General features: G+C 38.4%; 44 protein-coding genes and 1 tRNA gene (1 of these 45 running past the window's edge). 30 read left to right on the top strand and 15 right to left on the bottom strand.

Going from position 1 to position 57,671, the window contains the following annotated elements:
• The 9 genes from ZA05_RS01660 to ZA05_RS01620 all read left to right on the top strand — a co-directional run.
• Positions 1-1,753 carry the 3' portion of a TIM-barrel domain-containing protein gene (locus ZA05_RS01660; RefSeq protein WP_157514488.1) on the top strand. 1,121 nt of this gene lie to the left of the window's left edge, so the window shows 1,753 of its 2,874 coding nt (coding positions 1,122-2,874); the start codon falls outside the window, past its left edge; it ends in the stop codon at positions 1,751-1,753.
• A 54-nt stretch (positions 1,754-1,807) separates the two neighbouring features.
• Entirely contained in the window at positions 1,808-4,054 is a 2,247-nt protein-coding gene (locus ZA05_RS01655; RefSeq protein WP_053990122.1) for a glycoside hydrolase family 3 C-terminal domain-containing protein, read from the top strand.
• Between the two features lie 17 nt (positions 4,055-4,071).
• Positions 4,072-5,508: a cellulase family glycosylhydrolase gene (locus ZA05_RS01650; protein WP_053990121.1), complete on the top strand. Its 1,437-nt coding sequence runs from the start codon at positions 4,072-4,074 to the stop codon at positions 5,506-5,508.
• Positions 5,509-5,517: 9 nt separating this feature from the next.
• Positions 5,518-7,047 carry an alpha-L-fucosidase gene (locus ZA05_RS01645; protein WP_053990120.1) on the top strand — a complete coding sequence of 510 codons (1,530 nt, stop codon included), beginning with the start codon at positions 5,518-5,520 and terminating at the stop codon, positions 7,045-7,047.
• Between the two features lie 9 nt (positions 7,048-7,056).
• Positions 7,057-9,009, top strand: a complete 1,953-nt coding sequence (locus tag ZA05_RS01640) for a sialate O-acetylesterase (RefSeq protein WP_053990119.1) — start codon at positions 7,057-7,059, stop codon at positions 9,007-9,009.
• Positions 9,010-9,432: 423 nt separating this feature from the next.
• Complete coding sequence (locus ZA05_RS01635) at positions 9,433-12,876, top strand: fibronectin type III domain-containing protein (protein WP_053990118.1); 3,444 nt, start codon at positions 9,433-9,435, stop codon at positions 12,874-12,876.
• On the top strand, positions 12,876-14,285 hold the full coding sequence (locus tag ZA05_RS01630) for a tyrosinase family protein (RefSeq protein WP_053990117.1): 1,410 nt from the start codon (positions 12,876-12,878) through the stop codon (positions 14,283-14,285). Before ZA05_RS01635 ends, ZA05_RS01630 begins: the two co-directional genes overlap by 1 nt.
• Before the next feature lie 54 nt (positions 14,286-14,339).
• The gene (locus tag ZA05_RS01625) at positions 14,340-15,677 is read left to right on the top strand and encodes a phenylacetate--CoA ligase family protein (RefSeq protein WP_053990116.1); all 1,338 of its coding nucleotides are present in this window, start codon (positions 14,340-14,342) and stop codon (positions 15,675-15,677) included.
• Positions 15,678-15,698: 21 nt separating this feature from the next.
• Positions 15,699-16,730 carry a sugar-transfer associated ATP-grasp domain-containing protein gene (locus tag ZA05_RS01620; RefSeq protein ID WP_053990115.1) on the top strand — a complete coding sequence of 344 codons (1,032 nt, stop codon included), beginning with the start codon at positions 15,699-15,701 and terminating at the stop codon, positions 16,728-16,730.
• 62 nt (positions 16,731-16,792) lie between these two features.
• On the opposite strand, the gene groL is transcribed toward ZA05_RS01620, so the two are convergent.
• The 7 genes from groL to miaB all read right to left on the bottom strand — a co-directional run bounded on the left by groL (position 16,793) and on the right by miaB (position 23,600).
• Positions 16,793-18,424 (bottom strand): chaperonin GroEL, encoded by a 1,632-nt coding sequence (gene groL / locus ZA05_RS01615; RefSeq protein ID WP_053990114.1) that lies wholly within the window; start codon positions 18,422-18,424, stop codon positions 16,793-16,795.
• 83 nt (positions 18,425-18,507) lie between these two features.
• A complete protein-coding gene (groES, locus tag ZA05_RS01610; RefSeq protein ID WP_053977040.1) occupies positions 18,508-18,783 on the bottom strand; it encodes a co-chaperone GroES in 276 nt (91 codons plus the stop codon).
• Between the two features lie 149 nt (positions 18,784-18,932).
• Positions 18,933-19,295: a preprotein translocase subunit SecG gene (secG, locus tag ZA05_RS01605; RefSeq protein WP_053990113.1), complete on the bottom strand. Its 363-nt coding sequence runs from the start codon at positions 19,293-19,295 to the stop codon at positions 18,933-18,935.
• Between the two features lie 5 nt (positions 19,296-19,300).
• Positions 19,301-20,284, bottom strand: coding sequence for a hypothetical protein (locus ZA05_RS01600; RefSeq protein ID WP_053990112.1), 984 nt, complete (start codon positions 20,282-20,284; stop codon positions 19,301-19,303).
• A gap of 13 nt (positions 20,285-20,297) precedes the next feature.
• Positions 20,298-20,807 carry an LptE family protein gene (locus tag ZA05_RS01595; protein WP_053990111.1) on the bottom strand — a complete coding sequence of 170 codons (510 nt, stop codon included), beginning with the start codon at positions 20,805-20,807 and terminating at the stop codon, positions 20,298-20,300.
• A complete protein-coding gene (locus tag ZA05_RS01590; protein WP_053990110.1) occupies positions 20,807-22,066 on the bottom strand; it encodes a sigma-54-dependent Fis family transcriptional regulator in 1,260 nt (419 codons plus the stop codon). The genes ZA05_RS01595 and ZA05_RS01590 overlap by 1 nt, the downstream gene beginning before the upstream one ends.
• Positions 22,067-22,154: 88 nt before the next feature.
• On the bottom strand, positions 22,155-23,600 hold the full coding sequence (miaB, locus tag ZA05_RS01585; RefSeq protein WP_053990109.1) for a tRNA (N6-isopentenyl adenosine(37)-C2)-methylthiotransferase MiaB: 1,446 nt from the start codon (positions 23,598-23,600) through the stop codon (positions 22,155-22,157).
• A gap of 142 nt (positions 23,601-23,742) precedes the next feature.
• On the opposite strand from miaB, the gene ZA05_RS01580 reads away from it, so the two are divergent.
• The 8 genes from ZA05_RS01580 (at position 23,743) to ZA05_RS01545 (ending at position 34,310) form a co-directional block, all read left to right on the top strand.
• A complete protein-coding gene (locus tag ZA05_RS01580; protein ID WP_053990108.1) occupies positions 23,743-24,486 on the top strand; it encodes a hypothetical protein in 744 nt (247 codons plus the stop codon).
• A gap of 160 nt (positions 24,487-24,646) precedes the next feature.
• Positions 24,647-27,136, top strand: coding sequence for a type I DNA topoisomerase (gene topA, locus ZA05_RS01575; RefSeq protein WP_053990107.1), 2,490 nt, complete (start codon positions 24,647-24,649; stop codon positions 27,134-27,136).
• Between the two features lie 14 nt (positions 27,137-27,150).
• On the top strand, positions 27,151-28,317 hold the full coding sequence (locus ZA05_RS01570) for a formimidoylglutamase (protein WP_053990106.1): 1,167 nt from the start codon (positions 27,151-27,153) through the stop codon (positions 28,315-28,317).
• 196 nt (positions 28,318-28,513) lie between these two features.
• Entirely contained in the window at positions 28,514-29,878 is a 1,365-nt protein-coding gene (gldK, locus tag ZA05_RS01565; RefSeq protein WP_082333638.1) for a gliding motility lipoprotein GldK, read from the top strand.
• 78 nt (positions 29,879-29,956) lie between these two features.
• A complete protein-coding gene (gldL, locus tag ZA05_RS01560) occupies positions 29,957-30,604 on the top strand; it encodes a gliding motility protein GldL (protein ID WP_053990104.1) in 648 nt (215 codons plus the stop codon).
• Positions 30,605-30,659: 55 nt separating this feature from the next.
• Entirely contained in the window at positions 30,660-32,207 is a 1,548-nt protein-coding gene (gene gldM / locus ZA05_RS01555) for a gliding motility protein GldM (RefSeq protein WP_053990103.1), read from the top strand.
• A 70-nt stretch (positions 32,208-32,277) separates the two neighbouring features.
• A complete protein-coding gene (gene gldN, locus ZA05_RS01550) occupies positions 32,278-33,168 on the top strand; it encodes a gliding motility protein GldN (RefSeq protein WP_053990102.1) in 891 nt (296 codons plus the stop codon).
• A 98-nt stretch (positions 33,169-33,266) separates the two neighbouring features.
• Complete coding sequence (locus ZA05_RS01545; protein WP_053990101.1) at positions 33,267-34,310, top strand: FAD-binding oxidoreductase; 1,044 nt, start codon at positions 33,267-33,269, stop codon at positions 34,308-34,310.
• Here ZA05_RS01545 and ZA05_RS01540 read toward each other — a convergent pair.
• The gene (locus ZA05_RS01540) at positions 34,291-34,683 is read right to left on the bottom strand and encodes a DUF983 domain-containing protein (RefSeq protein ID WP_053990100.1); all 393 of its coding nucleotides are present in this window, start codon (positions 34,681-34,683) and stop codon (positions 34,291-34,293) included. The genes ZA05_RS01545 and ZA05_RS01540 overlap by 20 nt on opposite strands.
• 83 nt (positions 34,684-34,766) lie before the next feature.
• Between ZA05_RS01540 and ZA05_RS01535 the strand changes: the two genes are divergently transcribed.
• The 10 genes from ZA05_RS01535 to ZA05_RS01500 all read left to right on the top strand — a co-directional run bounded on the left by ZA05_RS01535 (position 34,767) and on the right by ZA05_RS01500 (position 44,374).
• Complete coding sequence (locus ZA05_RS01535; protein WP_053990099.1) at positions 34,767-36,674, top strand: ABC-F family ATP-binding cassette domain-containing protein; 1,908 nt, start codon at positions 34,767-34,769, stop codon at positions 36,672-36,674.
• Positions 36,675-36,732: 58 nt separating this feature from the next.
• Positions 36,733-36,909, top strand: a complete 177-nt coding sequence (locus ZA05_RS17970; RefSeq protein ID WP_082333637.1) for a CPXCG motif-containing cysteine-rich protein — start codon at positions 36,733-36,735, stop codon at positions 36,907-36,909.
• Between the two features lie 152 nt (positions 36,910-37,061).
• Entirely contained in the window at positions 37,062-37,967 is a 906-nt protein-coding gene (locus ZA05_RS01530; protein ID WP_053990098.1) for a hypothetical protein, read from the top strand.
• A 106-nt stretch (positions 37,968-38,073) separates the two neighbouring features.
• Positions 38,074-38,146, top strand: a tRNA-Met gene (locus tag ZA05_RS01525).
• 55 nt (positions 38,147-38,201) lie between these two features.
• A complete protein-coding gene (locus ZA05_RS01520; protein ID WP_053990097.1) occupies positions 38,202-39,632 on the top strand; it encodes a site-specific integrase in 1,431 nt (476 codons plus the stop codon).
• A 133-nt stretch (positions 39,633-39,765) separates the two neighbouring features.
• Entirely contained in the window at positions 39,766-40,767 is a 1,002-nt protein-coding gene (locus ZA05_RS01515; RefSeq protein WP_053990096.1) for a hypothetical protein, read from the top strand.
• A gap of 484 nt (positions 40,768-41,251) precedes the next feature.
• A complete protein-coding gene (locus ZA05_RS01510) occupies positions 41,252-42,301 on the top strand; it encodes an AAA family ATPase (protein WP_053990095.1) in 1,050 nt (349 codons plus the stop codon).
• Positions 42,302-42,305: 4 nt separating this feature from the next.
• A complete protein-coding gene (locus ZA05_RS18130) occupies positions 42,306-42,503 on the top strand; it encodes a hypothetical protein (protein ID WP_157514487.1) in 198 nt (65 codons plus the stop codon).
• 90 nt (positions 42,504-42,593) lie between these two features.
• Complete coding sequence (locus ZA05_RS01505) at positions 42,594-43,463, top strand: DUF6371 domain-containing protein (RefSeq protein ID WP_053990094.1); 870 nt, start codon at positions 42,594-42,596, stop codon at positions 43,461-43,463.
• Positions 43,464-43,645: 182 nt separating this feature from the next.
• Positions 43,646-44,374, top strand: coding sequence for an SOS response-associated peptidase (locus ZA05_RS01500; protein ID WP_053990093.1), 729 nt, complete (start codon positions 43,646-43,648; stop codon positions 44,372-44,374).
• 103 nt (positions 44,375-44,477) lie between these two features.
• Here the strand turns inward: ZA05_RS01500 and ZA05_RS01495 are convergent, their stop codons facing one another.
• The 5 genes from ZA05_RS01495 to ZA05_RS01475 all read right to left on the bottom strand — a co-directional run bounded on the left by ZA05_RS01495 (position 44,478) and on the right by ZA05_RS01475 (position 52,194).
• Positions 44,478-47,582 (bottom strand): DEAD/DEAH box helicase family protein, encoded by a 3,105-nt coding sequence (locus tag ZA05_RS01495; RefSeq protein WP_053990092.1) that lies wholly within the window; start codon positions 47,580-47,582, stop codon positions 44,478-44,480.
• A gap of 2 nt (positions 47,583-47,584) precedes the next feature.
• Positions 47,585-50,779, bottom strand: coding sequence for a DNA methyltransferase (locus ZA05_RS01490; RefSeq protein ID WP_053990091.1), 3,195 nt, complete (start codon positions 50,777-50,779; stop codon positions 47,585-47,587).
• Entirely contained in the window at positions 50,772-50,981 is a 210-nt protein-coding gene (locus ZA05_RS01485) for a helix-turn-helix transcriptional regulator (protein ID WP_053990090.1), read from the bottom strand. Before ZA05_RS01485 ends, ZA05_RS01490 begins: the two co-directional genes overlap by 8 nt.
• A gap of 239 nt (positions 50,982-51,220) precedes the next feature.
• Positions 51,221-51,784, bottom strand: coding sequence for a hypothetical protein (locus tag ZA05_RS01480; RefSeq protein ID WP_053990089.1), 564 nt, complete (start codon positions 51,782-51,784; stop codon positions 51,221-51,223).
• The gene (locus ZA05_RS01475; RefSeq protein WP_053990088.1) at positions 51,781-52,194 is read right to left on the bottom strand and encodes a hypothetical protein; all 414 of its coding nucleotides are present in this window, start codon (positions 52,192-52,194) and stop codon (positions 51,781-51,783) included. The genes ZA05_RS01480 and ZA05_RS01475 overlap by 4 nt, the downstream gene beginning before the upstream one ends.
• A gap of 523 nt (positions 52,195-52,717) precedes the next feature.
• On the opposite strand from ZA05_RS01475, the gene ZA05_RS01470 reads away from it, so the two are divergent.
• From ZA05_RS01470 to ZA05_RS01460, 3 genes are read left to right on the top strand one after another with little or no spacing between them, the layout of a single operon-like run.
• Positions 52,718-54,067, top strand: coding sequence for a site-specific integrase (locus ZA05_RS01470; RefSeq protein ID WP_053990087.1), 1,350 nt, complete (start codon positions 52,718-52,720; stop codon positions 54,065-54,067).
• Positions 54,068-54,085: 18 nt separating this feature from the next.
• A complete protein-coding gene (locus ZA05_RS01465) occupies positions 54,086-54,805 on the top strand; it encodes a hypothetical protein (protein WP_157514486.1) in 720 nt (239 codons plus the stop codon).
• A 31-nt stretch (positions 54,806-54,836) separates the two neighbouring features.
• Positions 54,837-55,364, top strand: a complete 528-nt coding sequence (locus ZA05_RS01460) for a hypothetical protein (RefSeq protein ID WP_053990085.1) — start codon at positions 54,837-54,839, stop codon at positions 55,362-55,364.
• Positions 55,365-56,122: 758 nt separating this feature from the next.
• On the opposite strand, the gene ZA05_RS01455 is transcribed toward ZA05_RS01460, so the two are convergent.
• Together ZA05_RS01455 and ZA05_RS01450 are read right to left on the bottom strand one after the other, a co-directional pair.
• Positions 56,123-56,920, bottom strand: a complete 798-nt coding sequence (locus ZA05_RS01455; protein WP_053990084.1) for a hypothetical protein — start codon at positions 56,918-56,920, stop codon at positions 56,123-56,125.
• Positions 56,921-57,066: 146 nt separating this feature from the next.
• Complete coding sequence (locus ZA05_RS01450) at positions 57,067-57,510, bottom strand: hypothetical protein (RefSeq protein ID WP_157514485.1); 444 nt, start codon at positions 57,508-57,510, stop codon at positions 57,067-57,069.
• Between the last annotated feature and the right edge of the window lie 161 nt (positions 57,511-57,671).

Genomic DNA, 57,671 nt, shown 5'->3' with positions numbered 1-57,671 from the left:
AAAAATGGATTATTACTTTGTTCACGGAAACTCAATGGACGAGATTATTAAAGGTTACCGTACCCTTACAGGAAAATCCCAGGTGATGCCAAAATGGGCTATGGGGTACTGGCAAAGCCGTGAGCGCTACAAAACCCAGGATGAGATTTTGGGAGCCTTGAGAGAGTTTAGAGCTCGCAAAATTCCTATCGATAATATTGTATTGGACTGGAACCACTGGGAAGAAGACCAATGGGGAAGCCATGAATTTGACAAAGCCCGTTTCCCAGATCCAAAAGGCATGTTGGATTCTATCCATGCCATGAACGGAAAAATGATGATTTCTGTTTGGCCTAAGTTCTATCAAAATACAGAACACTTTAAGGAATTTGATCAAAAAGGATGGATGTACAGACAAGCTATCAAGGATAGCATTCGCGATTGGGTAGGTCCTGGATATATTGGATCCTTCTACGATGCCTATTCTGCAGACGCAAGAAAACTGTTCTGGAACCAAATTTATGAACATTACTATCCATTGAACATCGACGCTTGGTGGATGGATGCCAGTGAGCCAAACGTTTTGGATTGTACAGATATGGAATACCGTAAGGCGTTGCAAGGGCCAACTGCTTTGGGACCTTCAACAGAATACTTCAATACTTATGCCTTGATGAATGCCGAAGCTATTTATAATGGACAACGAGATGTTGAACCGAATAAGCGTGTGTTCTTGTTGACAAGATCTGGTTTTGCGGGCTTACAACGTTATTCAACTGCTACTTGGAGTGGGGATATCGCTACCCGTTGGGAAGATATGAAGGCACAGATTTCTGCGGGACTTAACTTCGCGGTAAGCGGAATTCCTTACTGGACGATGGATATTGGTGGGTTCTGTGTTGAGGATCGTTATGTAGCGGCTCAACTGGATTATAACAAATCTGGACAAGAGACTGAAGATTATAAAGAATGGAGAGAGTTGAATGCGCGTTGGTACCAATTTGGTGCATTTGCACCATTGTACAGAGCACATGGTCAGTATCCATTCCGTGAAGCTTGGCATATTGCTCCGGAAGGGCACCCAGCTTACGAGTCAATTTTGTACTACACCAATTTGCGTTACCGCTTGATGCCTTACATCTACACTTTGGCGGGGAAAACCTATTTCGATGATTATACCATCATGCGTCCATTGGTAATGGATTTTGCTGATGATAAGAAGGTTGAAAATATCAGCGATCAGTTCATGTTTGGACCATCTTTAATGGTAAACCCTGTTTACGAATATGGTGCACGCAGTCGTGAGGTGTATTTCCCAAGTACTTCTGGTTGGTATGATTTCTACACAGGAGCATTCATCAATGGAGGACAATCGAAAACAGTAGACGCACCTTATGGTCGTATTCCGTTGTTCATTCCTGAAGGTTCTATCATTCCTGTAGGTCCGGAAATTCAGTATACAGATCAAAAACCAGCCGAAACAATCGTGTTGTATGTATACCAGGGAAAAGACGGAAGCTTCTATTTATATGAAGATGAAGGTGTAAACTACAATTACGAAAAAGGAAAGTATGCACACATTCCATTCCAATACAACGAGGCCGAAGGGACTTTGACCATTGGTGAACGTCAAGGAGCGTTTGATGGGATGCTTAAAAGCAGAACATTCGTGATTGTACCTGTTAACAAAGACAATCCAAAGGCATTTACTTATGATGCCGAAGGACAAACTGTCGAGTACAACGGACAAGCACAGACTATCAACTTGAAATAAGTTGCAGATAATTTAGAGACACCGTCAGTTCAAATAGAATAATAGATATTACACATGAAACACAAATTAATATATACCTCTGTAGTTGCAGCGTCTTTGCTGGCAATGTCATGTAAGGAAGAAAAGACATCCGAGCCAGTAGTGGCCGAGAGTGCCAAAGTGGAGACCACCTATAAAGGGAAACCGGTAACCCACGAATTCGATGCTAAAATCGATTCGTTGATGGCACAAATGACTTTGGAAGAAAAAGTAGGCATGTTGCACGGAAGCACCATGTTTGCAACCGCTGCTGTGGAGCGTTTGGGAGTTCCAGAATTGACCATGGCCGATGGACCGTTGGGGGTTCGAGAAGAAATCTCAAAAGACAACTGGTCAGCTGCAGGATGGGACAATGACTTCGCGACGTACTACCCAGCGGGTGGTGGAGTAGCAGCAACCTGGAATCCTGAGTTGAGTTATGTTTTTGGAAACAGCGTAGGGGAAGAGGCCATCGCAAGAGATAAGGATGTGTTGTTGTCGCCAGCCATTAACATTATCCGTACACCGCTTGGAGGAAGAACCTACGAATACTTTACCGAGGATCCGTTTTTGAACAAAAAAATGACGGTTCCTTTTATCGTTGGGCTTCAGGAAAATGATGTAGCAGCTTGTGTAAAACACTATGCAGCTAATAACCAAGAAACCAATCGTGATTTTGTAGACGTTCAAATTGATGAGCGTACGCTTCGCGAAATTTACTTGCCAGCTTTTAAAGCGGCGGTAGAAGAGGCACATGCTTATAGTTTTATGGGAGCCTACAATAAATTTAGAGGCGATTACCTATGTGAAAATGACTATATGTTGAACAAAGTCCTTCGTGATGAATGGGGCTTTGAAGGAATTGTAATTTCCGATTGGGCTGCGGTTCACGATACCAAAAAGGCTTTGGAAAATGGAACCGATATTGAAATGGGAACACCAAAACCATTCAATGAGTTTTACTTTGCAGATGCCTTGATTGAAGCAGTAAAATCAGGAAAAGTTGCCGAAGCTCAGGTGGACAAATCCGTACGTAGAATCATGCAGGTGATGTACACACTTAAGAGTATTGACGATAAGGGACGTGCTACCGGAAGTATCAACACCGAAGCACATTTTGAAGATGCTTACAAGATTGCGTCGGAGTCTGTAGTACTTCTAAAGAACGAGGCCAAAATGTTGCCAATTAAAACCGAAGGTTTGAAAAGCATTGCGGTTATTGGAAACAACGCTACCAAGAAAAATGCCTTGGGTGGATTTGGAGCCGGTGTAAAAACCAAGCGTGAGGTAACACCTTTGGAAGGTTTGAAAAACAGATTGCCAGAAGGCATCGAAATCAATTATGCCGAAGGCTATTTGGAGCGTTACTCAAAAAATGAAAACGATCAAAAACAGGAAGTAACCTTAAAAGGCCCAATCACGGTGGATGAATTGGATCCGGCCAAGTTGGAAGAAGCTTTAACAGCTGCTAAAAACTCTGATATGGCCATCATTTTTGCTGGGTCTAACAGAGATTACGAAACTGAGGCTTCAGATCGTAGAAACTTGAACTTACCGTTTGGTCAGGAAGAATTGATCAAAAAAGTTATGGAAGTAAATCCTAACACCATTGTGGTGATGATTGCCGGAGCGCCTTTCGATATTAAAAATGTGAGCGAAAGTACCAAAGCTTTGGTATGGAGTTGGTTCAACGGTTCAGAAGGTGGGAATGCTTTGGCAGATGTGTTATTGGGGAATATCAACCCCTCAGGTAAATTACCTTGGACCATGCCAGTAGCTTTAAAGGATTCTCCTGCGCATGCCACTAACAGCTTCCCTGGTGATGATGTTGTAAAATATGAGGAAGGCATTTTGGTTGGATACCGTTGGTTCGATACTAAAAATGTAGCACCTCTATATCCGTTTGGATATGGATTGTCTTATACAGATTTTTCAATTTCAGGAGTTAAAACTAATGCAGAGGCTTATACGGAAAATGAAACTATTTCAGTAGAAGTAGCTGTAAATAATACTGGTGTAATTGATGGTAAGGAAGTCGTACAGGTATATGTGTCTAAGCCAGAATCTAAAGTAGTGCGTGCAGCCCAAGAATTGAAAGGTTTTGCCAAAGTAGATGTTAAGGCAGGCGCTTCGCAAACTGTAACCGTTCAAATTCCTGTAAAAGAATTGGCTTTTTACAATGTAGAAACCAAATCATGGGAAGTTGAAAAAGGTACTTACCAAATTCGAGTGGGGAACTCCTCAAGAAATATAGTTGCAGAACAAACAATAACAGTTAACTAATATTCAAGATTCTAACTATGAAAACAATTAATAGCATTTTTAAGGCTATGGCATTAATTATAATGCTGGTAGGCTTTACTTCCTGCAATAGTGATAGCGATGAAGATAGTGGAGGAAGTGTTAATTTTACTTTGAGCACTGATGAGCTGAGTTTTCCTTCAAGTGGAGGAGAAGCAACTTTTAATGTGTCAACTTCTCCAAACATTACTTGGGGAGTAAATACTGAGGCAGATTGGTTGACTCTTTCCAATTCTTCTAGTTTGGGTAATGGAAGTGTTACAGTTCAAGCAGCAGTAAGCGATGTGGAAACAGATCGTACAGCTGTTATCAAGGTGTATACTTCGGAGTCTAGTCAAGAAATTCAGGTTGTTCAGGCAGGTTCAATTTTATCAATTGCTCCAGATTCAAGTCAGATGAGTGAGTATACTTCTGTTCAGTTAACTGATGTTATGGGCTTGGGATGGAATGTTGGTAATTCTTTGGAAGCTGTAGGCGGTGAAACCGCTTGGGGAAATCCATTGATCAATCAAGATTTAATAAATGGAGTTAAGGCTGCAGGATTCAATACTATTAGAATTCCGGTGGCTTGGAGTAATTATATCCAAGAGGGAGATGATAATTACACCATCAGTAATGAAGGCTTAACTCGTGTAGAGGAAGTGATTAACTATGTGTTGGATAATGATATGTTCGCCATCGTGAATCTTCACTGGGACGGAGGTTGGATGCAACCTACCTATGAGGATCAAGATTATGTAAATGACAGATTGGCTAAAATGTGGCAGCAAATTGCCATTTATTTTAGAGACTACGATTATCACCTGGTATTTGCTGGCTCTAATGAAGTAATGGTAGATGGCGACTATGGAACGCCAACGGAAGAATATTATACGGTTCAAAACAGTTTCAATCAAACTTTCATTTCTACAGTTCGTGCCACAGGAGGAAGAAATGCTTACCGTTATTTAACGGTTCAAGGCTTCAATACAAACATTGATCACACCGTTAATTTTGCGGTACTTCCAGAAGATACAGTTGCAAATAGAATGTTGATGGAAGTACACTATTATGACCCTTATCAATTTACCTTGGATGTCAGCACAGACGAAGTTTGTCAATGGGGAGCCATTGCTACAGATCCTTCGGCAACTGCTGGTTGGGGTGATGAAGATTGGTTGGAAACCCAATTCACTAAAATGCAGACGAATTTTGTAGACCAAGGTATAGGTGTCATTTTAGGTGAATATGGTGCTAGTTTTAGAGGTGAAGTGGAAGGTGCAGAAGTTTACAGAGCCTACTATTACAAGAAAACAACGGAAGCTGCCTTGAGCCATGGTTTGGTGCCAGTGGTTTGGGATAATGGATATCCTGATAACCACCAAATGGGATTGTTCAACAGAACTACTGGAGAAGAATACTTTCCAGATATCATTGATGCCGTTACGAATAATTAAAAGATAACAATGAATAGGATTAGATTAACAAAGATAAGCATCAGCCTTTTGGTGCTTATCTTTGTGTTTACAGCATGTAACAACAGTAAAAAAGAGCTGCAAAAAGGAGAGGTGAAACCCCCTCATTATGCCGCTAATTGGGATTCCTTGGCAGCCTACCAAGAAGCTCCGGAATGGTTCCGTGAGGCGAAGTTTGGAATCTATGCCCATTGGGGAGTGTTGTCGGTACCCGCATTTGCCAACGACTGGTATCCTAGGTTGATGCATGTAGAAGGTAGTGTTGAAAACAAACATCACGTGGAAACCTATGGGGAACCATCAGAATTTGGTTACCATGATTTCGTACCCATGTTCAAGGCTGAAGAGTTTGATGCCGAAGCTTGGGCTGACTTGTTCCAAAAGTCGGGGGCAAAATTCGCAGGAATCGTAGCTGAGCACCATGATGGTTGGTCTAATTGGGATAGTGAAACCAATCCGTGGAATTCCATGGATAAAGGTCCACATCGTGATATTGTTGGTGAATTGGGTAAAGCTATTCATGGGAAGGGGATGAAGTTTGTTACCTCATTCCACAAGGCTAGAAACCTTCAGATTTTTCAGCAGGATTCTACAAAATGGTTGGATGACACTTCGTACTTTCCATACAATCCAAACATGCCAACATCCTCTAATGATCCTGAATTGAGCATTCTATATGGAAACATTGAAAAAGAGGTGTTTTACAGCAATTGGTTGGCAGAATTAAAAGAAGTGATTGATAATTACCACCCGGATTTAATTTATTTTGACGGAAAGCTTGATAAAATCCCTGACTCCTATAAAGAAGAATTTGCCGCCTATTATATCAATCAATCGTTAGTCCGTAACCAAGAAGTGGTCATTACCCATAAGGAAGGCGAGTTGCCAAAATCGGTGAGTGTAGAAGACTTTGAAAAAGGGCGTATGAACAAGATTACTGAAGATTATTGGTTAACCGATGAAACGGTGTCTGTAGGAAGTTGGAGTTATACCCATGATTTGGGATTGAAAACTGCCGATGAAATCATTGATTTGTTAGCGGATATAGTGAGTAAAAATGGAGCGATGATGTTGAACGTTTCTCCTATGGAAAACGGAATCATTCCTGAAAACCAACGGGAGATTTTGCTGACTATTGGGAATTGGCTAAACACCAACGGAGAAGCTATTTATGGGTCTTCAACTTGGAAAGTATTTGGAGAAGGGCCAACTAAGCAGGAGAAATCAGGAATGTTTTTGGATAAATTAACCTATACAGCTCAGGATGTGAGGTACACCAAAAAAGGAAATACTATCTATGCCATTGTACTGGGCTGGCCCGGTAATGATAGGTCAATTACCTTATCGTCTGTAACTTCAAACGTGTTAGGTGAGGATGGACTTTCCATTGAAAAAGTGAGCATTTTAGGATCGGACCAAGATCTTTCTTTTTCACTTGAAGAAGAAGGACTGAAGTTGACCACACCAAGTGAAACGATCGATGACAAAGCATTTGTAATTAAAATTGAAACTAAAAAATAACGAAGGAACATGAAAAAGTTTGTATTGCCTTTTATTTTATTGTTGAGCATTTTTGGCTATGCCAAGGTTGAAATGCCTTTACTGTTTGCAGATGATATGGTCTTGCAGCGCAACAAGCCTATTCCAGTTTGGGGATGGGCTGATGCCAATGAAAAAATAGAAGTATCCTTTAACGGACAAAAGGTTAAAACCAAGGCGAACAAAGATGGAAAATGGTCTTTGGAATTGAAAGCGGAAAAAGCTGGAGGGCCATTCACCATGACCATTAAGGGTAAGAATACCATTCAAATCAAAAACATTTTGGTTGGAGAAGTATGGATTTGCAGTGGGCAATCCAATATGGAGTTTGCTGTGAGTGGTGTTACCAATGCCGAACAGGAAATGAATGACGCGGATTATCCTCAAATCAGACAGTTTTTGGTGGCACAGGATATGAGTGCCCAACCAAAGTCACATTTAAAACAAGGAAATTGGACGGTTTCCAATCGTGATAATGTTGGGGATTTTACGGCCGTGGGCTTCTTCTTTGCTAAAAAGCTGTATAAGGAATTGAATGTTCCAATAGGATTGATTAATACTACTTGGGGAGGAACCTGTGTGGAAACATGGACTAGTAAGGAAGGCTTGTCAAAGAGTGATGAATTTGGTAAATATATCTCCAATCTACCAGATCTAGATTTGGAAGGTGTCATTAAAGAGCAAAAGGCAGTTATAGCCAAGAAAATTGAAAACATCCAAGGCAAAATATTAAGTGAAGAAGAGTTGGGTAAGGTGACTACTCTAGAGTTTAGCGACAGTACTTGGCCAACAATGATGCTTCCTGATGCATGGGAAAACCAACAATTGCCTAATATGGATGGGATTGTTTGGTTTAGAAAAACCTTTGAAGTACCAGCTCATTTGGCGGGTAAACCTTTTATTTTGAATTTGGCAAAAGTTGATGATGTTGATGTTACGTATGTAAATGGCGTAGAAGTGGGGAGCAACAGTCAATATGACGTAAGTAGAAAGTACAGCGTTGACAAAGGTGTGCTAAAGGAAGGAACCAATGTGGTGGCTGTAAAAGTTACCGATTATGTTGGTGGTGGTGGAATTTATGGAGACCCTGTAGATTTGAAAGTTACGGTTGGTGATATCGATATTTCTTTGGCAGGGGCATGGAAGTTCAACGTAATTGATGTACGTTATGAATTTTCACCTAATAATTATCCTTCATTATTGTACAACGCGATGTTGAATCCGTTGATGCCTTATAGTTTCCAAGGTGTTATTTGGTATCAAGGGGAGGCAAATGTCCATAGAGCTGAGCAGTACAAAACCAGTTTTCCTTTAATGATCAACGATTGGAGACAACAATGGGGGCAAGGTGAGTTTCCTTTTTATTTTGTGCAATTATCGAGCTTTAACGAGTTTAATGGAAACAGCAATAGCGGAAGTCGTTGGGCCGAGTTAAGGGAAGCTCAGTCTTACACGGCTCAAACCGTTTCAAATACAGCGATGTGTGTGACAACAGATATTGGTAACGCCAAGGATATTCACCCAACAAATAAACAGGATGTTGGTAAACGATTATCGGCGATAGCTTTACGTAATGTATATGGCAAGAATATCGTTTGTGAAAGTCCTATTTATAAATCAATGCAAGTGGAGGGTAATCAGGTTACCGTAACTTTTGAGCATACAGGCAGTGGTTTGATGACTCCAGACCGATATGGCTATGTGAAAGGTTTTGAGCTTGCGGGGCAAGATCAAAAGTATTATTATGCCAAAGCCTATATCAAGGATAATAAGGTGATTGTTTACTGTGATAATGTTACAAGTCCTGTTGCCGTTAGGTTTGGTTGGGCAGATGATGCTGGCGATTGCAATTTGTATAATGAAGAAGGATTTCCAGCATCCCCTTTTAGATCCGATACTTGGAAAACCATTACGACAGATATATCTTATAAGGTGATGAGGTGAAGGTTCATTAATTCATAGCAAAAAGAAGTATTTAAAACTCGCTTTAACCCAAGTTAAAGCGAGTTTTTTATTGAACAGAATTGATGTCAGCAGGATTAAATGAGAGTTTTTTGAGCATTCTGACCCAAATCCTAAATCATTTTGTGAAGGGTTTTTATCTATTAGTTAAGGGGTTTTCTTAACGGGATGTAAGTATTTAACTTATTGAAAATCAGTTATATGTAGTATAAGTATGGTTAATTTGCACTTAGTCGGTTTTTTATGGAATAGAAAGTATTATTTTTTATTAAACCTTATATATGAGTAACTTTAGAAGTATCTCCTTTAGATATAATGCAGACTTCTTAAGCACAGATTAATAGCTCCGAAGATTAATAGTTTTTTCTTCAAAGAATTATGGTTTCTTTTTAATTCCTCAGGGTTATGAAAAATTTTTGCTTTTTGTTATTGTTGTTGTCTGTATGGTCTGTTTCTAGCCAAAATTTACATGATGATGCCAATGCTGCTTCGATATTGAATGAAGCTGATGCGACAACGGGGTGGAACGGGAATGGAAATATTACTTCTATTACAGATGATCCCTTTTCTGGAAATTTTGCTATAAATATTGCAGCAGCAGTATCGGATGGTACGGGAAAGGAAGGTAATTATAGCTTCAATGCTATAGTGGGAGAAACCTATCAAATTAGTATATGGGCACGTTTAGGAACAACTAATTTTCAACCTGCTTTCGCCAATTGGTTTGGTTTCAATGGGTTTACAACAACCTTAATTAATACTACTGGATGGACTGAATATACTTGGACTCTTGTTGCCACTAACACAAACCCTATAATTAGGGTGTATGCCGCTCCATGGTCTGGTGCTCAAATTGGAAATTCTGTGGTGATTGATAATGTTAGTATTTTATTGGTGGATAATGAGGACCCTACGACTCCTACCAATCTTAATGCTACGAATGTTACGGAAACGGGGGCGACCATTAATTGGACGGCCGCAACAGATAATATTGGTGTTGTGGACTATGAAATATTTCAAGATGGGGCGAGCGTTGGGTTAAGTGGAGGTGGACTTGCTTTTAATGTTACAGGTTTAACAGAAAATACCTCTTATGATTTTACAGTTGTAGCTATTGATGGTTTTGGAAATTCTTCATTAGAAAGTGCGGTACTGGAGGTAACTACCTTGACGCCTGCAGATAACCAAGCGCCGACCTCTCCCGCAGGCCTTAATGCGACCAATGTTACTGAAACAGGGGCGACCATTAATTGGGAGGCTTCCACGGACAATGTTGGTGTGGTGGACTATGAGGTATTTCAGGATGATGTCAGTATCGGTTTTAGTGGAGGAGCGCTGACTTTTGATGTTACAGGATTGGAGGCCTCTACAAGTTATGATTTCACATTGACCGCTATAGATGCTGCCACCAATGCCTCGGTACCAAGTGCAGTACTGGAGGTAACAACCTTGACGCCTGCGGATAACCAAGCACCGAGCATACCCGCAGGCCTCAATGCGACCAATGTTACTGAAACAGGGGCGACCATTAATTGGGAGGCTTCCACGGACAATGTTGGTGTGGTGGACTATGAGGTATTCCAAGATGGTGTCAGCATCGGTTTTAGTGGAGGAGCGCTGACTTTTGATGTTACAGGATTGGAGGCCTCTACAAGTTATGATTTCACGGTGACCGCGATAGATGCTGCAACCAATACTTCGGCACCAAGTGCGGTGCTGGAGGTAACAACTTTGACGCCTGCGGATAACGAAGCGCCGAGCATTCCCGAAGGTCTCAATGCGACCAATGTTACAGAAATTGGTGCGACCATTAATTGGGAGGCTTCCACGGATAATGTTGGTGTGGTGGACTATGAGGTATTCCAAGATGATGTCAGCATCGGTTTTAGTGGTGGAGCGCTGACTTTTGATGTTACGGGACTGGATGCCTCTACAAGTTATGATTTCACGGTGACAGCTATAGATGCTGCCACCAATGCCTCGGCACCCAGTGCCGTGCTGGAGGTAATAACTTTGACGCCTGTGGATAACGAAGCGCCGAGCATTCCCACAGGTCTCAATGCGACCAATGTTACAGAAACAGGTGCGACCATTAATTGGGAGGCTTCCACGGATAATGTTGGTGTTGTGAATTATGAAGTATTTCAAGACGGACAAAGTATTGGTTTAAGTACTGGCGCTCTATTTTTTAACGTTACAGGCTTAATAGGGGACACGACCTATGACTTTACGGTAAGTGCCATTGATGCCTCCGATAATGCATCCGACCAGAGTGCCATCTTGCAGGTGACTACCGCAAATTCTCCCGACATTGAAGCCCCGAGCGTTCCCACAGGTCTCAGTGCCACCAATGTCACCGACACAGGTTTGACATTGAATTGGGAGACTTCCACGGACAATGTTGGTGTTGTGAATTATGAAGTATTCCAAAATGGACAAAGTATTGGTTTAAGTACTGGCGCTCTATTTTTTAACGTTACAGGATTAACAGGGGACACAACCTATGATTTCACAGTAAGTGCCATTGATGCCTCTGATAATGCTTCTGACCAGAGTGCCATCTTCCAGGTAACCACGGCAAGTCCACCGGACATTGAAGCCCCGAGCATTCCCACAGGACTTAATGCCACCAATGTCACTGACACGGGCTTGACATTGAATTGGGAGACTTCCACGGACAATGTGGGTGTAGTGGATTATGAAGTATTTCAAAACGGACAAAGTATTGGCTTTAGTGGGGGAGCTCTATTTTTTAACGTTACAGGATTAACAGGGGACACGGCCTATGATTTCACGGTGAGTGCCATTGATGCCTCTAATAATGCTTCCGACCAGAGTGCTATCTTGGAGGTAACCACGGCAAGTCCACCGGACATTGAAGCCCCGAGCATTCCCACAGGACTTAATGCCACCAATGTCACTGACACGGGCTTGACATTGAATTGGGCGGCTTCGACGGACAATGTTGAAGTGGTAGATTATGAAGTGTTCCAAAACGGTCAGAGTATTGGCTTTAGTGGGGGAGCTCTAACTTTTAATGTTACGGGACTTATCGGAGACACGACCTATAATTTTAACCTTACTGCTATAGATGCTTCTGATAATGCGTCAAATCAAAGCGCTGTATTGCAGGTGACCACCTTGACTCCTCCAGATACCGAGGCGCCAAGTATACCAACTGGACTTCTTGCTACGAATGTTACGGATACAGGATTGATATTGAATTGGGGCGCATCAACCGACAATGTTGGAGTGGTAGATTATGAAATTTTTCAGAACGGTCAGAGTATTGGGTTTAGTGCTGGAGCTGTAATTTTTGTGGTAACAGGACTTACTGCAGAAACCTCTTACGGTTTTTCCGTGTCGGCTCTGGATGCTGCAGATAATAGTTCCAATCAAAGTGCGGTATTGGATGTTACTACTACTTCCGGGATTATCGATTATACTTCGTTAAATTCTAATCTAGACACGGTAGATTGGACTGGTAGAGATTTGTTCGCTGCAAGAAATATAGGAATTGGGACCACCAATACGCAAGGTTATAGGTTAGCGGTAGCGGGTAATATGATAGCAGAGGAGGTTAGGGTTGCATTACAGGCTTCTTGGCCTGATTATGTTTTTGATAGTAACTATAAGCTACCAACTTTGTTGGAAGTTAAAAAACATATAGAAGAAAAAGGACATCTGCTTAATGTACCGAGTGAAAGTGAGGTGAAACAACAAGGTATAGGATTGGGGGAAATGAATGCCATTCTATTGGAGAAAATAGAGGAATTAACACTTTACATACTTCAACAGGATAAGAGAATTCAACAATTAGAAGAAAAAGTGGAAGCACTTAAAAATTAATGAGTCAAATGAAAAGGGCATTGAAAATATATGTAATTTTAATGTGTGTGTTGGTTCAAACGGTTTGGGCTCAGAGCATTCGTAAAAATTATCAGGAAATGACCGAGTACGAAAGAGAGGAGTTGGTCAATGCGTTTTACGAACTTCGTAATGGTCCTGATTTGGTAGCAGATTTGGCCCAGTTTCACTCAGATTTTTTCAATTTTGATGATGATGATGACCCCACACAGCTAGATATCCATTTTAATCTCCCTGATGAACCTGAACGTCAAATTTTCTTTGCATGGCATCGGTATCAAATGTTTGAAATGGAACAGGCCATGCAGGAGCTAAACCCTGATATAAGCCTTCCTTGGTGGGATTCTTCTGTAGATCAATCTATATTTTCTCCTGTATGGGCCGATGATTTCATGGGATCCTTCGATCAAGCATGGGACCTGCAAAGGAATTATGCAACGGTAAACGATGTCGATTTATTACCTACCCCTCAAGATGTGATTGATGTACAGTCTATACCTTTACAAGAGTTTTTGGAGTATGCCAATACTATGGAAAGAGGGCGTGTTCATACAGGAGCCCATAGGTGGGTTGGAGGGGCCATGCCTTCTCCTATGTCTCCTAGGGATCCAATATTTTATTTGCACCATACCTTTGTGGACAAATTGTGGGATGACTGGGAAACAGCCAATCCAGGAGGTTCATCTCACATTATAACCTCAATGCTACGTTATGATGGTACCTATGTGTTTGATGGAGAAACATTGCCTTTAGTAGATCCAGATGATATTGTTGACAGCAAAGTGCTTGGCGTGTTTTACGCTGAAAATCAATTGGCTGATCTGTCAGACTATACCGTATCCAATACCCATCATGATTTAGAGAATTTTTATTATCAATTTGTGATAGATGTTGGAGATAACTTTTTAGTACCCTCGGCCTCAAACTGTCAGGTTACCTCCGTAAATCAAATAAATTTATTGCCAGGATTTACGGCGCAATCGGGAAGTTCTTTTGTTGCTACGATTGATACAGAAAATCAAGCTTCAAGGTTGGATAATACAAGTTTATTGGCTTCCAGAATTAATAATCCAAATCCGTTTGATTATGATCCAGCAATCCTCAACAAAGAGGCGTATAATCCAATTGACCCTAGTTTCGAATCGATTATTTCAGTTTCTCCCAATCCCTTCGATACATATTTAGACCTGAAAATTGAAGACACAAACAAGCTAGGGATGGATGAGGTTGTGATTTATGATATTTCCGGCCGTGTAGTATTAGATAGAGTTTTTGAGAATACTGAGGCTTATCATTTGGATTATCTGAATTATTTGGAGAGTGGCGTCTATATTGTGGAGATTTTGAATAATAGAAAATTGGTATTGAGGAAGAAAATAATAAAAGAATAATAGGCAGGGTGCTTGCTTAGGATTTTAGGGAATTAATTAATAGTAGATATTGGGATGTTAGAGTTGTTTAGGCAAAAGGTGTTTTGGTGTGTTGACTTCATCAAAGGCAATCATATTAAAAATCAGTATACGGAGGTGAAAGGGATTCTGAAAAACCTTAATTCGATTACCTCTAAGGAAAAACAAAAAGTTAATTTAAACGCAATTTTACAGCATGCGGTTGCTACTACACCATTTTATAAAGACTATAAAGGGTATAAAACGCTCTCCGATTTCCCGGTTATAGACAAAAATATAATAGTAAATTATTACAATGATTTTAAATCATCTAATTACTTAGATAAAGAAAATTTTTCTGCATACACAAGTGGTTCAACTGGGACTCCTTTCAAAGTATATCAAAATCTTCATAAAAAGTTTAGGAACACTGCCGATGTGATTTATTTCGCCGAATTAACAGGGTTTAATGTTGGAGATAAACTATTCTATATTCGGCATTGGGATCAATACAATAGTAAAACGCCCTTAGAAGCATGGAAACGACATATTTATATGCACCCTGTTTCAAAATTGACGAATAGGGATATTGAAGGTCTGTTGGGTGAAATCGAGAAAAATAACTCTAGCAAAGGTATTGTATCCTATGCCTCGGCATTGGATGAAATAAGGGATTATATTTTGAAATCAGGAAGAAAAGCTCCCAGTGATTGTGGGCTTAAATCCATAATTGCTGTTGGAGAAAAATTGAACCAAGAAACCAAAGAGGTTATAGAAAGCTATTATAATGTAGAGGTTGTCTCCAGATATTCCAATGTGGAAAACGGTATAATTGCTCAGCAATTATTGGGTCATAAAAATGGCTTTTATATTAATTGGGCTAGTTACTACGTGGAAATTTTAAAACTTAATAGTCCTGAACCAGTTGAAAAGGGTGAGTTGGGAAGAATAGTGGTAACAGATTTGTTTAATAAGTGTATGCCGATGATACGGTATGACACGGGCGATATTGGTATGATGGATTATGAAAAGGGACATGTTGACGAGTATCCGGTTTTGATGAACATTGAAGGTAGAAAGATGGATATGATTTTCGATTCCAAGGGTAATTTCATTTCATCATATGCTGTATACAATATTTTAAAGTATCCTCATATAAAACAATATCAATTCATTCAAGAAAGTGACAAACGATACTTGTTTAAATTAAATGTGGACAAGTCTTTTAACTCAGAAGGTGAGATTAGAAAAGAATTCATAAATTTATTAGGTGTCGATGCAGAAATTGAATTTGAATATGTAAATGAAATTCCTTTGCTTTCTTCTGGAAAAAGAAAATTTGTGGTTAACAAAAGTCAGAAGGCATCCAAAGATAGAGGCATGGCAGCTATATAAAGGACCTAAAATAGCAATAGTATGAAGCAGAATAGATTAGCTGTATTCTTAAAAGATAAAAATAAGAAGCCCCCATTAAAAATAATAAAGGAATGTACGGTGCTTTTGTTTCAGAAAAAGGAAATCCCTTTTTATTACTTCAAATATCTATATCGAAAAAATGTGGACAATTATCAAGATTACATTGGTACTAAAGAAGCTAATAGAATAAAATACAAAGACACATTTCATAAAGAGGAATACCTGACAATTATTTCAAATAAACTTAATTTTTCACTGTTTTGTAAACAAAATGATTTGCCAGTCCCCGCTTTGATTAGCTATAATTTTGAGTCACATTTTTTTTATAAAAAGCAATTGTATGTTGTTGAAAAGGGAAAGGAGTTACTGGATTTTTTTAAAATGGTTTTTGAGGATTCTGGGCATTCTGTGATTTTCCTTAAGCCCATTTCTCTTTATGGAGGGACAGGTTGCTATAGATTATCCAAAGACAATTTAGAGAAGGATTTAGAACTACATAGAGATTTTATTTTGCAGAATTGTTGCATTCATGAGGAGGTGGTTATTCAACATGAGAATGTCAATAAAATTCATCCCAACTGTGTAAATACCATTAGGGTAGAAACATTTATTGACAAGCAAAACGAAATCCATATTTTATCTGCTTTTATGCGATTTGGTGTGGGGAGTGGTTTTGTGGACAATGCTCATGCTGGAGGTTTTTATGTAGGGATAGATCTTGAAAGTGGAACGTTAAGGGAAGTTGGCCATCAATATATGGAGTATGGAGGGGCGGAGTACACAGAGCATCCAGATTCTGGATTTGTGTTTAAAGGATATAAAATCCCTTTTTTTAAAGAAGTTAAAGAATTGGTGTTTCAGGCTGTGAATTGTCTCCCAGATCGTTATATTGGCTGGGATATTGCAGTTTCCAAGGATGGGCCTGTAATAATTGAAGCTAATGAATATCCTTCTATTTTCATGGCGGATATCGCATTTGGAGGATATTTAAAACACCCTTTGTATCGGGGTATTTTGGAGGAAGTTAGTTGAAAAATAACATAAAAAAACCGAAGCTATTGAGCTTCGGTTTTTTTATGTTTATAGTTTTGACATTACATCATACCTGGCATTCCGCCACCTCCCATTGGAGGCATTGCAGGTGCATCTTCTTTAATGTCGATTAAAGCACACTCGGTAGTCAAGATCATTCCAGAAACAGAGGCTGCATTTTCAAGAGCAATACGTGTTACTTTCTTAGGATCGATAATACCAGCTTTAAGCATATCTACATAAGTTTCAGATTTGGCATCGTAACCAAAGTCTTTTTTACCTTCTTTTACTTTAGCAACTACTACGCTTCCTTCTCCACCGGCGTTTTCAACGATAGTACGTAGAGGAGCTTCGATAGCGCGTGCTACAATTTGGATACCTGTAACTTCATCTAAGTTTTCAGTAGTAATGCTCTCCAGTACAGCTTTGGCTCTTACCAAGGCCACACCACCACCTGCTACGATACCTTCTTCAACTGCGGCTCTTGTAGCATGCAATGCATCGTCCACACGGTCTTTTTTCTCCTTCATTTCAACTTCACTTGCAGCACCAACGTAAAGTACAGCTACACCTCCAGCTAATTTAGCCAAACGCTCTTGCAGTTTTTCTTTGTCGTAGTCTGAAGTAGTAGTCTCAATTTGAGCTTTGATTTGGTTTACTCTAGCTTTAATGTCTTCAGCATTTCCAGAACCATTAACAATTGTTGTATTGTCTTTGTCGATGGTAACTGTTTCAGCAGTTCCTAACATGCTCAAATCGGCATTTTCAAGAGAGAATCCTCTTTCTTCTGAGATTACCACACCACCGGTAAGGATGGCGATGTCTTCAAGCATTGCTTTACGACGATCTCCAAATCCAGGAGCCTTAACAGCAGCAATCTTTAAACCTCCACGAAGTTTGTTTACTACCAAAGTAGCCAAGGCTTGACCTTCAACATCTTCAGCAATGATTAACAATGGCCGACCAGATTGTGCCACTGGTTCCAAAATTGGAAGGATTTCCTGTAAGTTAGAAATCTTTTTATCGAACAATAAAATGTATGGATTTTCTAAATCGGCAATCATTTTATCGGCATCGGTTACAAAGTAAGGAGAAAGGTAACCTCTGTCAAATTGCATACCTTCCACAACGTCTACATAAGTATCGGTACCTTTAGCTTCCTCAACAGTAATCACACCTTCTTTTCCAACTTTAGAAAAAGCTTGGGCGATTAAATCACCAATAGTGTCATCGTTGTTGGCAGGAATGGCAGCAACTTGCTTGATTTTTTCAGAAGAGTTTCCCACCTCTTCAGATTGTTTTTCCAAGTCGGCAGTAATAGCTTCTACAGCCTTATCGATACCGCGCTTTAAATCCATTGGATTGGCACCTGCAGCAACGTTTTTCAAGCCTTCTTTAACAATAGCTTGTGCTAAAACTGTAGCCGTAGTGGTACCGTCACCAGCCAAATCGTTGGTTTTGGAAGCAACTTCCTTAACCATTTGAGCTCCCATGTTTTCAAGCTCATCTTCAAGCTCAACTTCTTTGGCTACACTTACACCATCCTTGGTTACCTGTGGAGCTCCAAAAGAACGGCTAATGATTACGTTACGACCTTTTGGTCCTAAAGTTACTTTTACTGCATTTGCCAATGCATCCACACCGCGTTTTAAACCGTCACGTGCTTCTATGTCGAATTTTATATCTTTTGCCATAATAAATTCTTTTAAAATTTAATTTGAAATATTTTTAAACGTTAAACTCATTGAGAGCATTAATGGAATATATCGAAAAGAAATTAGACAATTGCAAGAATGTCACTTTCTCTCATGATCAAATAATCTTTACCTTCCAATTTAAGCTCAGTACCGGCATATTTTCCGTATAATACCATTTCACCAACTTGTACAGTCATAGGTTCGTCTTTGGTTCCGTTACCTACAGCAATAACTTTTCCTTTTTGGGGTTTTTCCTTGGCAGTATCAGGGATAATGATTCCTGAAGCTGTTTTAGTTTCTGCTTCTACAGGCTCAATAAGAACTCTGTCTGCTAATGGTTTAATGTTTAATCCCATTGGTAATATATTTTTATGATTAATTAAACTTGTTTTTCGAAATTGGAAGAAGCCAAAAATGTGCCAATTAAAAGTGACTGACAAACTTTCAGTAACAAAAAAATGCCAACCTTAAAGGTTGGCATTTTTTACGAATATATCTTCAGATATTATTGAGCTGAATCGTTGCTTACAGCGTTAGTTTCCTGAGTGTCTGCTGGCGTTGTAGTGGCAGGCGTGTCTTGAATTGGTTGTTCTACGGAAGTATCACTGTCAAGAGCTTTGGATTCCGTAACTCCGTTTCCACCACCAATGGCTACATTTGATAATAAAATAAGTGCCAATAGTACGGTTGCCAATCCCCAAGTACTTTTGTCCAAGAAATCGGTGGTTTTTTTAACACCTCCCAATTGTTGGGTACCTCCACCGCCAAAAGAAGAAGATAATCCGCCTCCTTTAGGATTTTGAACCATAATCACTACTACCAACAAAAATGCGATAAGCACTATAAGGACTAAAAATATTGTAAACATGCTTCTTATTCTTTAGTATTATTTTCTTGTAATTTTTTAACTGCTTTAATTTGGTCTGCAAAGAAACCACTTTTTTCTGGATATTTCAAACTTAAAATTTTATAAGATTGAATTGCCTTGTCATAATTTTTCTGTTCCAGATAAATTCGGGCCAAAGTTTCAGTCATTAGACCGTCATTTTGGTTGTCATCCTTTTTATGGTTAAGCTTAGGACTTGGACTGGCCTCTTTAGAGGGGACAATTTTAGGATTGCTGTTCAGGAATTTATCAATTAAATCCAATTTGCTGTCCATGGGCCTCGGTTTGGTTGCGGGCTCAGAGGGTTCAGAAACAGGAGGAGTTATTGATGCTTCTTCTTCTTCTTCAATAGTATCTTTTCTTTCAATAGGTTTAAAACTGGTTATCTTAAGCCATTCAGAAAAGGAGTGGGTTTCATTTTTTTCGAAATCCAAAGGTTTACCAATTTGAAGCTGTTCTTCTGGCGTTTGTTCTATATTCGCTGTGTCTACAGCTATAATTGGTGATGCTTGGTTTTCAGGAACGCTATTTTGGTAATTTGCGGTGTCGTCTTCATTAGTTTTTTCTTCAAATAGAAAAGGATCAAGGACACCTTCGGTATCTTTAATGTGCTGCTTTAGGGCATCGTCAATTAGGACACTTTTATTTACCGAAATATCACTTTCTTCATTAACATCCAATTGCTTGATATGTTCTGAATTCTGTTTGATTTGAAATGAAATCTCATTTTGGTTAAAAGCTTCGGAAGTAATGTAATCAAATAGAATACTGCGGTCCGTCGTATAGGCTGCGGTAATTTTCAATTCTTGGTTATACTTAAAACTTTCGGTATGTTTCAAGCCTTTTAAATGCAATGCACGTGCCGCCTGAAAATAAGGGTATTCCTTAATCACAGCAGTGATGTCACTCAATTGCTCGGAAGTAAATTCCTGAGGGTGTTGAAGTAGATATGTAATATCCTGCAATTGCATAGGTTGAATTAAATTACCATTTAGCTAATGTAGCATTAAAAATGTCTTGTGTCAACCTTTCAAAAATTTCAGCAAAGGCAGTATCTCTAGTTCCTCCAATAAGTTGCGCTGTTGCTGGGTAATCATAGAAAAAGGAAAAACGCTGTTCAAGGTCACCTTCGGGGTTGTTTCTGTCATAAAAGCGCACATTCACTCCTATTGTCAGCCTGTTTTGGGCCGCTTTATTTTCGGCTGTGGCCGTTGTGGGAGAAATACGGTATTCGGTAATTTCACCTTCGTACACTAAATCACCTCCCGAGTTTACCAAGTCTAAACTGGTTTGGTTTAAAATTAAATCTTGAAGGGCAAGGGTAAAGTCCCTATCCAGGCCAGGTTCTACCAAAGCGGCATTATTTTGGAAATAATTTACCTGAAAAGTTTGTGTTCCCGCCGGAATGGAAGCTCCTGTAAATCCGTAGGATACTTTACAAGATATCATCACCAATGACAGGGCGCATAAGATGAAGTAGGTCAAAAATCTCATTATAGGTCGTATTGTTTTATTTTGCGGTACAAGGTGCGTTCGCTTATACCTAGTTCGGCAGCAGCCAATTTACGTTTTCCTTGGTGACGTTCAAGGGATTTTTTAATTAATTCCAATTCCTTGTCCTGTAATGACAACGTTTCTTCTTCATCAATTTCTTCCGCAAAATGGTATTTGTCCATTGGAGTTTCAGGAACATCGATAGGTTCGTGGGTTTTCTCTGGAATGGATAACACTTCCAAGTCTTCTATATTGCTTTCGTCGTCATCAGTATTACCGTAAATTTTGGAAATCAAGCCTTCATGATCCTTCTGAATATCTTGGACATTGCCATTTTTCATGAGCTCCATGGTCAATTTCTTCAAATCGTTCAAGTCACTTTTCATGTCAAAAAGTACCTTGTAAAGAATTTCCCTTTCGCTGCTAAAATCACTTTCGGATTTAGAAGTACTAATCACCGCAGGAAGATTGCTTCCACCACTTGGTAAATAATGTTGTAAAGCTTGAGCATTTAAGGTCCTGTTGTGTTCCAAAACCGAAGCTTGCTCAGCAACATTTCGCAATTGACGAATGTTACCGTTCCATCTGTATTTCTGCAACAAATTAATAGCATCGTCCGTAAGTTTTACGGTAGGCATTTTGTATTTCAGTGCAAAATCACTGGCAAATTTTCTGAACAATAAATGGATATCTTCTTTTCGCTCGCGAAGGGGTGGAATGTTGATTTCAACCGTACTTAAACGGTAATAAAGATCCTCACGGAATTTCTCCTTTTTGATGGCCTCGAACATATTCACGTTGGTAGCGGCCACAATACGGACGTTGGTTTTTTGGACTTTACTGGAACCCACTTTAATAAACTCGCCATTTTCTAAGACACGTAATAAACGCACTTGAGTGGTCAAAGGTAATTCTCCAACTTCATCAAGAAATATGGTTCCGCCATCGGCGACTTCAAAATAACCGCTACGGGTTTGGGTGGCTCCGGTGAAGGCGCCTTTTTCGTGCCCAAATAATTCACTGTCAATAGTCCCTTCTGGAATGGCACCACAGTTAACAGCAATATATTTTCCATGCTTTCTGTGGGAAAGCTGATGGATAATTTTCGGAATACTCTCTTTACCAACACCACTCTCTCCCGTAACCAATACCGAAATGTCCGTAGGGGCAACCTGTATGGCTTTTTCAATGGCACGATTAAGTTTAGGGTCGTTACCAATGATTCCGAATCGTTGTTTAATGGCTTGTACTGATTCCATTTATCTGTTAGATTTTAGAGTTAAGAGAAACGAATCAAAATATTTAAAGTGATATTGATTCCTTTCGCTTTGTTCTACTGTCTTTTATCTAATTATTTTCTGAATATCCTACAGCTTCTCCAATTAAGGTGGCGGAGGTACATTCAGTAATCTTTACATTTACAAAATCTCCTACTTGGTAGTTTTCTTTAGGGAATACCACCACGGTGTTTTGGCTGTTTCTTCCAGACCAGTGAGCGTCAGATCTTTTGGATTCTTTCTCAATCAACACTTCCTCAACTTTACCAAGATGTTGTTCGGTGCGGTACAAGGCGTGTTTTTGTTGCAATACTATGATTTCCTCCAAACGACGTTTTTTGGTCTCTGCAGGAACATCATCTTCCATTTTGCGCTCCGCCAAAGTTCCAGGTCTTTCGGAATACGCAAACATAAACCCGAAGTCGTATTTTACATATTCCATCAGGCTCAAGGTATCTTTGTGGTCTTCTTCAGTTTCGGTTGGGAACCCAGAAATCATATCTTGAGAAATGGCACAGTCTGGAATGAGTCTTTTGATGTTGTCAATCAATTCAAAATACTCTTCACGCGTATGCTGACGGTTCATTTCCTTTAAAATACGGTTACTTCCGCTCTGTACCGGCAAATGGATGTAATTACAGATGTTATTGTGTTTAGCCATGGCTTCAATCACATCCAAAGTCATGTCCTGAGGGTTGGATGTTGAAAAGCGGAAACGCATTTTTGGTTGTGCCGTGGCGCACATTTCCAAAAGGTTTGCAAAGTTAACGGCCGTGGCTTTTTGCATGTCTGAGGCCTTTTCGAAATCTTTCTTAAGTCCTCCACCATACCAAAGGTAACTGTCTACGTTTTGTCCCAAAAGCGTCACTTCTTTATAGCCTTTGCTCCATAGATCGTTGATTTCTTCCATAATACTCTGTGGGTCACGACTGCGCTCACGACCACGTGTAAAAGGAACGACACAGAAGGTACACATATTGTCACAACCTCTTGTGATAGATACAAAAGCAGTAACACCGTTGGAGTTTAAACGCACAGGAGAAATATCACCATAGGTTTCTTCTTTGGAAAGAATCACGTTAACGGCATTTCTTCCTTCATCCACTTCGGCAACAAGGTTAGGCAAGTCTTTGTAGGCGTCTGGCCCAACAACAAGGTCTACAATTTTTTCTTCCTCAAGGAATTTACTTTTCAAGCGTTCTGCCATACAGCCCAAAACACCAACTTTCATGTTTGGGTTGATTTTTTTTACGGCATTGTATTTTTCCAAACGTTTACGAACCGTTTGTTCTGCTTTGTCTCGAATGGAGCATGTATTTACCAAAACCAAATCGGCATCTTCAAGGTTTTGGGTCGTGTTAAATCCGTTTTTAGAAAGAATCGAGGCTACAATTTCACTGTCGCTAAAATTCATTTGGCAACCATAACTTTCAATAAACAGTTTTCGCTGGTTACCTTCCTTTTGTTCTAAAACAAGGCTTTGGCCCTGCTTGTTCTCATCTATAATCTTTTCCATATATAATACTGAAGCGTTCCGTGTTCATTAAGTGTGCAAAGATACGATTTATTTGTAATCTATGACAAGTTGACAGTGTTATTGTTAATTTTAATATGTTAATAATAAGCGCTATTTTTAACAGGTAACCAATTAATTAAATATGACTTTTTCAGAACTTCAATCTAGAATTAATGCTTCCAAACCATTGGATTTTGGCACTATCTTCAGTAATTGTATCGAGCTATTTAAAAAAGTATGGGTTCAAGGTCTCATCATGATTTTGATAACCATTGCTATGTTGGCACCCTTCTATATAATAATGTATCTGCCAATGGTGGCAATGGGTATTTGGAATCCGGAAGCTTTTCAGGATAATCAAGTAAATCCATTATTGATGGTTCCTTTTGTGGTGTTTATGTTGCTATTTGCTTTTTTTGCTATGGTCATTGCTTTTGGGCTTAAGGCATCCTTTTATCGTATTTGCAAGGCGAAAGATCTTGACTTGGTAGAAAAGGATGATTACTTCTATTATTTAAAGAAACCTTATTTGGTGAAAGTGGTAAAGTTGGCATTGATCAGTTATGGGATTTCCCTATTGGCTGCATTGTTATGTTTTTTGCCTATAATATATGTCATGGTGCCTATAACCCTAATGAATGTGATTTTTGCATTTAACCCAGAAATGGACGTTAGGGATATTGTGAAGTCCAGTTTTGATTTGGGAAATAAAAAGTGGCTCATCACTTTTGGATTAATTGTTATTTCAGGATTGTTTGCCGAAGTAATAGGGCTTGTGCTTTGTGGAGTTGGACTTTTGATAACGGCATCCTTTGCCTACTTGCCGGCATACTATATATATAAGGACAGTGTTGGTTTTGAGCCTCACGAATTACCTTTTGAATAGGCTATTTTCATTTGTTTTAGTTATAGTTGTAAAAGTCTGAATTTTTTCAGGCTTTTTTTTGTGATTCCAGAAAAATTGCGCAATATCTGGGGGTTAAAAAATGTTAAATTAGGATGATATATTTTTTTTGATATACATTTGTAGCCTTAAAATAAGAAAAATGGCAAAGAATTTAGTGATAGTTGAGTCCCCTGCAAAGGCCAAAACCATAGAGAAATTCCTAGGAAAAGACTTTAAGGTTGAGTCTAGTTTTGGACATATTGCAGATTTGCCTTCAAAGGAATTGGGGGTAGATGTTGATGGAGATTTTAAGCCAAAATATCTAGTGTCCAAGGATAAGAAAGATGTTGTTAAAAAACTGAAGACCTTAGCTGGGAAAGCAGAAACGATATGGTTGGCGAGTGATGAGGACCGTGAAGGGGAGGCCATTGCATGGCACCTTGCTGAGACTTTAAAATTGGATAAGGCCAAGACCAAGCGTATCGTATTTCACGAGATTACCAAGACGGCCATTCAAAAGGCGATTGAAAATCCAAGGGGTATTGATTACGATTTAGTAGATGCACAACAAGCGCGTCGTGTGTTGGATAGAATTGTGGGTTATGAGTTGTCTCCTGTTTTATGGAGAAAGGTAAAAGGAGGTCTTTCGGCGGGAAGAGTGCAATCAGTGTCTGTAAGATTGATTGTAGAACGCGAACGCGACATCCAAAACTTTACTGCGGAAGCGTCTTTTAGAATAGATGCTGAGTTTTCAAATGAAGATGGGCAAGTTTTCAAGGCAAAACTTCCGAAGAACTTCAGTACAAAAGAAGAGGCTTATGCCTTTTTGGAAGCCAATGTCAAAGCAGAGTTTAAAGTAGCTGATCTAGAGAAAAAGCCAGCCAAGAAATCACCGGCGGCACCATTTACTACGTCTACTTTGCAACAGGAAGCGGCTCGTAAATTATATTTTTCGGTAAGTAAAACGATGACCTTGGCACAGCGCCTTTATGAATCTGGGTTGATTACTTATATGAGAACGGATAGTGTGAACTTATCCGATGAGGCAAGAGCAGGAGCCCAAGCAGAAATTAATTCAGCTTACGGATCAGACTATAGTCAGCCAAGAAACTATAAAGGAAAGGCTAAAGGGGCGCAGGAAGCTCACGAGGCCATTCGTCCTACCGATTTTTCACGCCATTCCATTAGTGTAGATAGAGATCAAGATCGTTTATACGACTTGATTTGGAAACGTGCCATTGCTTCCCAAATGAGTGAAGCCAAGTTGGAGCGTACCAATGTAAAGATTAGTTCTTCTACTGATAGTCATGTGTTCACGGCTAATGGAGAGGTGATTACTTTTGACGGATTCCTGAAGGTATATTTGGAAGGAACCGATGATGAAGATATTGAACAAGAAGGAATGTTGCCAGCACTTAAGGTGAATGAAACACTCCTTAATAATTATATAACCGCCACCGAACGCTATACAAGACCACCAGCCCGTTATACCGAAGCTTCATTGGTGAAGCAATTGGAGGAATTGGGTATTGGAAGACCGTCTACCTATGCGCCAACCATTTCTACCATTCAAAATAGAAATTATGTTGAAAAAGGAAATATTGATGGAGTAGAAAGAGCTTATAGTCAGTTGAAGCTTCAAAACGGTTCGGTAAAGGAAAAAGCGCTTACTGAAAAAGTAGGTTCTGATAAAGGAAAATTGGTTCCCACTGATATCGGGATGATTGTAACTGATTTCTTGGTGAATCATTTCGAGACCATTTTGGATTACAACTTTACGGCAAAAGTTGAGGAAGACTTTGATGAGATTGCCGAAGGTAAAGTAGATTGGTCCAAAATGATGAAGGACTTCTACAAAGACTTTCATCCACAGGTGAAGGATGTCGAGGAAAACGCTGAGAGGGAATCTGGAGAACGTATTTTAGGTGTTGACCCTGCTACCGGGAAACAAGTGAGTGTACGTTTGGGGAAATTTGGCCCAATGGTGCAGATAGGAACTGTTGATGATGAAGAAAAACCACAGTTTGCTAGTTTGGCGCCAGACCAACAATTGAGTTCTATTACTTTTGAGGAGGCTATGGACTTGTTCCAATTGCCAAAAACTTTAGGTGAATTTGAGGGAGAAAGCATAGAAGTTAACAACGGACGTTTTGGACCCTATGTGAAATTTGGAAAATCTTTCGTATCCTTGCCGAAAGGAATGGATCCCTTGAGTGTGGAATTTGATGATGCGGTTGAGCTAATAAAGGAAAAGCAAAAGGCAGACGCTCCTATATATATGTATCAAGATTTACCGGTACAAAAAGGTAAGGGGAGATTTGGACCATATATTAAATGGAACAATATGTTTATCAATGTTAATAAAAAGTATGACTGGGATAACCTTTCAGATACTGACATTGTTGAACTAATTGAAGATAAAATTCAAAAGGAAAAAGATAAGCTTATCCACGATTGGAAAGAGGAAGGCATTAGAGTAGAGAAGGCACGATGGGGTAGGCATAATGTTATTAAGGGGAAGGTAAAGGTAGAATTGCCTAAAACCGTGGATGTTTCAAAAATGACTTTGGAAGAAGCCCAAGGCATTATAGAAAAGAATACGCCAAAGAAAAAAACTACTAGAAAAAAAACAGTAACCAAAAAGAAGTAATAGGAGTACCATAAATGAACTTTGATTTTCTAACCCCAATATCCGATGCTGTGCTAGCCCATGGCGAATTATTATCACAACAAGCACTAGGAAGAAAATTAAGGGTTCACTCCAAACAGAATGGCTTTCCAGATTTGGAAGGCGTAAAAATTGCCATTATTGGTGTTTTGGAAAACAGAAATGATGTCAATTTTATGGGGGAGATTGTTTCTTTTGATGCTGTTAGAACTTCGTTGTATAGTCTGTTTCCTGGAAATTGGTACACTACTATGGCCGATTTAGGAGATATTCTTCCTGGGGAAAAGGTTGAGGATACCTATTTTGCTTTACGAACCACCGTAGGTATGTTGTTAGAAAAGCAAATCATACCTATTATATTGGGAGGTAGTCAGGATTTAACCTATGCCAACTATAGGGCCTATGATAATTATGCGCCTATGGTCAATATTGTAAATGTGGATAGCAATTTTGATTTGGGAGATGCCTCGCTTCCTATTAAGAACAACAGCTTTTTGGGTAAGATAATATTGGAAGAACCTTTTAATTTGTTCAATTATTCTGCTGTAGGTTATCAAACCTATTTTAATTCGCAGGAGGAAATTGATCTTATGGAGAAGCTTTATTTTGAAGCCTATCGTTTGGGGGAGATTTCCAATAATATAAGTTTGGTAGAACCGGTGATGCGAGATGCTAATATCGTTAGTGTCGATTTAAAATCGGTGAAAGCCTCAGAACTTGGTTCAAATCAACGGTATTCTCCAAACGGATTGGATGGAAAGGAAATTTGCGCAGTTTCCCGATATGCAGGTATCAGTAACAAGGTGACCTCGTTTGGAATATATGAGTATAGACCGTCTAGTGACGATAGCGTGACGGCTATGTTAATGGCGCAAATGATATGGTATTTCGTCGAAGGTGTTAACTGTAGGGTGAAGGATGATGATTTTAAGAGTGATGTTAATTATCAGAAATTCAATGTGTTGGTAGAAGATGATGAGCTTATTTTCTTTAAAAGCATCAAAACTGGACGTTGGTGGATAGAAATACCTTTTTTACCAAATGTTAATAATAAATTGAAAAAGCATACGTTATTACCTTGCATGTACGAAGATTATATTGAAGCTACTCAGGGCAAAATACCGGAAAGATGGTATAAAGCCTATAAAAAGAATAGTTTTTAGTATATTTACTTTTTGATTTTTTTAACACTTTATCATCGATGAAATGCAAAGTTTATAGGATGAAATGCAAAAAAAATCAAAAAAAAATTGGTTTTTTGAAAATATATAGATATGTTTACAGCCTTTAAAAAAATACGCTCAGTGTTTTTTTGAAAAAAAATATAATTACAACTAAATAATTTAACCTCGAGTTTCTATGAATATGAAGAAGTTTGCTTTATTAACCGCTGTATTGGCTCTATTACACAGTTGTAGCTCTGGTGACAGAGGAGAACTGGTAGGAGTTAAAGGAAAGAAATGGCATCCTGAAAAACCTTATGGTATGACCCTTGTTCCGGGAGGAGCATTCATCATGGGTAAATCGGATGATGATCTGGCGGGTGTACAAGATGCACCAACCAAAACGGTGACCGTAAGGGCCTTTTATATGGACGAAACTGAAATCACTAACAGTGAGTATCGTCAGTTTGTGAATTGGGTACGTGACTCAATCGTAAGAACCAAGTTGGCGATCCTAGCCGATGAAATTGGTAAAACACCAGATGATGGTGGTATTGGAGAGTTTGCATTTAAAGATGCAGATACTGCCGATATGAGTGTGTACGAAAAGTACATGTTGGATAACTATAGTGGTTTAGGTCCAACAGGATATGAAGGTAGAAAACTTAATAAGGATGTAGACCTTATTTTGGATACTAACGACTATCCTGATGAATACTACGCCGAGGTAATGGATACCATGTATCTACCTATCGAGGAATCCTATAATGGACAACGTACTTGGGACGTAACCAAGTTCAAGTTCCAATATACTTATATGGATATCGAAAAGGCTGCAAAAAACAGAAACCTTAGAAGAAGTGATGTACTTATTACTGATGAGGTTGCTGTATATCCGGATACTACCGCTTGGATTCGTGATTTTGCCTATTCATATAATGAGCCAATGCACAATGACTATTTCTGGCATGATGCTTATGGAGCGTATCCAGTAGTTGGAGTGTCTTGGAAACAAGCAAATGCATTCTGTCAATGGCGTACTATTTATAAGAATGGTTACCAAAAATCTAGAGGTAAAGCTCAGGTAAATAAATTCAGATTGCCATCTGAAGCAGAGTGGGAATACGCCGCTAGAGGTGGTCTTCAAGGAGCAACTTTCCCTTGGGGTGGACCTTACACCAAAAATGATAGAGGATGCTTTATGGCAAACTTTAAACCATTACGTGGAGACTATGCAGCAGATCAAGCTTTGTATACTGTTGAAGCGGATGCTTACGAGCCAAACGATTACAACCTATATAACATGGCAGGTAATGTGTCAGAATGGGTGCAAGGATCTTATGACCCAGCTTCATACGAGCATTTCTCAACCATCAACCCTAATGTAAATGATGCTGCTAACGAACGTAAAGTAGTACGTGGGGGGTCTTGGAAAGATGTTGCATACTTCTTACAGGTGAGCTCAAGAGATTATGAGTACGCAGATTCAGCAAGAAGTTATATCGGATTTAGAACCGTACAGGATTATATGGGAACTGAAGTAACCAATAATTCACACTAATCAAAACAATAAAATTTAATCTATTATTTAACCTACTTAAGTAATAATACATATTAACTTAAACTAAAAACAAAAATTATGGCACAGTCAAAAGCAGGTAAGCGTTTTATGAACATGGCTTACGGATTAGGAGCATCAATCGTAATCATTGGAGCACTTTTTAAGATTACTCACTTCGAATTAGGACCACTTACTGGTAACGTAATGTTAACTATCGGTCTTGTATCAGAAGCAATTATTTTCGCGATTTCAGCATTCGAACCAGTAGATGACGATTTAGATTGGTCTTTGGTTTACCCAGAATTGGCAGGTGGTAAGTCTTCACCAAAAGCTAAGAAAGAAGAAGCTAAAGATGCTGAAGGTCTTTTATCTAAGAAATTAGACAACTTATTGAAAGAAGCTAAAATTGATGGTGAACTTATGGCAAGTTTAGGAAACAGCATCAAAAACTTCGAAGGAGCTGCTAAAGGAATCAGCCCAACAGTAGATTCTATCGCTGCAACTAAAAAGTATGGTGAAGAGTTGTCTCTTGCTGCATCTCAAATGGAGTCTTTGAACAGCCTTTACAAAGTACAATTAGAGAGCGTTAACCGTCAAGCGACAATTAACGAAGAAGCAGTAGAAAACGCAGCTAAACTTAAAGAACAAATGCAATCTTTGGCTTCTAACTTGTCTTCACTTAACGGTGTTTACGGTGGTATGCTATCTGCTATGAACAAAAACTAATTAGTTTTTTAGTCTAGAATTTTAAACAATTAACAACACAAAAAACTAATTAGAAATGGCAGGAGGAAAATTATCTGCAAGGCAGAAAATGATTAACTTGATGTATTTGATCTTCATTGCGATGTTAGCATTGAATATGTCAAAAGAAGTACTTTCGGCTTTCGGTTTGATGAATGAAAAGTTGACCGAATCCAACGAGGCTTCTACTGAGAGAAATACACAGTTCATGAATGGTTTGGCGGCTAAGGTTGACGAACAACCAGCAAAGTATAAGCCTTTAAAAGCTGCTGCTGATCAAATTGATCAATTAGCAACTGGTTTGGATGCTTACATAACCAATCTTAAAACTGAAATGACCGCTAAGTTGGACGATCCTACTGAGTATGAGTCAATGGATAAAGGAGACTTCTTGGATAACCTTTGGTTTAAAGGTGATAAATTGAAACCAGAAGGAGAAGAATTCAAAGCTAAAATTGCTGAATTTAGAGATGGTGTGGTAGCTGTTTTGGAAGCAAACCCTATGACGGCTTCTATGGCGCCATCTGTTAAAGAGAAATTTGCTACTGAAGATGTAAAAAGAGGTGCTGGAACTGTAGAATGGTTAAGCCACAACTATAAAGGTTTCCCATTGGTAGCGTCTTTAACTAAATTGACTCAGATGCAAGCTGACGTTAAAACTACTGAAACTGAAGTATTACAGTCTATGTTAGGTGAGCAGCTTAAAGTGGAAGCTTCTTTAACAAACTTTGACGCTATTGTTGTACCGGACAAAACTGCTTTCTTCTCAGGAGAAGAGTTTACAGGTAGAATCATCTTGGGTAAAAATGACAAAACGTTAAGAGCTGATAAAGTAATCATCAACGGTAAAGAATTACCTGCTGAAGCTATGCAAGCTGGACAAACTATGTTGAAGTTTGCTGCTGGTAATGTAGGTGAGCAAACAATTGAAGGTGAGTTCCAATTTAAAGAAGGAGATTCTATTATCTCTATTCCAGTAAAGAGTACTTACGCAGTTGTACCTAAACCAAACTCAGCAACAATTTCTGCTGACAAGATGAATGTTGTATACCGTGGTGTTGTAAACCCAATGACAATTTCTTTCGCTGGCGTGCCAGATAACAAAGTAACAGCGTCTGCTACAGGTTTATCTAAGGGATCTGGTGTTGGTAAATACAACATGAAGCCAGGTTCTGGTAGAGAAGTTACTATCAACGTTTCTGGAACTTTACCTGATGGTACTAAAGTTAGTGATAAGGCTACTTTCCGTATTAAGGATATCCCTGCACCTACTGGTACTATTCGTGGAGAAGATGGAGTTGTTCCAATGCAACGTAACGGTTTAGAAATTTCTTCTGTTGGTGCTAAGTTGGATGATTTCGATTTCGATTTACCATTAAGTGTTTCTGGATTCAAGTTCAAAGTACCAGGGCAACCAACAATTACTGTTAACGGTAACAAATTAAATGATAGAGCTAAATCTGCGTTGCGTAAAGCTAAGCGTGGAGATGCTGTTCAAATATTTGATATCAATGCTAAGATTACCAACAACTCATCATACAAGTTGAAAAAGGTATCTCCAGTAATTATCGAATTAACAAACTAAGATATTTTAGTTAGACAACAAACGTTTTATACGTAGAGACTCAGAAGTCCCAAACATTAAATGATTTAAGATGAAGATTAAGAATATTTTATTAACCGTTTTAGGAGTTGTTGCAACAACTGGGGCATTTGCTCAGGCAAATATCCTTAACGCTAAAACACCAGACCAAATAGGAGTTAAAACAGAAGCTCAACTGGCATTGGATCATGACAGACCTTTAGAGTATGGTTATGTAGATGACAGAGATATTTTGTTTTCAAAAATGACCTGGGAAAGAATCGTTTTAGATGAGCGTGCCAACTTCCCGCTTTACTACCCTGTAGATACTAACAACATTGGTAGTAACAGACGTTCTTTGTTTGATGTAATCATGAAGAATGTAGCAAATGGTAATATTGAAAATGTTTATGCTGACTCTTATTTCACTGAAAAGCGTACGTTGAAAGATTTGGAAGGAGCCTTGAAATTGGTAGATACTACAGATCTAGGTTTTGAGCAATACAATGCAGAAGGTATCGTAGATCCTCAATACATTAGAAAAAGAGAAATCTCTTCTTATGATATCAAGGAATACCGTATCAAAGGATTGTGGTATTTTGACAAAAGACAAGGTGAATTGCGTTACAGACTTTTAGGTATCGCTCCGGTTTGTCCAGATGTTAACTTTATTGACGCAGAAATTCCTGATTTAGTTGAATTGTTTTGGGTATTCTTCCCAGAAGCTAGAACTGTTTTGCACGAAGCAAAATCGTTTAACAACAAAAACAGTGCTGTGCCAATCTCTTTCGATCACTTGTTGAATTCTAGACGTTTCAATGGCTTTATGTATAAAGAAGAGAACGTTTATGGAGACAGAGAGGTGAAGGAGTATATTGCTGACAACGCATTAATGCAACTTTTGGAGTCTGACCGAATCAAAGAGAAGATTCGTAATTTCGAACAAGATATGTGGTCTTACTAAGGTAAATCACGATCAAATAAAAGAAAAAGCCCACTTTTGAAGTGGGCTTTTTCTTTTTTATAGTTTGTAATTATTTTCAGGATATTAATTTTGTAGTTATGAATGTAGATTATTTTGTAGTAGGTTGTGGATTGGCGGGTATTGCATTTTGCGAACAATTGCGTCAACATAATAAAACCTTTTTGGTGTTCAACAATGAGTCGCAACAGTCATCAAAAGTAGCGGCAGGGGTCTATAATCCTGTTATTTTAAAGCGGTTTTCCGAAGTTTGGATGGCTAGGGAGCAATTGGATTTGGCATTACCTAAATATAAGGACTTGGAAGGACTCTTGGGCACGCAAATAGATTTTTCAATTCCAATTCACAGGCGGTTTTCTTCAATTGAAGAACAAAACCTTTGGTTTTCTGCTTCAGATAAACCTGCATTGGAGGCTTTTTTATCGACTACTTTGGTTAAAAATCATAATGACGAAATCAAAGCGCCTTTTGGTTTTGGTAAGGTATTGCATACAGGACGAGTTGATACCAACAAGCTCATTGATGGCTATATAGCGTATTTGTTGACGATGAACCAACTTATTTCCGAAGCTTTTAATTATGGCACCTTGGAAATCAACTCAAATTCGTTTCAATATCATGAGCATACAGCTAAAAACATTGTATTCTGTGAAGGCTTTGGTATAAAGTCCAATCCTTATTTCAACTATTTACCATTAAATGGCACTAAAGGGGAGACCATAACCATTAAGGCGCCCAATCTTAACTTGGATGTTATTTTGAAGGGATCTGTGTTTTTATTGCCAGAAGGAAATGATGTTTATACGGTTGGAGCAACTTACGATTGGAAGGATAAAACCAATCAACCCAGTCAAGCGGGACGAGAGGAATTGGTAGCGAAAGTAAAGGAATTAATTAATTGCGAATTCACAGTAATAGATCAAGAAGCAGGAATACGGCCAACGGTAAAGGATAGACGTCCTTTGGTTGGTGCACATCCAGAACACTCAAACATGTATGTTTTAAATGGTTTGGGGACGCGCGGCGTTATGATTGCACCTTATGTAGCTGAGCAGCTCTATGGATCCATTGAAAACAACAAAGCTCTAAATCCAGAGATAGACATTAAGCGGTTTTCTTCTTAGCCCATTCTTTATCGTAATGCATAAAAATATTGATCCAAATATTTCTGGACAAGCGCATGATAATGGGATAAAAGGCTATCATCGTCCCTACAATCGCGATAAAGGCGGTTTTTAAGGTCGTTCCAAGAATGAGATAGCTTATCACAAAGGCGGCCACGGCAAAGGCTATACCTACGGCATAGCTCACATACATGGATCCATAAAAAAATGAAGGCTCCAATCTGTATTTTGTACCGCAGTGTGAACACTTATCATGTATTTTTAGGGTATCGGTGATGATGTACGGATTTTTGTTGACGTACATGGATTCTTCTTGACACTTTGGACAAGATCCCGTAAATATGCTATACAGCTTAGTCCCTTTTTTTATCATGGATTTATAGTGTATTTTTGCGTTTTCTATCGAATTGTAAAGTTACGTTTTATAGAATGATTAATTGTAACAAAAGTCACTAAATGCTCAATATCCATAACCTCTCTATTTCGTTTCAGGGCGAATATTTATTTGAAGAAATCACCTTTAAACTCAATCCTGGGGATAGGGTTGGTTTGATTGGTAAAAACGGGGCTGGTAAATCTACCATGCTCAAGATTTTGTCTGGGGATATGGAGCCTGATTTGGGGCAAATAGCTTCCGATAAAAATTTAAGCATTGGATTTTTAAGACAGGACATAGATTTCATCCAAGGAAGGACAGTTTTGGAAGAAGCCTATGAAGCGTTTCGGGAGATTAAGGCCTTGGAACGGAAATTAGAGAAGATCAACCTAGAAATGGCAGAGCGTACCGATTATGAAAGTGAAAGCTATCACCAATTGATGGTCGATCTAAATGAAATTCAGCATCAATATGAAATCTTGGGAGGTTACAATTATCAAGGTGAAACCGAAAAAATTCTTCAAGGTTTAGGTTTTAAAAGGGAGGACTTTAATAAACTTACGGATACCTTTTCCGGAGGATGGCGTATGCGTATTGAATTGGCCAAGTTGTTACTTCAAAACAATGATATTTTACTTCTGGATGAGCCTACCAACCACTTGGATATTGAATCCATTATTTGGTTGGAAGGATTTTTAAAGGGCTATTCCGGTGCCGTAGTGATTGTATCCCACGACAAAATGTTCTTGGATAATGTAACCAATCGTACTATTGAAATCTCCTTGGGACGAATCTACGATTACAATAAGCCTTATTCAAAGTTTTTAGTGCTTAGAAAGGAAATCAAGGAACAGCAGTTAGCCTCACAAAAAAATCAGGAGAAACAGATTCAGCAAACCGAAAAACTGATTGAAAAATTTAGGGCCAAGGCTTCCAAAGCTTCCATGGCACAGTCTCTGATCAAGAAATTGGACCGAATGGAGCGAATAGAGGTAGATGAAGATGACAATAGCGTGATGACCTTAAATTTTCCGGTGTCCATTACCCCAGGTAAAGTGGTAGTTGAAGCTGAAAATATATCCAAGAATTATGGTGACTTACAGGTTTTAAATGGCATCGACTTAAGTATTGAAAGAGATTCCAAAACGGCTTTTGTTGGGCAGAATGGTCAGGGTAAATCTACCTTGGCTAAAATTATTGTTGGGGAAATAAAGCACGAAGGGCATTTAAAGTTGGGGCATAACGTGCAAATAGGGTATTTTGCTCAGAACCAAGCAGAATATCTGGACGGCAACAAAACAGTTTTGGATACCATGATTGATGCTGCTAATGAGTCCAATAGAAGTAAGGTAAGAGACATTTTGGGATCGTTCTTGTTCCGTGGTGAGGAGGTTGATAAATATGTGAGAGTGCTTTCCGGAGGGGAACGAAACCGTTTGGCGCTGGCAAAATTGTTACTGCAACCCTTGAATGTGTTGGTTATGGATGAGCCCACTAACCATTTGGACATTAAATCCAAAAATGTTTTAAAAGAAGCATTAAAGAAGTTTGAGGGAACTTTGATTTTAGTGTCTCACGACCGTGATTTTCTTCAAGGGCTTACAAATAAGGTGTACGAATTCAAAGATCAAAGAATCAAGGAGTATCTGGGAGATATCGATTTCTATTTAGAGCAACGCAACGTGGAGAACCTTAGGGAAGTTGAAAAACGCGATGTTATCAAAGAGCAACCAAAGGAAACCAATAAGCAATCATACCAAGACCAAAAGAAGATGAAAGCTTTGGCCAACAAGTTGAGCAATACCGAAGCTAAAATTAGTCAACTGGAAAAGGAAATCAAGGCTATTGATGCCGAACTTGCTATAAATTATGATGCCTTAGTGGCAGACCCTAGTTTCTTTGAGAATTATCAAGCCAAAAAGGACAAATTGGATACTCTCATGTTGGATTGGGAAACAATCCACGAGGAGTTGGATAGTTTTAACTAAAAGACATTCACTTAAAATTTAGTTGTTTAAAATCGTTTCTAAATCTGTAACTTACAGAATGGAAACATACTTCTTTCAATGTCCATATTGTTGGCAGCAAATATCTGTTGTAGTGGACAAGTCTATTCACAATCAAAATTATATTGAAGATTGCGAAGTCTGTTGTAATCCCATGTTGTTGGAAATCAAGATTCAAAATTTTGACATATTTTACTTTCAAGTAAGTGAGCTTTAATAAGTAAGAGTTTATAAAATATGTTGATTTTCAATGTCTTTATCAGTATTTCTTTTTAGTTGACTATGTATTTCGTCGAAAAAAATTTGCATTTCAACGAATTAAGATTATATTCGTTAATGTAACTTTTTTCTTGCTTCAAACTTATCATTATGAAAACGCTCAAACTATCATTTCTGTTCTGTTTAATTAGTGTATTGTCATTTGGCGCAATTTCGGCCAAAGAAAAAGCAGCTCTTGTGGCATTAAATGCTTCCACCCAAGGAGAGCATTGGTTTAAAAAATGGAATCTCAATGCACCAGTATATACTTGGTGTGGTGTGATCATTGAGGACGATAAGGTGGTTGAGTTAAATTTAGATTCCAATAACCTTTCGGGGACACTTCCAGAGATGTTTGGAGACTTGATTCACTTAAGAAAAATTAGTTTTTTTAGAAACGCTATCACCGGAAAGATTCCTTCATCCATAGGGAACCTAACGGAACTAAAAGTAATGAACATAGCTTTTAATCAATTGAACGGAACACTGCCAAGTTCCATTGTAAATTTAAAATCCTTGGTGTCGTTGCAGTTGTTTATGAATAGAATTGAAGGTGAGATCCCTCGTCAGATAGGAAACTTGGCCAATTTAGAATATTTGGAATTATATAATAACCACATAGAAGGAACGATTCCAAAATCCATAGGTAAACTTACCAAACTAAAAGAGCTTTTAATTAGCAGTAATAAAATTACCGGAAACCTTCCGAAGGAAATTTCAGGGATGGCATCACTAAGAGTATTGAGTGTCTTTGATAATCAAATGTTAGGGATTGTCCCAAAGTCAATTGGTAAGTTAACAGGTTTGGAAGAATTGGTATTGGCCAATAATGCTTTTTATGGTGATTTGCCAAATGAACTTGCTAGCTTGGTAAACCTGAAAGTTTTGCTCTTAGGAAACAACGCTTTCAAGGGAGATTTGGCGGCTTTGGAAAAAAACTTTCCAAAAATGAAAAATTTTGATGTGCACAATACTGAGGGTAGAGGAGTGATAGTAACCTTGGACCCAGAAGATTAAAATAAGCCCATAATAATTGTGTAGCTCCCGGCAAGAAATTGTTGGGAGTTATTTTTAAAATATGCTTTGTATTCTCAAAAAACGTCTTATATTTGCAGCACGATATCGCGGGATAGAGCAGTAGGTAGCTCGTCGGGCTCATAACCCGAAGGTCACTGGTTCGAGTCCAGTTCCCGCTACAAAGCTTAAAGCTGTTAAACTGAACGGATTGTGTATTCACAATCCGTTTTTTTTATGCAGTCAGCTATGCGGTTTTTGTTTGAAGTACACGATGCAGTACACGATTTTAGTATGAAATTGAACTACAATGAACCCAAAATCTTCACAGGAGGCGTCAAGGTTTCCGAATGGAGTAAACTATCCAAAAAAGAGCAGAAAGATGCTCTTAAAAAGGACTGGTACGTCTATTATTCTTACCGAGATCCCGAGACGGGAAAGTTGACCCGACAAACAAATTTGAAAGGAGATGCAAATTTTCAGAAGACAAAAAGGAATAGGTTAAAAATCCTAACACAAATAAAAGCGACTTTGGAGAAGGTTCTGGAGGCAGGATATAATCCCTATGCAGAGGACAATTCCAAGGTAAAGGACAGGCTTCTTAGCAAAGAACCGAAAGTCGTTGAGATGGCACGAGTAGAGGCTAAAACTGATAGTCGCAATAATGACCATAAGATTGCTCCAGAGATTTCCAATAAAGTTACCGAGGTAGCTGCTAGTAAAGCCAATCATAAAGTTGAAGGTATACAGGAGGAGGCAGAAAATGTGATGACGCTAGGGGAGGCCTTCAAGCTTGGTTTGGAAACTAAGCAAAAGGTTCTCAACGCAACTTCCTACCCTAAGTTCAAGAGTCGTATCAACAGGTTAAAGAGCTGGTTACAGGAAAATGGGATCACAGAAGAGTCTTCCATTAACCTAGTGACTAAAAAGATCGTAATAAATTACCTTAATGATGTCCTTCAACGTACAAGTCCAAGGAACAGAAATAATGCCCGTGTTGATCTAAGCTCTTTGTTTCAGGTTCTAGAGGACAATGAAGTAATAGCTGGCAATTTTGTTAAGAAGATCAATGTCCTTAGCGCTAAGCCTATCCGAAATAAGACCTATAAGCCACAAGAGAACAAAGAGATTTATGCCTACCTTGAAAAGGAGGATCCTATTCTATCCTTGTTCATTAAGTTTGTTTCCTATAACTTCCTTCGTCCCATAGAAGTTTGTAGGTTGAAAGTAAAGGATCTGGACGTGGAGGACAAAAAGTTGTATGTAAAGGCGAAGAATAAGCCTGTTAAGACAAAAATTATCCCAGCCAAACTTCTGAAAGACCTTCCCGACCTAACGAAGATGGATAGAAATTCCTTCCTATTTACTCCTGACAGAATTGGAGGGGAATGGGACACTACGGAAGTCAATAAGCGAGATTATTTTACAAAAAGATTTAAAAAGGTCAAGGATCATTTTGGCTTAGATGGGAACTATGGACTTTATAGTTTTAGGCATACTTTTATTACTATGCTTTACAGGGAACTTAAAAAGAACTTTAGTACTTATGAGACCAAATCCCAATTAATGCTTATTACAGGCCATTCAACTATGGAAGCACTAGAGAAGTATTTAAGGGATATCGACGCAGAACTACCAAAGGACTACTCTAACCTAATTAAGGTATAATTTAATCCTTACTAATTATGTGTCTCTTTTTTTGACCTGAAAGGATTTAGGGGTAATGTGAATAAACAATAGTTGTTTTAGGTGGGTTAGAAGTGGATAAATTATAATTTCGCCCGACCTAAATCAATATTGTATGGCATATTTTAATAACATCAACCTAAAGGATGAATCTGGTAGTAAAAAGGCATTAGAGTTAATTGAGGAGCTCGAAGATTTTGATGAGCTTTTAGTTGGGGAGGGATACTTTCAATGGGAAAACTCGGCAAGGATAGTAGTATCTGATGAAATTTTTCAAAATCAAGTTGTCCCCTTAAAGCGCCAGCTAACACCCGTAAAAGAATTGCGGGATGAGTTCTATGAGTTTATTGTAACAAGATGGAAGATTTTTATTTCAGAGGACTATAATGATTTTTTACGTGAATGGGACAAAGCCGTGTTTGGAAAAGATGCACTAGAGCTCAGGAAATATGCAAGTGGACTATTTCTTGATATTATGTCTGTATTAAAACCAGAAGGGTTTGATAAGGTCGTCCAGACGGTGAATAGTGAGGGGGATGTTGTGTCGTATACACAAGCCAAGTTTGAGTACCTTTATTATCACAGAAATGCCTTAAAGAGGGCGTTGGCGACTAAAGATATGGTTGTCCCATTTCTATGTGGTGATCTAGAGTATTTCACAGAGGAGTTAATTCTTCAAAATTTAAATATTCGAACTGTAGTCAACTTCGAGACACATTTAAAAATATTACTTAATCTTAATAGGCAGTTCAAATTCGAAGAAGATAATTACTTTTCCAAGGCAGCGGAATTAAAGCGGAAATATGAAGAAGGCTATATGGATCTGTTTAATGACTTTGAGTTTTTCCGTTTTGTCTACAATAAGATAACTTCATTTAGGGAGTATCCAGAGATGTACATTCAGGCCTTTTTTCTTGCTATGGCAGGAAAAGGATATCTCGAAGAGAGTAAGCCAAAGAGCTACCTTAATTTCGTTAAAAAGGAGTTTGGAGTGGAGCTTATTCGGGTTCTAAAACCTAAGGAACATTTGAACAGAAAATATTATGAAAGGGTTCAACTTTTAACCACCGAAATCGAGAAATACGAAGCCTCAATGGAGGGTAAATCGGCTTTTTGATATAGAAATGCCCTTTTTTGATATAACTTTTCTGTTTTTTGATATAGAATGTAATACAGTTTTTTAGCCCTCTTCTGGGGATGCTCATAATTTGCAAGTGTTAACCAATACCTGTAAATTATGAACAGTATTACTATTAAAAGGAAAGCAGATCGAGTAAGGAGGCTTTCGGTGCTCAGCACCTTTATCCTTACAAAAGAAATTCAAGTGAAGCAAAGTAGCGGTAAAGCAGCCCTACTTTTCTTTAGACTACAAATTTATATATGCCGCCTATGGATCCGTATGGTCTATAGGCGGCATTCTTATTTATTAACCCAAATTAAACTTTAATCAACTATGAAAAAATTTATGATTAATGTGCGAGTAACTAGCACACAAATGGACGGTATAGAACAAATGAGGCATGCCAAAAAACAAACTGTTTCTGAATACATCAGAGGCTTGATCGATCAAAATATGCTTAATCCTAAAAAACTTAAGAATTATGAAAGATCCTAATGTTACATTGGATAAGCATTTTGATCTTTTGCATGAGATCGAAAGGGAAGAGAAAGCCCTAAGGGATAAATCATCGCAACATGGTTGTTTTATCGTAAAGTCGGGAAATGAATGGATAGAGGACGCTAAACAGCGTCCCATTCCAAACATGCTGTTTAGTGAATTTTGGTATGAAAGGGAAGTCAGCGTTTTGTTTGCCGACACCAATGTTGGTAAATCTATATTGGGAATGCAAATTGCTGACAGTATAAGTAGGGGCATTGCCATAGATGGGTTTCAAATAGAGACTTCCACTAAAAAAGTAGCCTATTTTGATTTCGAGCTTTCCGATAAACAGTTTGAAAAGCGTTACTCTAAAGACTATACCGATCATTATAAGTTTCACGACAATTTTCTTCGAGCCGAGATAAACCCAGAAACAGAGATCCCTAAGGAATTTGTAACCTTTGAAGATTACTTGTGCCATTCGTTCGAAACCATGATCCAAAACCACGGAGCAGAAGTTCTCATCATAGATAACATCACTTATCTAAAGAGTGACAATGAGAGAGCTAAGGATGCTTTGGCCTTGATGAAGCATTTAAAAGCTTTAAATAGGAAGTATGGGGCGTCAATTTTGGTATTGGCGCATACTCCCAAACGAACCGGGTTCAACCCTATCACCAAGAATGATCTTGCAGGAAGTAAAATGCTTATGAACTTTTGTGATAGTGCCTTCGCCCTTGGAGAAAGTACCATGCTCCCATCTTATAGGTATATCAAACAAATAAAGCAGCGGAATACAGAACAGATCTATCATGGAGAAAACGTTGCCGTGTGTGAGATCGTTAACCCGCATAACTTTTTGAAGCTCGAACTAAGGGAATTTGGATCTGAAACAGACCATTTGAAGCAGTTAAGCGCAAGTGATATGTCTGAGAGGGATGAAGTTATAAAAAAGCTTAAAAGCGAAGGACTTGCGAACACCAAAATTGCGGAACAGCTGGGTGTGAGTGAAGGAACAATTAGAAATACAAACAAAAGATTAGGCCTATAAAACTTTGGCAAACGCATCCACTGTATATGAAATAAGTCAATTGCTCCCTAAAGAGGAGCGAATGCGGCTATTCAATATGCTCAAGGATGAGTTGCGGCCAGAAGAAGTGTCTCCTAAGATAAAGAAGATGAAAAAGCGAAAAACAATCGACTATACCGAGGAGGATGCTTTGGCCTACCTATTTAATGCACTTAAAATTTAATGAGAAAAAAAATCGTAACGTTCGTAACATTCGTAACCCTTACGAATATTACGAACGTTACGAGCATTACGATTAAACCAGTTTAGAATTATGAACTATAGATATTATTTAGACCGATCAAGTAAAAAGTTTCCATGTCCCAACTGTCAGAAAAAGACCTTTGTAAGGTATATGGACGCTATTGAAAACAATTATTTAGAAGCCAATTTTGGACGTTGTGACAGAGAAAGTAAATGTGGATACCATAACAAGCCAGATGGGAACCAGCGAATTATTTCGCCTCATGCTGGCACTTTTATTCGGCCAGAGGCTTCTTTCCATAATGAAGATAGTTTACATATAGGCGGTAACGACTTTAATGGGAACCACTTCATAAGGTACTTACAAAAGTTCTATGATAGGGAAACTATCATAGCCGCTATTGAAAAATTTCGCATAGGGAACTCCAACCATTGGGCAGGAGCTACGGTATTCTGGCAAATAAATGAAAAGTTGCAAATATGTGCAGGGAAGGTAATGCTTTACGATCCTATAACGGGTAAGCGTGTAAAAGATCCTTACCCTCATATTAACTGGATGCACAAGGTTTTGAAATTAGATAGGTTTGTGCTCCAGCAATGCTTGTTTGGGATCCATAATTTAGGTTTACATCCAGAAGGAAGTACCGTCTGTATTGTAGAGTCTGAAAAGACCGCAATCATAATGAGTATAAGGTATCCTCAATTCTTATGGTTGGCAACTGGATCTAAGTCCAATTTTAAGCATGAGTTATTAAAGCCTTTGAAAGGGTACCATGTCATTGCCTTTCCAGATAAGACAGAGTTCGAAAACTGGAGTAAAAAGGTAGAGGTAATGACGAAACGAGGCCTGTCAATCAGGGTGAATCCTTTTTTGGAGCATAGAGGTTTGGAAGAGGGAGCAGATTTGGTGGATTTTTTTGCACAAAAGGAAGCGGCATAAAGTTTTGTTGTGTTTTTAGATGTTGGGTTCTTTTTCTTGTGTTTTTGGGTACAAATGTAACCACTGCAACGGTTCAGCAACGGTTCAGCAACGGTTCAGCAACGGTTCGGCAACGGTTCGGCAACGATCGTTGCAACGGTTGGGAAGTGGTTTGCAACGGTTATTTTTAGTAAATTTAGTCCATGTGTTTTCATACAAGTACTTGGCATGAGCCAGAATATTTGGAAAAGGATTTTAAGGTGAAACTGGCCGACGAAAACATTCGTCCATATTTTAAGCAACCTCATTATCACCACAACGGCTTTTCCCATCCCAACATGTTGGTCATCCCACAAGAAAACTCGGCCGTCTTGGCTCCTGGGGTTTGGGGGATCGTTCCAAGTGATAGAACTGTAGAAGAAATCAAACCCTATTACAAAGAGTCTGTGAAGTATGGATCGGGGTTAAATGCTCGTAGCGAAAAAGTTTTCCAACACTTTTTGTATAGGGAGTCCATTATGGATAAAAGGTGCATCATACCAGTGTCTGGCTTTTTTGAACCACACGACCATAAAGGTAAAAAATACCCATTTCATTTTAAAGATAAAGAAAGTAAGCCTTTGGCCTTGGCAGGTCTGTATACTCTTATTGGTACTTATATCACCTTTACAATCCTTACTAGGGAAGCCTCCCCTTTATTTGCAAAGATACATAACAAGAAAAAGCGGCAGCCTTTGATACTCGATGCCGACTATGCTCATAACTGGCTGTCCATGGATCTTACTCAGTCAGACATAAAGGAGATCATCAACTATACCTTCCCAGAGGAGCTTCTTTACGCCTATTCGGTAAGTAAAGACCTGTTTAGTCCCAAAGTGGATAGTAATACCCCATCTATACTTGAAAAGGTTGAATATGACGGGATATTATAATGTTAAAGTACTATTGTTTCCAAATTGGAGTGGAAGCTCTTTTCAATTAAAGGAGCGAGGATTGCAATGTGCTTGAACTTAGCGTTGGCATTATTCAAACACATCAATCTACGTTTTTAAATATTTCAGTTAAGTACTCCTTGTTCTTTTCAATAAAAAGCACCTTGTTCTCAGCAAATAGATCTTTAGTAACATTACCATCGCTCCATACCTTTTGGACTTTTTCAAACGGTGTTACTGATAGAATGAATGCTGAAATGTGAACTTCAACGTCCTTTTTGTCATTTTTTAAGTCTGCTTGAATTTTAGCTTCCAAAGTGGATGCATCCTTATTGCACCATATTACTTTGGGATTATTGAAGTGTGTTTCTCCTAGTAATATTCCCTTCGGATCAAGGAAGTAGATGTGTTGCTTTTTGCCATCAACTACCCAAAGGATAAAGTCAGGGTAAAATGAAGAGCTATCCATGAAGAAACCAATTCCTTTAACCGATAGGTTACGAAGTACAAATAGCTGCTTATCCTTAAATTTATCTGATTCCTTAGCGAACTGGCGCAAATGGTCTATAAAGTCTCTTTCACCATCATTTAACCGTACAGGAACAGTTTTAATCTCTTTGAACTTCTTACCATCGGCAATTGATGCAATGGGGGAATAAAGGTGCTTATCGAAGTGAATAGATGGAAGCGTTGTATCATCCTTCTCATACATCACGTTGATTTTTTCTTCTAATTCCTTGATGAATGTATCGTGTTTCTTGGGCACCTTCACAATCATAGTATGCGAAGCTGGGAACATTGCTTCATGTTCTTTGTGTGAGAGCATATCATAGGTAAGGTGTTCGGAAAGGAATGCCTTTTCTTTATCAGCATAGAACTTATTGATGTAATCCTTTACTAAGCTCACAGCTACTCCTTGTATTTTGCCTGAAATTGCTTCCATGATACTAAATTGGCCTTTATGGCTTAGTAGATTGAAGCCGCCACTTTCAATTAGCTGGGATAGTACAGGTTGGTTTACAATTAAGTTGCGATACCCTTTTAGTAGCTTGTATCTGTTTGCTTCCAATGAAAGTGAGTTGTAGTCGATGAAGTCTCGAAACTCTTTGATGAAATTTTCTTGATAATCTACTACATCTTCTGCCACCTGGCTATTGAAACCACCTGCTGCAATGCTGATTTTATTACGCATGTCAATAGTGACCCTTTTTGCCACATCTGGGCTATATTTCAATTCAATCAATTCATCCTTAAAGGATTTCCCTTCTTGTTTTTTGAAGGTCATTATTTGCCCATCCCACAGCTCTTTATGATTGAGTTTGATTTCTATTGGGATATTGGTGTAATCAGGTACTTCTTTTTCTATTTCCGTTAAGAAACGATTCATGTAAGATGCGTTCAAGCCCATTATGGAAAGGGTTTGTAATGCTCGTATATGGTAAGGCGAATCGGATTCTTCTCTTTTCAAGGAAAGGTTCTTGCCTTTAAGACGAACGCCACGACCAAAGAGCTGAATAATTTGAGCACCTTCACTTTTGCCCATGTTCATCAGCCCCATACTTGAAACTCTCCATGAGTTCCAACCTTCTATGAACTTCTTGGAACCAATTAGGATATTTATAGTAGAATTGGTCTCTGAAATGGCTTGAAATAATGAGTTGGAAAAATTGTCATCTTGAATGGTCAGTTCTCCTTCCGTATCTGCTTCTAGCGTTTTGGCATACTTAGGGACATCACCAATATTGATTACTGCAAAGTATTGATCACTGGTTTTTGTCTTTAACGCAATTTCACCTTCAGCCTGTTTTACCTGGAAGGCTTCAATGTTGCCAATGCCATTGAAAACCTTACTCAGAATGGTCTCTGCAATTGGTTTGGATGTTCTAAGATGCTCGAAATGACCTTTAAAAATATCATCCCCATCTGCATCTCTTAGCCCTGTGCTGTCATTGAGTATTTTGTCAATATCTACTTGTAAAGAAGCAGGTGATGAAAGTGCATACTTAAAGAACTTTATAATCCTAGAAACATCAGAAACACTTTCCTTATCTCCTTTGGTTAAGCTACTTGAATTTGAGCTAATTACTCGGCTTCCAACAAATACCCAAAGGGGCTTCTCGATGTTGTATTGGCGCAGTTCTTTTTTGTATTTCTCAAATAGTTCAAGCTGCTCATAATAACCCAATAAGCTTGCGGTAAGAAGTAGCTTATTTTGTTCTATGCTGTATTCGTTTTTGGTGTCAAGATTGAATACACTAAAGTCTTTCCCATAACCATCTGTATAAAAATGACGATAGGAGTAGTCAAAAATGATGGACTTTCCGTATTCCTGTAATAAGTCTTTTGTGCTATTTGTGATGATCTGACCAAAGGTTGCTGAATACTCGAAGGTGAATGACCCTTCGCCACGAGTCAAATGCTCTCTTAGATTCTTCCATGCTCTTTCTTCTGACTTTTGTCCTTTGTGTCCTTCATCAATGAATACTAAGTTTTTTGACTCTGAGAAGTAATCGACATCAACACTTACACCTTCCCCTTCCTTATCTTTAACCAATTTGGTAATCTCCAAAATGAGTATTTCTCCTTCTTTGGTTTTTAGGCTTTCTTCACTTCCAGAGTAAAGTTTTGCATCAATGCCACTTTCAACACAACTTTCATAATGTTGCCTGCTTAAACCTTCATTTGGGGTTATGAGAATGATGTTTTCCCATTCTTTGAAGTACTTTGTGATTTGCCAATAGTTGCAATGCATCAAGAGGGTTTTGCCACTACCAGTTGCCATCCAATAAGCAAGTTTCTTCAAGTCTTTTTCTGTATAGGCTTCTATTTGCTTAAAGTCTTTACTTCCTTTAGCATAGTCATTCAGCTTGGCAATAAGTTGATTTGCATTGTTGCTGTATTGGTCAAAAAAGTATTCGGTAAATAGTAAGGCAAACCATTGATAGTATTTGAATGTGAGAAATGGTTCAGCTCGGTTTTCACGGAGTTTTTTCTCATAACTCTGTATGGCTTCATCGTATTGATGTATAGCTCGATCTTCAATCAGTTTGTCTGAGTTAGACATTAAAGCACTGGCAAAATAGGTGTAACCCGTTGAGCTGGTGCCTGACTCTTTGTTGTTAAACTCATCTCGCAAGTCTTCAAAGGCTTCATAACCCAACTGATGCAAGATGTACCTGAAAAGGACAAGTTGTTTTTCTAGTTGCATGGTTATGAGAGCATTTTGTTTTTGAATACTTCTTCAATGGGTTGATAGCCTTCCATATGTGCCTGGTCATTGATATAGAGTAGGTCATATTCAAAGGTTTTGAGTTCTGTCTGTAATGTGACTGCATCTTCTTTGAAATCTTCTAAGCTCCAACCTTTCACTGAGCGCCATACTATTAAGATGTTTTTGTTGGCATTGTTATGACCGTAAATGAACTGGTATTTCTTACCATTGAGTTCTTTGGTGATGCATTTCTGCATGTGTAGCCCTATTAGGTAGTTAAAGGTTTCTACCAAATCAACGGCTTGCTCTGTATCATAAGTAAAGCCATCCCATACCTTGAGTTTGTAATCCCAAGGGTTTTGCATGGCGGCAGTATTCACTAAGGATTGGCTGCCTTTGGTTTCAAACTCCAAAAAGTATTTAGGGATGTACTTGTCGAATTCAAATGCCTTTTGCACGGCATCTTCTGAAGCATTAAAGGCAATGTTTTCTAAGGCTTCTTCATACTGTTCTAGGCGTTGGTACTTGAAGAATACCCCAAGTCCATTCATGCTGCCTTCTTTTGGTTTCCCAACCTTCCAATCGAAGGTGTAGGCTACTTTCTTAATACGGGGTATTAAAATGGTATGGAAGTATTGTCCTTGTTCAATCAATATGCACTTTCTTTCACCTTCATCATCTTTATTCAAAAGTTGAACAGCATGAAATGTAGTACCCGAACCAGGGAAGTAATCTAGATTTATTGAATTACGCTCATTCCCCATTATGTACAAACAATCCTTCACAGCCCAAATTGATTTTGGATATGAAAATTTAGCTTGATTAAACAAGGATTTTAATGTTTTTGTACCGTGCTCAGTAGCAGAGTATTTCGCATCTTGCCAAAATGTCAATGGTGTTATTCCATCTGTGTTAGGCCTGAATTTGTAGTACACTTGAGGAATATCTTTCTTATTTCTTTTTGTATGAAACTGAGAGTAGTCTTTTCGAACATTCTCTTCACTCCATCTCCAATTTTTTTCAACACCGTCATCAGTAATTGGCCAAATCTCAGTTTCTGATTTTGTCGGTTTCTCTTTAATCGACCACAATTCTGTTTCATCAGACCACTCCATCTTAGGCACTCGAATTGTCCCTTCCGCTAAATCTGCATACACTGGGTACCATTGTCGCTTTCCATCTGCTCTATCAGAGTTTGAGCCTTCCCTTCTAAAATTTCTCCATTCAAAAATGCTCGTATCATCTTTTTCTTTGTATCGCTCTAACTGCGCATCAGTTCTTGGGAGCTTCTTTATTTTTGAATCGGAGCTTGATTTAGCGAAAATTGCATATTCATGGGCAATTGCTAATCCAGCTTCATTAGGCCTTCCAGAAGGATTAGCGCGAATAGCTATAACACCTGCAATATTCTTTGGCCCATGTACCTTCGACATTATCATCGAAAGTGCAGGCATTTCTACATCATCGATTGTTACGCATAAATTTCCATTAACATGGAGAAGTGGTTTTCCAACTTCAATTCTGTTCTCAATTAATGAAGACCAAGAAGAGTGCTTGAAACTATTTTTATAAATTATCTCAGAAGCACTCGTGTTATATGGAGGGTCTATGTAAACATTGTTAATCTTACCGGTGTACGCATCTTTCAATAAGTTAAGGCCATGATAATTATCCGAACTGTAAACCTGTCCGTCTAATGAATCTGATAAGTTTATTGTCTCTGAAAGAAAATTTACCAGATCAATTTTAAATCCATTTGGGAAGTTTGCAGTATCAATAGGCAGCTTTCTCCAAGTATGCAAGTCTGTTTTAAGTTCTTCAATCTCTTTAGGAGCTTTCTTATCTCCAAACAGGTCTTTCCACTCAGCTATCTGCTTTTCATTTTTAATCACTTGTTCCAAAATGGGTTTGGCTGCTTCTTCGCCTACATACTTCACCAAGCGGTCAATGGTAATCACCCATTCAGTACTCAGCACAAACTTCTTTTTCTCCCAGAGCTTTTTTTGGAAGTCTTCTATCTGGCTAACAAATTCAATGATGGTATCAGCAATAGATTTGAATACCTTAATGGTTTTCAAATTATGCTTTAGTCGGTCAAAATGTGAATCTGTGTCGGTTACATAAAGGTCGTCTACATTCACCAATTCACTCTTGATGTAATAATCCAATTCACGCTCTAAGAAACCTTTCAGGTTTTTATGAATAAAGAAATCGTGCTTGTTCTTTCGTGTGTAGTGCTGGAGCTTCTTTAAGAGTAGGGGCTTACCTTCTTGTTTTTGCCATAGGTTGGCAAATATTGGATTGGTGCCAAATTCTTTTTTCAAGAAATCAAATGCAATTTCATCTAAAGTGTCTTGCTTGCTATTGCCTTTTACTTTCTTCTTTTCATCATCACCTAATGGCCTGTACTCAAAATAGATGGTTATTTCTTTCTCATTGACATCAGGCTGCTTGTTGGCTAACACAAATTGCAAGTCGCTGTCATCTTTTTCTTTGATTTCAGGTGACTTATCAGAAAGCATAAAGAAGTTGGTTTCTTCAGCTTTTACATTTCCTTGTTCAAGTTGTGCATTGTGCAATTTGAAGTTTACTACAAGGTTGCTATCTGCAGTCTGCACCTTAAAGGCATAGTGGTTGAAGGTCTCGGATGATTTGATGTAGTATTGATCCTGATTAGCCCAATGAAAATGTGTTTCTTCACCATTGTACGGCACAACATACTTTTCATTCTTACCAAACCTTCGCTTGCTGATAAAGTCTCCTTTATCGTAGTAGCGAGAGAAAAACAAGGTCAGGTGGTTGTAAATCTGATTCTCAGTTTCAACCGAAACGGAGGATTCAGTGGCTTTTGATTTTAGCTCTTTGTATTGGGTTATTTCATCCTTGTAATCTTCTTCATAAATGGCTAACCTGGTTTCATCTTTCTTCTCAACAGCTTCTAACCATTTTTTGAGTGAAGTAGATTTCTCCATCTCAGTAATTTGGTCTTGAACCTGTATTGTTTCATCGGCTGATAAAGTCTGCAATTCTGCCTTTACTTTGTCTACCAATAGTTGGTCAATGAAGGTGGCAATCTCTTTCTTTTTGTAATAGAGAATTTTATAAACACCAAAATCCAAGTCCTGAGAATCAAACTGAAATAGTTGATTGAGGAAGAATTTTAGTTGTTCTAGCGATGTATTGTCTTTAGCCATTCTGCTCGTCTTTCTTAATTTCTATTAGTAAATCTTTGACTTCAACGTCAAGAATTCTTGCAATCTCATATAGCACTTCAAGTCTAGGTTGTTGTCGGTTTTGAACATATCCGTTCACCATGTTGTAACTCTTCCCGAGTTGTTCGGCTAACCATTTTTGCTTAATTCCCTTTTCTTCAAGTACTTCCTTTATTCGGTTCATGTCCGTATAAATTTATGTTAGCCAAAATAGTTATTTAATTTCTACTATCTCGTTTTTCAATATAAAAAGTGTTTGTGTAATTATAAGTTAGTGGGAGTAAAGGGTAAGCTATTTTTGGAATGAGTAAAGCAGGTGCAAAATGTGCTTGGCTTTTTATTTCAATGGGGGCAACGGTTTGATTATGGGCAGAAGGGTTTTAGAAGTAATTTCCTGTCAGCTTGTGCTAAGTAGGTTAAGTTTTATTGTTTCGATTTATTGCTCTGCGGAGCTTGCTTCTCAATAGGTTTTGTGGGGCACAGGAGTTTTAGTTTTTCTAACTCACTAGTCGTTTTTATCAACTTTTCATTTAATTGTTCAAATTGTATAGCCTTAAGAGAGTCTTGAATTATTATTAATCGGATGTTCTTCTTAAGGAGGTTGATACTGTTTTCCTGGCTGTCAATTTGCATTTTTAAGTCTACCGTTTTCTCTTGTCCATTAAACACGCTTATTGAAAACAAAATTATACCAAGTAAGGCTGTTTTCGCTTGCCAATCAAATAATTTTTTGGTGTCAGCAATTGTCCAGGAACCTATAAATCCTTTTTCTCTTGCCTTGTCAATTCCTTTTCCACCGAGAATGATGCTTATTACGAAAGACAAAAAGGCTCCACCAGTAAGGAGGTAATATACTATTCCTATTTCCCTCTTATCTATAGCGAAAGTAGCAAAGGCTCCAACAACCGCAATCATTGTTAATGAAGCGGCAATGATTTGAGTGCTTAGTGTAACTCCAATATTTACTGCGTCCTTCTGGTCACTCATCCCCAAATTTCGAGTCTAGTTGTTCTTAGTTCCCTCCAAAGGTTGTCAATAGTCTTCATAATTTGATGACCACTTACGTCCTCCTTATTGTCCTTTATACTTTCTGAAATGATTGTTCCGATGTCGGTTTGGATACTGTATTCTAAGTCTAGGAATTCTTTATGGTTTGGAAAATATATCTCTAGTCGGCTTTCCATTAACGGTCGTACTATTAAGTGATGGAAGTTGACCATTAAAAAGTACTTTGCGTCTGGACGAAGATTATTTTCTGTGTCCGCCCGATCGATTGATCTCCTTATGGTTTTTATAAAGTCATAGTCTGTGTAAAAAGAAACTCTTCTCTGCCTGTCCCAATCGTATAGGTAGTCTGCATAAAGATTCTCGTAAATTTTATAATAATTACTGTCCATATTATCCTTTTTTTTGCCCTACAAAGGACTAAAAAACACATAGTGTTTATATTTTCCTCCACTGTAAAGGTATTGTTCTTTATTTAGTCAAAGTTAACTGTTTTTGCATACCTATTGTGAGAAAAAAACTGTGCTTTACGTTGCGTAGTACATTGTTGGTTGGGTTGGAACAGCTAAAATATAAAATATAAGTTGGTTTTGTAAGTATTATCATAATTATTTCCTCTTCGGTTATTTGGCGTGGTATTGATTTATTTTACGGGAGTATATATGTGTATATACAAACAGTTAGTTGTTGTGAACGATTTTTTTTGAATTTTTATCTGTATATTTGAATAAGAAAAGATATAAACCAGAGTACACGATTGCGTACACGGTTTAGCAAAAAATAGCATCAATAGCGTTAAAATTCGGGGCAATTTTCAAACTCATAACCCGAAGGTCACTGGTTCGAGTCCAGTTCCCGCTACTAATTGGAAATCATCCAGATAAGCAGTTTAGTTCACTCTAAACTGCTTTTTTTATGTCAAATTTGAATGAATTGGTTACATTTGAACACGAAAATGAACACGTTTTAGAACACGATTTGCCTACCAAAAAATTATTTTCCACCCCAAAAATCCACACCGCCAAGGGCGACCTATCGAAAAGATGGTATGTCTATTTTTCCTATCGCAATCCAGAAACGGGAAAGCTTGAGCGTTACAAAAAGAACATTTACGGAGTCGCCAACAGCTACAAGACAAAAGAGGAACGCATGACGGTACTCAGTGTCTATAGACAACGTTTGTTAAAACTTCTCAAAGAGGGCTACAGTCCGTATGAGAACAATCTCGACAGATATAATGGTACAGAACAGGGAGAAGTAAAAGAGAAAGCAGAGCATGAAGTTGTGGCAAAAGAAAAGCCCATTGAACATACCGAGGTTGTCCCCGAAGAAAAAGAAGTAGAAATAGAGGAAGACTCCAAGGAAAAGGGCATGGGCTTTAAGGAAGCCCTCGACTTTGACTTTTCACTGAAATCGGCACAGCTCAGGGAAAGCAGCCTCAGGTCATACAAGAGCCATATCAAGGTATTCTATGAATGGTTCCAAAAAGAGCATCCAGAAGTGGAATTCATCGAACAGGTGGACAGGAAACTGGTGCTAACGTTTCTGACGAGCCTTTTGGAGACTTCTACGCCAAGAAACAGGAACAACTACAGGGCAAGCCTGAGCAGCCTGTTCCAGACCTTGGAGGACAACGATATTGTCCCCTCTAACTTTGTGGGCAAGATCAAGGTTCTCAAATCCACACCAAAGCGCAACAAGTCGTATTCCAAGGGACAACAGGAGGAAATCTTCGAATTCTTGGAAAAGGAAGACCCAACACTGCTCTTGTTCATCAAGTTCATATCCTACAATTTCCTGAGACCATTGGAAGTGTGCAGGCTAAAGGTTGGGGATATCGACCTAAAGCACAGGACCCTTAGTTTTGAGGCAAAGAACAGCCCTATGAAGACCAAGATCATTCCCGACCTTTTGCTACGTGACCTTCCCGACCTATCGAATAAAGATAAAGGTCATTACCTGTTCACTCCAGAGGGAATAGGAGGCGAATGGGAGACGAGCCTGGAGAACAAGCGCAACTACTTTACCAAGCGCTTCAAGAAAGTGGTCAAGGAATCCTTTGGACTGGGAGAGGACCATGGCCTCTATAGCTTCAGGCATACCTTCATTACCAAGCTTTACAGGGCCTTGGTGGCAGATTCCTCACCGCATGCAGCCAAGAGCAAGCTGATGCAGATAACAGGCCACAGTTCCATGACAGCTTTGGAGAAATACCTTAGGGATATCGATGCGGAGCTTCCAGAGGACTATTCGGCAATGCTATAAAGAAATAAGGAAAGCGATATGACATCCATTGAAGAGATCAACTATGAACTTGGAATAAACATCATGAAGGCCTCGGTAGTGTTCATTCCAAGTATCATGATAGAAGAGGCTAAAAAGAAAAACGATACCATCGATTTTGACCAATATGGGGGGAAGGTTCTCCTTATCGAGGGCAACGGCAAGAACTATTTTTTGGAGGATAACAGTCCATCCCTTTACCATGTGCTTCAGAAAAGCGTGCTTCTTGATGGGAACATCCTGAAACTTTTACAGTGGAAGGAGAAATTCGATACAGCCACGTTTGAATTCATTCTTGAAAAGTATCGGGAGCAGCTAAAGGGATATACCTTTGCCGCCGAATGGCTCCAGGCCAATGTAAAGAGCGTGGTTGCCAATGTTTCTGAGGAGGTTCTCGGTTCATTCGGGATGCAATATGACCAGTTGGAAAAACACCGTTTGGATGTTGACAGGCGATTTGGACTTCGGGCCCTTGAACAGCAAAACCCATCCAGTGCCCCTGTGGCAAACGAAAAAATGGAGCTACCCGCGATTATGGAACTGATGGGCATGGAGAACCTGAACAAAGGGATGGCCACGATGCAGGAGACCGTTGTCCCCAAGCAGGACAGAAGTGAACGGATAAAGGTGCTAAAGGCAAAGATAGAGGCGGAGGCGGACGACTATCTTTTGGATTATATCTTTGGAGTCCCGACAGGAAAAGCAACACTAGAGCAGTAATAAAATAAACAACAATAAAATTATCAGTGATATGGCGAAATCCGATACAGACGATCAATCCGTAACCTTTAGGATACCCAGAGTTCTTAAAAATGAAATCAATCAACGTGCAGAAATGAAGGGGGTCAGACTGTCCGAATATCTGAGGGATTTATTGACTTCAGTTGTGGAGGATAGGGTGTGCCAAGCAGAAAGGGAAAGGATTAAGGAACTGGAGAACCAGAAGTTTTTAAGGTCCAAGGAATTTATGCAGTTGGTAATATGGATGTACAGTAAGCGTGTAGCACAGAAATACAATAAGGAAACGGATTACCTTGATGACCATATAAAGACCTTAAAACAGGTTGGGGACCATGTGCCAATGGCCCTTTCGAAAGAATTTGACAAGGTATTGAAGAGTCTTCTGTCCATTGATAGGGATAGTATTTTTTCTGTGTCCTATGATTTTATAAAAGGCTCTGGAAATAAGCAAAAATTCGATTTCGAAAAGCTTGAAAAATTTCTGTTATCAAAGCCTGTAAAAGTTCCAAATTTTACACCTTTTCCATTGAAAAAGTAACAATGAATTTTGTAATACAATTTGTAAGACAATTGTCTTACAATTGTCTTACAAATTTTTTTTTGTTTTTTGAACAGTTGATTTGACCACATTTGTGGTCGAAAAAAGCCTGTTTTAAGGGGTTTTTGTGTGTCTGTAGTTCCAATAACGGTTATTGAAGTTATTGTTGGAGTATTGTTGGTTGTAAGACAATTTTTGTGTTTTTATAGAAATCTGTAGACTTTATTGGAGAAAACCATAAGCAATGAATTATACACGGTGTTGGCAGTTGTATTTTTATCTAATACATGAAGTAATAAAAAATAATTAAACATAAAATGATAGGTGAAATCGTCCACAAAATTTTAGTCTTAAGTTTTTTATTTGTTTTCCAAATTATAAACACACCAATAGAATGAATTAAAAGTGGAAATCCATAAAAATAAATTGTTATTGGCGAAAATGTAACTAGTAATACGCTAATAATTATTAAAATTTGTGGAGATATATAGAATTTACTTTCACTATATTTTCTATTTATCATATTGATTTAATATTCTGAGTAAAGTCAAATATTTAATTTGAAACACCTGCTAATAAATTAGTGCTGACTCTGGTAAACAATATAGTTCCCATTATAATGGTAAATTACTGCCAACGGTTTGTGTATAGTTTCGTTGCGTGAAAATCCGCAGGATTTTCAGGTTTAAGAAACTAAGATAGCAAAGTTGCGAGGATTTTCCGAGAGGAAAATCGGAAGCAATGAATTATACACGGTGTTAGCAAACGTTTTTTATTATTTTTTCAATTCTCAGAATATCATTTAAATTCACAAGCCTTGTAGTCTTTATGAATAAATTTTCATCATCAATTTCTATTTCTAATTCTTTTTCGTTTTCGAAATTCTTGAGTATATTTTTCAATAGGATGATGTTGTTACTTTTTTTTAAAGTAAAGCATTCATAATCTGCAATTTTTAATTCATCGTCGTTCCTTAAGAGGTCAAGAATCTTTTCAGATGAGGATTTTTCCCTAAAAAAGTAATGACCGTTAATATTGTCAATTTTTATCCAAAACATTACATGTGATTCACAATAGTCATCTTGATAGTAGGTCATTCCGTGTAATTCGGGTGCTGGTAAAAATACAATTCCATTTTCGAATTCAAATGGGTGTGAGTAGTGCCAATCGTCATAACTGTTTAAGGTTTTAGATTTTTCAAAAACTTTAATCTGTTTGTCTGTAAGTGTAGTTTTTCTATATTCTTTGCTTACTCTCAAATAGTTTATAGCTTTTTGAACCATTTTTTCGTCTTCGGTCGGAAGATTATCAAGTTCGAATTCTGGGATTGCACGAAATTCATTGTCATGCGAAATCCAATGCCCTGATTCAGCTTGTTCTAAAGTAAGTTTGACACCAGTTTCTGGGTCAATAATGTATTCGTCAGCTAAACTTTTTTCGAGCCTTTTTTCATACTCTTTTTCGCTTTTGGTTTTAAATGTAAAAGCTAAATAGAATGCTAATATTAATGCTGCGAAAATCAGGATTACAATAAGTACGTCAATAATGTTTTCCATATGTTTGCTAACGGTTTGTGTATAGTTTCGTTGCGTGAAAATCCGCTAGGATTTTCGGGTTAAGAAACTAAGATAGCAAAGTTGCGAGGATTTTCCGAGAGGAAAATCGGAAGCAATGAATTATACACGGTGTTGTGCATAGTGTTTTACTTTTTTGTTAGTTTTATAATCAAATACGGCATTAATATTCCTATTCCAATTAATATGGTCGAATATAAATCAAAAGGTTCTGCCTTTAAATAATCGGGAATCAAAGGATTTGAATGTCTTGCTGAAAAGACCATTATAAAAAGTCCAATTCCAAAAACTATTATCACGAAAAAGAGAACAGTGAATATATCCGTAATTAATTCTTTTACTTTAAATTTATTTCTAGTCGAATTGTAAATCATCCCAAAAAAAGGAATAGTAGCAAAAATTAAGTAGTCGAGAGTATTCGTTGGGATTCCGAAAAAGTAATCGGTCAATTTTTGTAGGTTTTCAGTCAGTCCAATCTGAAGTTTTGCTCCAAGTCCAAAATTCAACACAATGAAAATCAGTCCGCAAAGTCCGTAAATCAGATATTTTATTTTGCTAGGTATTTTATTCAATTCAATTTGCGTTTTGATTTGGATACATTATGCACAACGGTTTGTGTATAGTTTCGTTGCGTGAAAATCCGCAGGATTTTCGAGTTAAGAAACTAAGGTAGCAAAATTGCGAGGATTTTCCGCGAGGAAAATCGGAAGCAATGAATTATACACGGTGTTGT

Origin of the sequence: Mangrovimonas sp. TPBH4 (genome assembly GCF_001280505.1) — a bacterium.
GTDB lineage: Bacteria > Bacteroidota > Bacteroidia > Flavobacteriales > Flavobacteriaceae > Mangrovimonas_A.
This window is presented reverse-complemented; position numbering and strand designations above follow the sequence as displayed.

Excerpts from the sequence above, each read along its gene's own strand:
- ZA05_RS01655 (WP_053990122.1), top strand. The coding sequence starts at position 1,808 with ATGAAACACAAATTAATATATACCTCTGTAGTTGCAGCGTCTTTGCTG.
- ZA05_RS01650 (WP_053990121.1), top strand. The coding sequence starts at position 4,072 with ATGAAAACAATTAATAGCATTTTTAAGGCTATGGCATTAATTATAATG.
- ZA05_RS01645 (WP_053990120.1), top strand. The coding sequence starts at position 5,518 with ATGAATAGGATTAGATTAACAAAGATAAGCATCAGCCTTTTGGTGCTT.
- ZA05_RS01640 (WP_053990119.1), top strand. The coding sequence starts at position 7,057 with ATGAAAAAGTTTGTATTGCCTTTTATTTTATTGTTGAGCATTTTTGGC.
- ZA05_RS01635 (WP_053990118.1), top strand. The coding sequence starts at position 9,433 with ATGAAAAATTTTTGCTTTTTGTTATTGTTGTTGTCTGTATGGTCTGTT.
- ZA05_RS01630 (WP_053990117.1), top strand. The coding sequence starts at position 12,876 with ATGAGTCAAATGAAAAGGGCATTGAAAATATATGTAATTTTAATGTGT.
- ZA05_RS01625 (WP_053990116.1), top strand. The coding sequence starts at position 14,340 with ATGTTAGAGTTGTTTAGGCAAAAGGTGTTTTGGTGTGTTGACTTCATC.
- ZA05_RS01620 (WP_053990115.1), top strand. The coding sequence starts at position 15,699 with ATGAAGCAGAATAGATTAGCTGTATTCTTAAAAGATAAAAATAAGAAG.
- groL (WP_053990114.1), bottom strand. The coding sequence starts at position 18,424 with ATGGCAAAAGATATAAAATTCGACATAGAAGCACGTGACGGTTTAAAA.
- groES (WP_053977040.1), bottom strand. The coding sequence starts at position 18,783 with ATGGGATTAAACATTAAACCATTAGCAGACAGAGTTCTTATTGAGCCT.
- secG (WP_053990113.1), bottom strand. The coding sequence starts at position 19,295 with ATGTTTACAATATTTTTAGTCCTTATAGTGCTTATCGCATTTTTGTTG.
- ZA05_RS01600 (WP_053990112.1), bottom strand. The coding sequence starts at position 20,284 with ATGCAATTGCAGGATATTACATATCTACTTCAACACCCTCAGGAATTT.
- ZA05_RS01595 (WP_053990111.1), bottom strand. The coding sequence starts at position 20,807 with ATGAGATTTTTGACCTACTTCATCTTATGCGCCCTGTCATTGGTGATG.
- ZA05_RS01590 (WP_053990110.1), bottom strand. The coding sequence starts at position 22,066 with ATGGAATCAGTACAAGCCATTAAACAACGATTCGGAATCATTGGTAAC.
- miaB (WP_053990109.1), bottom strand. The coding sequence starts at position 23,600 with ATGGAAAAGATTATAGATGAGAACAAGCAGGGCCAAAGCCTTGTTTTA.
- ZA05_RS01580 (WP_053990108.1), top strand. The coding sequence starts at position 23,743 with ATGACTTTTTCAGAACTTCAATCTAGAATTAATGCTTCCAAACCATTG.
- topA (WP_053990107.1), top strand. The coding sequence starts at position 24,647 with ATGGCAAAGAATTTAGTGATAGTTGAGTCCCCTGCAAAGGCCAAAACC.
- ZA05_RS01570 (WP_053990106.1), top strand. The coding sequence starts at position 27,151 with ATGAACTTTGATTTTCTAACCCCAATATCCGATGCTGTGCTAGCCCAT.
- gldK (WP_082333638.1), top strand. The coding sequence starts at position 28,514 with ATGAATATGAAGAAGTTTGCTTTATTAACCGCTGTATTGGCTCTATTA.
- gldL (WP_053990104.1), top strand. The coding sequence starts at position 29,957 with ATGGCACAGTCAAAAGCAGGTAAGCGTTTTATGAACATGGCTTACGGA.
- gldM (WP_053990103.1), top strand. The coding sequence starts at position 30,660 with ATGGCAGGAGGAAAATTATCTGCAAGGCAGAAAATGATTAACTTGATG.
- gldN (WP_053990102.1), top strand. The coding sequence starts at position 32,278 with ATGAAGATTAAGAATATTTTATTAACCGTTTTAGGAGTTGTTGCAACA.
- ZA05_RS01545 (WP_053990101.1), top strand. The coding sequence starts at position 33,267 with ATGAATGTAGATTATTTTGTAGTAGGTTGTGGATTGGCGGGTATTGCA.
- ZA05_RS01540 (WP_053990100.1), bottom strand. The coding sequence starts at position 34,683 with ATGATAAAAAAAGGGACTAAGCTGTATAGCATATTTACGGGATCTTGT.
- ZA05_RS01535 (WP_053990099.1), top strand. The coding sequence starts at position 34,767 with ATGCTCAATATCCATAACCTCTCTATTTCGTTTCAGGGCGAATATTTA.
- ZA05_RS17970 (WP_082333637.1), top strand. The coding sequence starts at position 36,733 with ATGGAAACATACTTCTTTCAATGTCCATATTGTTGGCAGCAAATATCT.
- ZA05_RS01530 (WP_053990098.1), top strand. The coding sequence starts at position 37,062 with ATGAAAACGCTCAAACTATCATTTCTGTTCTGTTTAATTAGTGTATTG.
- ZA05_RS01520 (WP_053990097.1), top strand. The coding sequence starts at position 38,202 with ATGCAGTCAGCTATGCGGTTTTTGTTTGAAGTACACGATGCAGTACAC.
- ZA05_RS01515 (WP_053990096.1), top strand. The coding sequence starts at position 39,766 with ATGGCATATTTTAATAACATCAACCTAAAGGATGAATCTGGTAGTAAA.
- ZA05_RS01510 (WP_053990095.1), top strand. The coding sequence starts at position 41,252 with ATGAAAGATCCTAATGTTACATTGGATAAGCATTTTGATCTTTTGCAT.
- ZA05_RS01505 (WP_053990094.1), top strand. The coding sequence starts at position 42,594 with ATGAACTATAGATATTATTTAGACCGATCAAGTAAAAAGTTTCCATGT.
- ZA05_RS01500 (WP_053990093.1), top strand. The coding sequence starts at position 43,646 with ATGTGTTTTCATACAAGTACTTGGCATGAGCCAGAATATTTGGAAAAG.
- ZA05_RS01495 (WP_053990092.1), bottom strand. The coding sequence starts at position 47,582 with ATGCAACTAGAAAAACAACTTGTCCTTTTCAGGTACATCTTGCATCAG.
- ZA05_RS01490 (WP_053990091.1), bottom strand. The coding sequence starts at position 50,779 with ATGGCTAAAGACAATACATCGCTAGAACAACTAAAATTCTTCCTCAAT.
- ZA05_RS01485 (WP_053990090.1), bottom strand. The coding sequence starts at position 50,981 with ATGAACCGAATAAAGGAAGTACTTGAAGAAAAGGGAATTAAGCAAAAA.
- ZA05_RS01480 (WP_053990089.1), bottom strand. The coding sequence starts at position 51,784 with ATGAGTGACCAGAAGGACGCAGTAAATATTGGAGTTACACTAAGCACT.
- ZA05_RS01475 (WP_053990088.1), bottom strand. The coding sequence starts at position 52,194 with ATGGACAGTAATTATTATAAAATTTACGAGAATCTTTATGCAGACTAC.
- ZA05_RS01470 (WP_053990087.1), top strand. The coding sequence starts at position 52,718 with ATGTCAAATTTGAATGAATTGGTTACATTTGAACACGAAAATGAACAC.
- ZA05_RS01465 (WP_157514486.1), top strand. The coding sequence starts at position 54,086 with ATGACATCCATTGAAGAGATCAACTATGAACTTGGAATAAACATCATG.
- ZA05_RS01460 (WP_053990085.1), top strand. The coding sequence starts at position 54,837 with ATGGCGAAATCCGATACAGACGATCAATCCGTAACCTTTAGGATACCC.
- ZA05_RS01455 (WP_053990084.1), bottom strand. The coding sequence starts at position 56,920 with ATGGAAAACATTATTGACGTACTTATTGTAATCCTGATTTTCGCAGCA.